The organism is Lacticaseibacillus yichunensis, from assembly GCF_003946405.1.
Taxonomy (GTDB): Bacteria; Bacillota; Bacilli; order Lactobacillales; family Lactobacillaceae; genus Lacticaseibacillus; species Lacticaseibacillus yichunensis.
On sequence record NZ_RHOG01000014.1, the window covers coordinates 1 to 56,952 of the forward strand.

The window sequence follows — 56,952 nt, forward strand, 5'->3', positions numbered from 1 at the left end:
TAGAATTTCGGTGACCTTCCCGCTTCCGAAGAAGAAGGCGTCGTTCTCAAGATGGGCCGCATTCAGCTCCTGCAAACGAAGGTGGGCTGCACGATATTTTGATGAAAGACTATTGTGGGGACCCGGGCCCCATGGTGCGAGTGCTGAACGCCTGCCGTACATTCAGACATTCTGAAGGTGTGTTGTTTCCCCCGACCGCCCATGGAGTCGAATGAATATGCATGCGGCAGTCTCCACTTGGGGCATGCTCATTCGGGCGTCGGCAAGAGCCCACCTTCCTGACCCTTACATAATATAAAGCGAACGGGAGCCGGAAAATGTGATCGGAAATTTTAAAACGTTGATGCATTGCGGGTTCCAACAATCGCTGGAAAGCCGCAACTAGTTCATGCTTTACACCGAAATTAGCGGTCATGGACGCACAGAAGATAGAATAAACGATGCAATTTTAACCAATCTAAACTCGACGGTGATCTCGACTACTACGCCAGTATTTCACTTTGGAAGATCCGCACGTCCGGACGGCCCAGCAAAATCTTTTGTGATGGCGTCACACGGTGCGGCGACTGAATTAGTCGGGCGATACACAGAAGATTTTTCCCCCCGGTATGACTAAAAAACACAGAAAATTATGCCATTTGGAAAGCTCGTCTCAAAATGGGCACGCAACGGGAAAAACGGAATTATTTTGTTAAGATTGGTTGCCCAATATGAGCAGATTGTTGTTGCTTTTACAAATATGCGATAGGATCAAAACAATTTTGCTTTTGCCGCATGATCGACCTGTACCTGGGCAAGCAGCTCGGTTCGCAGTTTTGGAAAAGCAATCATCAAAATAACGTGACTAAACTATTAACGAAGCGCACAAACCTTCGCATCAACAGAAACGGTCACACTTGGGGGAACAAACATGAAGCGTTTAGTTTTATTTATGGTGGGCGTCCTGATGACCGCCATTATTCAGCCAATCTCTGCTGTCGCAGCGGCCGCAACGCCATCTATAAGCACACAGTCCAGCCTACCATCCGGCGCCAGCCTGCCCGATGGCTTCAAGCTGATCGAAGGCCAAAACAATAGCTGGAAGATCGTCCCGACCGCAACCGCTGATTCCAGTTCCGTTGCAACACTAGAGGACGCCTATCTAACAAGCGCGTCTGCGATTGGTGCAACGCCCAATCGCCTCGTCGACTATCTCAACAGCTTTGGTATGACAGTCTTTTCAAACTCAACGCTTCGCGGCCAGGGCACCTACACCGGCAGTCTTGCCACAGGGGCAGACCTAGAGATCGATGCGGGCAGTGGCCTCAACCTGACGAACGTGGCCGGGCATGACTATTCCGCAATCTTGAACGGGGATCTAATCTTCGCGGCCGGCGAAAGCTTTTCTCTGGCCACCACTGCACCGATTCTCTTTTCCGGCGACCATGGCTTTACAGGGAGCGGCAATGTGCCTTGGGGTCTGATCAATTGGCTCAAGGCAAATGCCGACCAGGTGAAGGCAGTCCCCAATTTTGACCAAGACTATTTCACCAAGTTGAAGACCGCCGTCAACACGCTGGCCACCTTCTACGCCAGTCAAGCGCAGACCGCTACGCCAACGAATCCTTCGTACAATCAATACACATTCACACTGGATCAGGCGCATTACGACACCGCCACAAACACGTACTACTTCACGATGGATGGCACGTCCATCAAGCCAAATGCCGTCTATGATTTTGCGCCCGCTGCGGGTGAAACGATTCCCGCTGACGCAAAAGTTGTGGTCAACGTGACCAATGATGCCCACGTGACCTTTGAGGGGGCAACGTTCAACGTTGATTCGGTCCTGAACCCAAATCAAATCCTGTTCAATCTGCCGACCGCCTCAACCGTTGATACGGTCAATGCCGGACGCAACTTCAATGGCATTCGCATTCTGGCGCCAAACGCACTCGTGCAAGAACAGGACGCAACGTTCACGGGTACGGCCAATATTTTTGGTGGCGAATCGACCAACCCGTTTGTCCCGCTTCCTGTCGTGCAAGGCACCGTCACCATCCATTACGTCGACGAGGCCGGCACACCAATCGTGGCCCCGACGACACTGACCAGAACCATTGGCGACCCGTACACCACCGAAGCCAAGAATTTCCCGGGTTATACACTGACTGCCACGCCCGCGAATGCGACAGGCCGCTTTAACACCGCCCCCCAGTCCGTGACTTATATCTACCGGCAGGCCCCCAGTCCGTGACTTATATCTACCGGCAGGCCCCCGTGGCTGGTGCGGCCGTCACCGTTTCCTATGTCGATCAAAATGGGCAGCCGTTAACTGAACCGCTCACGCTCACCGGCAACCTTGGCGACCCATTCACCACAGACGCCAAGACCTTCGCTGGCTACACACTCACTGCGTCGCCAAAAAACGCGACAGGTGTCTTCAGCGATGAGCCGCAGTCAGTCACCTATCTCTATCGCCAGGACCCAGTGCAGGCTGGAACGGTCACCGTCGTCTATGTCGACGAGAATGATCAACCGTTGCGCGCAAGCACCCTCTTGAATGGTGCGGTTGGTGAAACTTTCACGACCCAGCCCGAAGTGATTCCGGGTTACCTCCTGACCACTATCCCCGCCAATGCAACCGGCGTGTTCACAACAGCGCCTCAGACGGTCCGCTATGTCTATGCTCCGGTTCCAGCAAAAATTGGAACTGTCACGGTTCGCTATGTAGATGAAAATGATCAGCCACTGACCGATTCAGTGATTCTTCAGGGCGCGATCCGAACGTCCTTCCAGGCACCCCGCCAATCTTTCGCCGGCTATACCCTGACAAAGGTGATCGGCTCTGAAAAGAACGCATTCGGCGCATCGCCACTTGAAGTTGTCTATGTCTATTCACGTCAGGAGACCGCGACCGGCGGCAATCACCAAAAAGCCACTTCTACCCCGCCATCAGGCACTCCAGCCATTACGATCTCACCTAAATCCGCTGCGCCAACCCGAGATCAGGTACTGCCAAAAACAGGCGAGCGAGCCTCTGCATTGATGCCACTGGGACTGTTCATCCTTGGCGCTTTGTCGATAGCCTTGCTGCCCGTTACGCGATCAAAGCGCGAAAGATAAAAATTCGGCACCACTGACCACCCGCCCCCAAGTTCACTCAAGTCTGCGTCGCAAATGCCGTGTCCGACAGCTTCAACCACTGTCTCAACTTTTTTGGCTTATTTTGAGAGCTTGGCGGCTAGTAAGTGAGTGTTGTCGATATCCTGTTTCTCCGCGTCATTGAATAACGTCTGCCACCTTATTTTTGCGACCAAAACGCGTCTGCTTTCTATTGTTGTACGTGTGCGCCGCCCCATATAATTATGATTATATTGAGAATCAAATTATCAGAGGAGGCCCCACCATGCCAGTTACCGTCATTACCCGGACAAGTTGCAGTTCCAGTCGCCGCGCCGTTGCCTGGCTCCAAAACAATGGTATCCCCCACATCAAACGCACAAGCAGCGAGTCGCCACTAAGTTTTGATGAAGTCCTGAAGCTCCTGATTCGCTGTGAGCACGGTTTTCTCGATATTCTCTCGGTTCGCGGGCGCGCCTATACCTCGCTGAAGGACTCGCTCGCCAACCTCCAACTTAACGACTTGATCGCTAAGATCGTCGAAGACCCTGGCCTTCTGCGGTACCCGATCATTATGGATGGCGCAAAAGTACTGGTCGGTTTCAACCGTTCGGAGATTCGCAAATTTACCCCCAGCGACAAGCGAAAGGCGGATCTAAGGCAATCTCTCTTTTCCGCCGAAGCATATTCTTAATTTGGTCCAGTGCATGACAATACGGTCTGTCTCCGGTTTGTGAAGATCAAACCGTATTTCTATGAACTCAATGCAGTCCGAGCGCGAACTGATACCCTGCGCGTACTAATGCAAAAGAAAAGGCCCCCGGCAGAAACGCCAGTGACCACCTCATAATTATCGCGCCTGTCTTTCTCTAGCCTCGAGTTGTGTCTCCAGATCACGCTGAAAAACCGCGGCCATTTGGCGCGTCAGCGTTTCAGCGATGCGGTCTGGTACGGAAGGCTTCATCTCCTCGGGTAGCTGGTCCGTACTCAGTTCGCGCAGCGCATGTGCCGCGGCCAGCGTCGCCATATCCTGTAAGCCTGGTGGTAAATGAGTTGCCATCTTGTCTCACCTCTCTAATTTGGGGGTTAAATGTGTTTGCATCTGGGCTCGAGGAAAGTCTTGCTTCAATGCGATCAGCCTGTCCTGCGCATCGAGAGACCGCCTCTTAACTTCAGCTTAGCAAGGCCCCCTTGTCTGATGCAAATTAGGCTCTCACAATTCAAAAGAGTGGCGCACCACCCCGGTTGGGAAGCGTGCCACTCTTTAATTAACCGGGCTACGCGTGCACACGCGCACGCATGCCAACTGCCAAAAGCCCCGCCCCGGCTAAAATCAGTGCGCCAAGGCCGCCAAACGTCACGCCGAACCCAAGCAGTCCAATCAGCCACCCCAAAAGCGGGAAAAGGCCAATCATCACCAGTGAGTATAACAAGGACGCTACCGATAGTAGGGTCGCACGCTGGCCTTTGGGGATCAGCGCGTTGTAGTACACGCTAAACAACGGAGCGATCAAGGCCCCCAGGGCGTAGTTGAGGAGGTACAGCGCGGCCAGCACCCAGCTCGCGTTCAACAAGGAGCACAGCAGGCCCAGCCCCAGCAGAACGCTCAGGCCCACCAGAACCACCCGCTGGTTCGCCGCCGCAAAGCGGGGACTGAGCCAAATCGCCAGTAGCGCGAAAAGGGATGAACCAGCCAAAAGCGCCGCGATTAGCCACGTCGCAAATTGGCGCGTCTGCATCACATTTTGAAAGTAGTAGTAATAGCCGCTGGATACCGCGCCGATAGCGGCGTCAAACAGCATCAGGAAGAACAGCTGAGGCTGCTGCCGTAGCACCTGCGCCGCCGTCTTGATAATACTTCCAGTAGTCTCGCGCGCTAGCCCTGCCTGGCGACTTTTTGGTTCAGTCATACTGACAACACATACCAGCGCGCCCAGTGACAATCCGATTGCCAGCGCGTAGCCCCACTGCAGGCGGGTGGCGAGGGTGCCGGCAATCAATAGCCCACCGGTTGCCGCCACCTCGATCCAAATATTCATTCGGCTGTTGACCCGGGCGTAGTCGGCTGCGCATCCAACTTCTTCAAGCGACTCATAGATAAGCGCCTCCAAGGTTCCTGATTGCAGGTTGTAGGACCACGCGGATAACACAAAGCTGAGCGCGAACCACCAAAAATTGCCGTGCACTAGCATCATGGCGGCCGATAAGAGTGCGGCTATCCGGCTGACCATCAGCATCCGTCTATAGGAGAAGCGGTCAGCCAAGACCCCCGAAGGTACTTCGAACAGGAAACTGGCAATGTGGAAGATACTTTCACACCACCCGATCTGTACCAAAGAGAGGCCTTGTTGGGCCAAATAGATCACCCACAGTTGAGTGATTCCAAAATAGGCGAGGACACTGTACCCAGTCGCCGCCCGTAATTGTTGCTTGATTTTCATTATATTCACCTTTTGCGTTGAGACGCAAAAACCCCTCCACGCCATAACGCAGAAGGGCCTGCGATCACGTCATGGAACGTGTTGATCGACAAAAAAGGGTAGATTCTCCCCCTCAGGCGGCAAAACCATTTGTTTCTGTGCGCACTGTTGTCAACCAATCGCGAACCATGTGTGACCTCCTAGGTGATTTTGATTTAGTGTACCGCAATTACCGGTTGGTGCCTACAAGCAAATTCTGTGAATAGCTTTGGAAATCCCGCCTCAATACAAGCTCGCCAGATAAGGCGTCATGGCCGTGACCACCGCCCCACTGTCCGAATCCTCAAGCATGGCCAGCACCAAAAACTTATTCGAAGCGGCGTCTTCCGCCATCAAAAAGCCGTTGGTCTTGCCCGTCGTGTCCTGCTTCTCCTTGAGCTCAGCGGTGCCGGTCTTGGCGGCGATCGAATGGCCGAGGCTGGCCAGCGCATGCGCCGTGCCGGCCGGATCGGTGACTGTGGACTGCAAGGCTGTCTTGACCAGATCCGCGCTGGCTGACGTGAGCACCGTCTTCGTCTGCGTCTTGTCCGACTCAAGCAGATGCGGCAGGGTCATCTTGCCGCCATTGACTAGGGCCGTGTAAGCCGTGGCTTGCTGAATCGGCGTCAGGAGCAGCTCGCCTTGACCGTACGCCGTATCTGCCAGCAGGACCTCGCGCTTCAATCCGTCATTAGCCAGCTGCGCCTTTTGCTGGGTCAGGGGCAACGTGTCGCCCTGTTTCAAGAACGGCGAAACGCCGCTGGTGAATTTATCAGCGCCCATTTCCAGCGCGGTCTGGGCGAACCAAATATTGTCGGAGTAGGCCAGCGCCTGCGCCATGTTTTCACTGGCCACGTCCTCGACCCGGGTCACTTTGTAGTCGCCCCAACTGGAATCTTTTTGCCACTTCAGCCCGCTGATCTTGCGAGTCGTGCTCGCCGTGATCGTCCCGTTATCGAGCGCCACGCCGGCCGTGACCATCTTGAAGGTCGACCCCGGCGCGTACCCCTGCAGGTAGCGACTGGAAAATGGGGCGGCGGAATTATTTGCGAGCTTGTCGTAATCTGCTTGACTGATCCCGGCCACGAAGTCATTTGGATCATAGCTGGGGGCGCTGACCAACGTCATCACAGCGCCCGTGGTTGGATCTAGCGTGACCACTGCACCCTTTTTGTCCTTGATCTGGGCATAAGCCTTTTCCTGCGCGGCGGCATCGATCGTCAGCTGAACGTTCCTGCCCGGCACCATTTTGCGCGAGGTCAAGGTCTGGACGGTCTTGCCGTTATCCTCGATCCACAGCTCACCGCCAGCCTTGCCCGCCAGCTCGCTATTGTATGTCTGCTCAAGGCCGGTCTTGCCGATCTCGTCGCCGGCCGCCAGCTGCGGGTCCTTCTTGATGTCGTCGGCCGACACCTCGCCGACATACCCGATCAGCTGCGCACTGGCCGCGCCGGTCGGATACGTCCGCATCGCCACATTCTCGTAGGTGACACCGGTCAGCTTGGGCTGCGCAGTGACGACCTTGATCGGGACAAAATTGTCATCGGTCACCCAACTCTGGGCAAGCAACTTATCCAAAGAGGCGGCCGTCACATCGAGGGCATCCGCGATCTTCGCCAGATTTGCCGTCTTGGCCGCACCTGTCCCGAGCTGGCCGCGCACCAGGCCCGCTTCAACCCGGGTGCCATTAGTGGCCAGCGCTTCGCCGTTGCGATCGAGAATCGAGCCCCGGGTCGCAGCCGTGCGTGTCAGCTGAACCGTCGCGCTACCTGACATTTGTGGAAAAAGCATCTGCGGATTCCAGACGACCTGCCATTGATCGCCAACTTGATGAACGGTGGTCTCGTAACCCCGCGCGGTGAGCGGACCCACCGTTGTCGCCATTTTGACATCAAACGACAGGGTAAAGGTCGTCGCGTTCTTGCGGACCACCTTCTTATTCTCGATCTGGATGTCATCCGCCCCGACTCGGTCGAAGACGGCCTGATTGCGAGCCTCGACCTGCTTCAGGGTGTAGTGGTAGCCTTTGCCCTTCAGCTTGTTGCCGTCGATCACCTTGATCAGCTTGTCGTATTGCCGTTTTTGAAAGGCGGTCAGATACGTGGTCGCCGCTTTGTTGGCAGCCTCTTCTTGGCGATTGCTTTCGAACTTCTTATAGCCGAAGAAGCCGCCGATTCCCGCCGCGACAACGATAAGCGCTGCGATGCCACCGATCAGAATTTTTTTCATTACATGGTCCCCCGTCCTCTTGAAGTGGTCTGCCCCCGCTGTTTGCGCAGGCAATGGTTAGCCACTTTAATATACCGCACTAGCATTGGGGACGAGTCTCAAGTTTTAGCTAAGGTGTGTCGACCAGAAGTCTCAGGGTAACTCCCCCAACGGAGTTCAAACAAAAACAGGGTTGCAATTGCGTTTTTTCCTGCTAAACTATAAATGTACTTACTAAAAGTAAGAAGACGGAGGACAACAGGATGACGAAAAAATATGAGTTCGGCTTGAACACATTCGGCGATATTGGGTTCCATGATGATGGCACGGCCATGGACGGCGACGAGACGCTGCGCCAGGTGGTCAAGGAGGCGGTCTTGGCAGACAAGCTCGGCCTCGACCGCATCGCGCTGGGCGAGCATCACCGCAGCGAGTTTGCGATCTCCAGTCCCGAGGTCGTGCTCGGGGCGATGGCCGCGGTGACCAACCACATCAAGCTCGGCACCGCCGTCACCGTGTTGTCCTCCGATGACCCGGTGCGCGTGTTCGAACGCTTTTCCACCTTGCATGGCCTGTCGCACGGCCGCGAGGAGATCATGCTGGGCCGTGGCTCATTCACTGAGTCTTTTCCCCTGTACGGCTACTCGCTTGAGAATTACGATGAGCTCTTCATCGAGAAGATCGCGATGTGGCAAAAATTGCTCGAGGGCAAGCCGATGAACTGGAAGGGCGAATTCACCCAGAAGCTCACCGACACCACGGTCTATCCAAAACTGCCAAGTGGCGAAACGATTCCCACCAGCTTAGCGGTCGGCGGTTCGCCTGAGTCGATCATCCGCGCGGTCCACTACAATATTCCGGTGGTGATCGCGATCATCGGCGGCGAGCCGGTGCGTTTCCGCCCGTATGTCGACTTGTATCACAAGGCCGCCGCGCAGCTCAACATGCCGGAGCACCCACTTGGCATGCACGCCCACGGCATTATTTTGGACGACGCCGATGAAGCGGTCGAAGTCGGCTGGAAATACATCCGAGCCGAAATGGATCGCATCGGCATCGATCGCGGCTGGGCGCCGATGACGCGCGACCGCTTTGAATTTGAGATCGATAAGGGTTCCTATTATGTCGGCACGCCGGAACAGGTCGCCCAAAAGATCGCGCATAACATGAAGGCGCTGGACATGTCGCGCTTCGACCTGGTCTATGGGACAGGTGGCCAGTTGATTCACCAGCGCGAGGCCACCATCAGAAACTTCGGCGAAAAGGTCGTGCCGCGGGTCAAAGAACTGCTGGGAGATGACGCGAATGCCTAACACAGACAAACCAACCATTGGCATTCTCGGCGCCGGCAAACTCGGCTCAACGCTGGCCCGCATCGGGGAGTCGCGGGACCTGCCCATTTTGATTGGCAGCCGCCATTCCGTCGCGGATCTCAAATGGGTGATCGATACCCTGGCCCCCGGTGCCACCACGCTTTCGGCGGCCGAGGTCGTGCGCCAGGCTGATGTGATCATCCTCGCCATTCCGCTGAGTCACGTGCAGGATCTGGACCCAGCGGCGTTTGCGGACAAGATCGTGCTGGACGCCACGAATTTTTGGGCGGAGGTCGATGGCACCGAGAACACGATCTCCAGCCTCACCGAGTCGTCATCTGAAGTCGTCCAGGCACATCTGGCCCAAAGCAAGGTCGCCAAGGCGTTCAACCACATGGGCTACCACGATCTGGAGATCGAAGTCGACCGTCATCCCGATGTGCCGCGCGCGATGGCCTATGCGACGGACCACGACGACATCCGACCAGTGGTGGAGGCCGTACTACGCGACTTTGGCTTTGACCCCTTCGACCTCGGGCCACTGCGCTTCGGCCTGGTGCTCGAGCCTGGCAGTCCGCTATTTGGCGAGGCGATTCCGCGCGCCGAGTTTGCGGACAAGCTGGCCCACATTTACGACAGCGCCTTTGGGAAAAAGATCATCAAGGCGCGTGGCGGCGAGATTCGTTAAGTCAGGATTCAAAAAGTCGGTTCGGCGATCTGTTTTCGTGAAAAACAGAGACGCGGGAACCGACTTTTTTCGTGTACGCTTTATTCCCAAGTGCGCGGAACGTTACGCGCCGGCCTTCGCCCAATCTTCCGCTGCCTGATACGCGGCGGCAAGGGCTTCCGGTTGGTCGATGCCTAAGAGGTCTTGGCTGATCTGGCCGCCAGCTTCTAGGCGCGTGTAGGCCAAAAAGCGATACGGATGGCGCAGGCCCTTGAGTGATTCTTGGTCGATGGCGAGGGTCGTGCCAGGAATTGCAGGGGCCAGGCTATCACTTTCATAGATCGACAACATCCCCGCCAGCTTCCAGATGCCATCCCGTTTTTCCGCCCGCTCCAAAAGCCGCATGTATTCCGTCAGCACGACCTCTTTTCCGTGGCACATTTCCCAATAGTTGGAGATCGTCGGGACCTCGATATAGGCGCGGGTGGCACTGCGCTGATGCACCACGGGGCCGCAAACGCGGGTGATGATCGGCAGGCCGGTGTCCATTTCCGCTGGGGCGTGGGCGACAAAACTCTGCACGCCGCCGCGTTGCCAAGAGGTCTCGACCGCGGCATCCGGCCAGTATTGCGCGGCCAACTTGGCATCTTCGTGGCGCACCCGGTATTGGCGCTCGCGGGTGACGAGCTGCATCAATTCTTCAGTATCTGACATAACAGTCTCTTTTCTGCGCATCGCGTAAAGTTGTATTCACACACAGATGATACTGCTGACCAGGGGGGCGTGCAAGTGAGCGGCCGAGCAGCTTGGCTCGCGCGCAAACACGCTGACCACATCGCTTAAAAAGCGCTACTTAGGCGGCTGCAAGACAAATAGCCAACGCGCTGCTGGCCACCAAAGCACTTGCTATTTTGCCCCCTGCTCGATAAGGTAGAAAAAGAAATTCCGGGAGGCTGCCACATGAAATCGCAACATCATGATCTAGTTTTGGCCATTTCAACCGTTGTGCTCGGCGTCGGCGTCGGGTTCGCGTCGCTTTTGCTGGGTCTCATCGCCGAAGCCATCGTGCATCTTTTTCTCAACTTCACCGAGACCGCGGCGCAGCCTGTGGCGTGGGCGGCGGGCTCGACGCGGCGGCTGGTGAGCCTGCTGATCGGCGGCTGTTTGGCAGCGGTGATCTGGTATCTGATGCGGCGCCGCATGCGCCCCACCGTCAGCATCGCCCAAGCCCTTCTGGAAAAAAAGGAAATGCCGCCTGCCGCCACAACGGTCCATGTCCTCACCCAGATCTTGTACGTCAGTATCGGTGGGTCGGTCGGCCGCGAGCTTGCCCCGCGTGAACTCGGCGCGATGCTCGCCCAAAGCTGGGAGCGCCTGCTTCACAAGATGCGCGCGATTACCCTGTCCGAAGACGAACGGCGGCTGTTGATTGCAGCGGCGGCCGGCGCGGGATTTGCCGGCATTTACCTATCGCCGCTCACCGGGACGATGTTTGCCCTCGAGTTGCTATTGAAAAAGGCGGATCTGCGCGCGGTCCTTGTCAGCTTACCCATGGCGGTGATTGCGATGCTGATCGGCTCGCTGCACCGAGGTTTTGCCGCGTACTACGCGTTGGGCGGTGGGGCGTTTGATTGGCGCGTGGCGCTGATCGCGGTGGTGCTCGGCCCCGTTTGCGGCGTGGTCGGCGCCCTTTTCCGGATGGGCTTTAGATGGGCCACCCTGCATTCGACGCGGGACAAAAACCTCCTGTGGCAGCTGCCACTGATGGCGGCCATCACTGGACTGATCGCGATGCAGATGCCGCAGATCATGGGCAATGGCCGCGCCCTGGCAGAACCGGCAATGACCAACACACAGGCCAGCTTGATCGGCTTTTTCCTGCTTGCGGCCTTGGCCAAAGCGCTGGTCACTGTTTTCACCCTACGCGCCGGCGCGGCTGGTGGCACCTTGACGCCAAGCATCGCAATTGGCGGGGTGCTGGGCATGACGGCCGGCATCGGACTGGCGCAACTTGGCCTCGGCCTGCCGATCTGGCAAGTTGCCGTCCTCGGTGCGGCCTCACTGCTCGCGGCGTCTCAGCAGGCCCCCCTGATGGCGATGTTCATGCTCTTTGAAGTCAGCCACCTGCACCCGACAGCCCTAGTGCCCCTGGCGATCGGCACGTTCTTGGCCTGGCTGGTGGCACGCGCCTGCCTGAGCAAGTGGCAGCCGGCGCCGAAACTAAAACCGATTCAATAAAAAGAAAAAATGGCGGCCCGCATTTTCGCAATGTAGGCCGCCATTTACTGTTACGCTTCGCTCTTCTTTGCTTCGTCCAAGACCTTGATGATCGAGGCATTCTTGGAATGGCAATCGCGGATCATCTGGTAGTCCGCTTCACTCAACTTAACGGTATATTCGCTCATGATGTAATCCCCTTATTAATGAATGCCTTTATTGTACCAGTTTCGGCGCCGGTCACAAGTCCGCCCTGTTGGCTGGTCGTTGAACCCCGGGCGCGAGCGGGTGGGCCGGCGGGTGAAACATCTCGTTCATAAACGTGCAACATCGGCTGCACAATCGTCATTTTTAGTGGCGATTTTGGCCTTGAATTGAAAAGCCAATAACGGCGCGGTTTATCGCGTGTAACCGGAAACAACGCTTAATTTAAAATAGTCGACAGCATGCCATTACGGTGTTATAGTAACCGCGTTAACTCGATTGCAGGTGTGGGCCTTGCTAACCCACTGATCTCCTGTCCAATTCCTTCGGTGGTCCTGCCGGCCGAGTCCGGTTGCCGAACGATCGTAGCTTTCCCTTGAGTCTCATGGGGCCTGTCTCACCGGCGCTGGCGCGTGTTCGGCGATTCGGGTATAAGCGTTAACAACGGATGCCATTTTCATCTGGTGTTCAAAATGGGTCGGATGGATCACCGTGTGCCATCACAGCGGGTCGCACACGGTACATAGAGCGCGGCTCCCATCCCCGTGCAGATAGCGGCACGTTCGTAATCGCATAATTTCAAAAATGGGGCCTCTCGAGGCCTCTTTAGTGTGTCCTTGGACGGTCTGGAATCGCAGACCGTCTTTTTTTGTTTCGGCGCCAGTCTTTTTTCGAAAAAGAGGTCGCACTTGTCTTCTGTTCTAAGCCAACTTGCCGCTAACAAAAATTGACAGAACCGGTTTCCCCCGCCAAACTAAGAAAGGACAAAAGGAGGTTGGGCGCGTGGCGTGGTTACTGGTGTTGATTCCATCATTTTTCGCGGCGTTGGTGCAAGGGATCACCGGCTTTGGGTCGGTCATCATCATGATGGTGTTTTTCCCAGCGGTTTTCCCCATCGCAAGAGCAGCGGGCATCGGCGGTGTGATCATGTTGTGTTCAACGATCGTGCTGGCGTGGCATTACCGGCACGCGTTTTCGCTGCGCAAGGTGGCCATTCCGTTCGTCGTCTACGCCGCAGTGGCGACTTGGTCCGTCCATTTGGGCATGGTGCTGGACGCGGGGCTGTTGCGAAAACTGCTGGGCGGGTTATTGATCGCGCTGAGCATCTACTTCATTTTTTCAAAAACAGCTGGCGAGCATCCTTACCCGTGGTTCATCGCCGGGGCGTTCATGATCATCTCAGGCTTTTTCAATGGGTTGTTTGGCATCGGCGGCCCATTGATGGCGCTGTATTTCCTCAGCATGGCTGAGACCACGCCGGAGTATATGGGGAACCTGCAAGGCTTTTTCCTGATGGACACGTTTTACATTACCGCGGTGCGCATTCACTCAGGTATTCTGGTGGCGGCGAATCTGTCACTGATTTTGGGCGGCATGGCCGCGGCGGTACTGGGCACGCTGGTCGCGGCCCAACTGTCGGCGCGCTGGGAACTCAAACAGGTCAAGCCGTTTATCTACGCGTTTATCGGCCTCAGCGGGCTGTATTATTTGATCTTTTAGCGGGTATAACAAAAGCGCACGTCTTCTACTCGGAGGCGTGCGCTTTTTGCATTAGAGCAATTCTGCCAGATTTTTCGCCGTCAGGTCAAGGCTCGTCGCCACGGCCTGATTGACCAGCGTCCCTTGATACACATTCACGCCGGAAAATAGGTCGCGACTGGCTTGCAGCGCCGGCTTCACCCCGCCTGCTAGTGTCTTAGCAAATGGAATGGTGACGCTGGTCAGCGCGTCGGTCGCCGTCTTTGGCACGGCGCCCGGCAAATTCGCGACCGCATAATGAATGACGCCATCTACCACATAGGTCGGGTCGTCAAACGTCGTCGCGTGCGTCGAGGTGGCGAAGATGCCGCCTTGGTCGATCGGAATATCGACTACCACGGAACCAGGGGCCATGCTGGCGATCATTTCTTCGGTGACTAATTTTGGCGCCCGCGCCCCGGTGATGAGCACCGCCCCGATCACCAGATCCGCCGTCTTGACTGCGGCGGCAATGCTGGCCGAGGTGGAAAATAGGGTCTGCACGCGGCCACCGAATTCGTCGTCGACTTTTGCGAGCACATGCGGGGCAATATCCAGCAAGGTGACATTGGCGCCCAGGCCAAGTGCGACCTTCACCGCATTTTGCCCGACGACCCCACCGCCGATCACGACCACGTTGGCCTTGCGAATGCCAGGCACGCCGGTCAGCAGGAGGCCCTTGCCGCCAAATTGCGTCTGCAGGAACTGACCGCCGATGAGCACAGCCATGCGCCCGGCCACCTGACTCATCGGGGTCAGCGCAGGCAAACTGCCATCCGCGGCGGTCATGGTTTCATAGCCGATTGCGGTGGTGCCGTGCTCGATCAGGGCGGCCGTCAACTCGGCATTCGCTGCCAAATGCAGGTAGGTGTACAGCACCAGATCCGGCCGCAAATAATGATACTCACTGGCCAGCGGTTCCTTGACCTTGATCACCAACTCTGCGGCCCAAGCCGTTTCGGCATCGGCCATCGTCGCCCCAGCCTCGACATACGCCGCATCGCTGTATCCGGCGACCGAACCGGCCTCGCGTTCAACGATCACATGATGGCCAGCCGCCAACAACAACTGCACCCCAGTCGGCGTGATGCCGACGCGGTTCTCATTGACTTTGATCTCTTTTGGAATTCCAATTTCCATCTTAACCATCTCCCATATATTGAGCATACGAGATTGGCAAGCCTTTCACAACTTATCGGTCTTGGAGGGACAATGGACACCGACAGGCTTACGCAAGAATAGAGACGGGAGATCAAAATTCTGCATAATTAAGTCTGCGCCCTTGGAAGCAAGAAAAAGACGGTCTACGACAAGATTTTTGATAAAATTTTTCTCAAAATTGGTGTTCCACGACAGCTCGGCGCCACGTCAGCGACATCTTAAACGTGCCGTACCAAGAAACCAGCACATTTGATTGCGTTTTCATTGGGGGGGATTATGATATCGGTGATAAATTGTTAGAGCTTGGTATTGGGGGGAACACAATGTTTTGGGCTAACTTGCTTCGGCTCCGAAAGAACCGCGTCTACTGGGTGACTAATGTTGTTCTGTTTGTTCTCTTTATGAGCGAGGCTATTCTAAATACGCTACAGGGTTCACATTTCAATTTTATCTTTATGTCATTCCTGGCCGCAACATCTATCGGGCACTATCCCCAGATGATCGTACTCTGGATTTTACCGCTTTATATCTGTATAGGACCAGCCATTTGGACAAGCACCGATAAGGCCTCCGGGTACTCCGTATATGCTATATCCAGAGAGTCGCGTCGAGGTGCACACAGATCCTATAATTGGTTTGTTTTTTTGAGTGAATTAGTTAGGTGGGCCACGCTATTACTGCTAAACTTGCTGTTCTGTGCGATCGCATTTACGCACCAGCCGGGCTACGGTAACGCGGACGCCTCCTTTGCAAAAAATACAGATTGGCCCTGGATGGCCTGGCAGTATGGGCATCAATTATTGGCTATCATAATTGCAATCGTGATTCTTAGCTGTCTGGCCGGAATTTTGGCGGTCGGTATTGCTAACTTAGGGCTTCTCCTACAAAACAGGTATTATACGGCTTTTGTGAGTTTGGCAGCCTGGATCATTATTTCAACAGGGAACTCAACAGTACTGAGTGGCCTCCAGCCGTTTGTGGAATACAATGTCGCAGGCGTGTTGATTCATTTAGGTATTACGTGTGCTGTCATCTTCCTTGTTTCTTTGATTGCTGGATACCAGGAGGCTCACGGTGACCTTTTATAGTAAAAAGCGCTACACACGATGGCTAATTGTTGCCGCGTCCACATTGGCGCTGGTTTTTATCACACAGGATGGAAAATTTTTTACATACTCATTCTCATCATATTGTGTAGCTAGCGGAAGCTTTGCGAACGCTTACTCCTCAATCATTATGTTTGCGCTTATCTGGATACCGTTTCTGGCTTTGATGTTAGCAAACAACGGGATGTCCATTCTGGAGATTGGCGCACGCCACTCACGAATGTCAGTTGTCATCGGTCGTCTGCAGATATTAGCAAAAATCTCTCTCCATTTATGTCTGATTGGAACCTTAATTCAGCTTATTCCAACCATGGTCTTTCTTCGCGAGCCGCTCTATACTGCCTCAATGGCAATCAGCCCGTTTTTTCTTCGCTTTCAATTACTGCTTATCGTAGGCGCAGTGCAACTGACTGTCGTCTCACGGACGCACAAAGCCATTGCTGGTGTGTTTTCAGCAATCCTGCTCGGCGGTGGCATTGTGTACCTGAGCACCGGCATTCTCGGTAAAAGTCTTAATCAGGCTCGTTTTCTTTTCCCTCTATTTAACGTCGGTCTCTCGATTCAATTGGGGTTGGTACTACTAGCTTGCCTCTTTGTGGTGATTGCGATCTTTATCATGGTAGTTGAAAGAGAGGACTTTCTATGAGAACCTCGCGAGTTGCCAGTGAGTGGGTTGTTTTCGGCTTTACCATCTTACTTATTGGGTATCAGATCAATCTTGCTAAGACGATTCCGAGCCAGTCTCTTAGGCTGTCCGATGGCGTGCCTCCTGATGCAGGGGCCTATTATCTTTGGGTCTGGCTAATGCCCATTCTTCTGTGGTGCGTCTATCAGGGTATATCCTTTGCAGACCTGAGTAATGACTTTCATCTATATCAACTGTATCGCTATCGAAGAATCACGACATATTGGCTAAAGCGGCTCGAGATCTCGGCGCTCGAAACTCTGGCGGGGATGGGGTTATACCAGATAGCGTTTAATTCTGTCGTTCATCAGAGAATTGACTTCTCTTACACGTTAGCAGACCTCAATTGGCTCGCAACCACGATCACCATCGTTGTGCTGTTGTTCACGCTCTGTTTATTGTTAAATCCGTTATACGCAGTCCTAGTAGTCTTTGCACTTCTACTTGTCGGTACCGCTGTAATCCCAGACACGCTGATTCGGAGCATCACTGAGGGAATTCGCGGTCTAATGGTATTTCGCCTCAATGCCCCACTTTCGCGGAGCTTCTTCGAGAACCTCATACTGATTGCGATCTGCCTCATAGTAATTATGTTTTTTGGACGAAAATTAGATATTGGAGGAAAAAAACAGCGATGACCGAAGTAATTCTTGAACACGTATCCAAACACTTTCACAAACAGGTTATCTTAAACGATATCTCTTATACCTTTGAAGGCGGGCGAATCTATGGCCTACGTGGCAAAAACGGAGTCGGAAAAACAATGATACTCCGGGCCATTGCGGGCTTAATCAAAACGCAAGGCAAGATTGAAATCAATGGCGTTCAGCTAGGCGAAAAATTCGATTTTCCGCCTGATATGGGCCTGTTGATTGAAAATAATGAATTGCTGCCAGATTATACGGCAAAGCAAAATCTAGAGATCCTCGCAAAGATCAAACGTGTTGCCGATGACAAGATGATTTCTAATGCATTGGTACGGGTTGGCTTGGACCCTAATGACAAGCGGAAAGTTCGCCATTTTTCCCTCGGCATGCGGCAACGGCTCGCCATTGCGCAGGCAATTTTTGAACGACCACAGCTGATCTTTCTGGATGAGCCAACAAATGCGCTTGATACAGATGGTGTCACAGAGATAAAAGCGCTACTAGAGGAAGAACGCGACCGTGGTGCACTCATCATTATTGCGAGCCATATCACCGAAGATTTGAACGAACTTGCTGACACCATTCTAATGATACAGGGCGGTCAGATCATTGAAGAAATTAGCTTATAATCGTCAGCGCACATTCCGCAGCTTTGCAGCACTGGGTCTGGTGTTGATCACCGCTGGATTATTAGTCTGGCGAGTGTGGTCCCTGGGCCAAGACATCGCCGTGAAGTATCGCACAACGAATCCAACGAATTTCTCTGGTATCTTAGCTTCCGGTCAATATTCTGCAACTCGATTACCACGCGGTCTGTATGACGTCCAATTGATCAGCGCGAAAGGTCAGGCCGACTCTTACAAGCTAGTGAAGGGCCATCGTATCGTCAACATGCTTGTTTCTGGAAGCAATGTCATTTCGATTCAGGGAAAAGTAAGCGTCAGACCAAGTCAGACAGCTGACACAATGACTGCCAAAAAAAGTGTCAGGCTAACGAATACCCAAGGAATACTGATCTGTGGCACGGATATCCGACCGGGTACCTATAAGGTTAAATTCACTGACACAAAGAACGGCATCTGTCAGGTTGAGGTGATGAACGGGCCTGGGCCGACCGAGATACACGATTCGGGACTAGCCACTCTCACATTTAAAAAGAATGACCGAATTACTATTACGATTCTCCAGGGGGCGGACGGGTCCTATACCGTCGAGTTTCTCCCGTCGTAGCCGCACTATTTTTAAAAGTGTGTCCTTCTGACTTGAAACACGGAGGCGGGACCCTAGAGAACAACAACATCAATCGTCACAAATAAATATTTTGCCAACGGCGCACGAAAGGGTACGTCACTAATCTAAAGGCAGGAAAAAAAAGAGAGGCACTCCGCCTCTCTTTTTTGAGTCACGCCAGCGTACCCAGCAACTTCAACAGCTTCTCCCGATTCACTTGCGCCTGCGCCTCGTCTTCGTATTCCACTTGCCACACATACGCATCCAGCGCGCAGGTCACCACCTGGTACAGCGCCCGGCGCCGAGGGTGATGCGGCAGGTTGCCGTACCCGCGCGCAAAAGCCGGATCCGCGCCGAACGCCCAGGTCGGGGAAAAATCAAACTCAGGATCCCCCCAGATGGCCCGGTCAAAATCGATCACCGACACGATGCGCTTGCTGTCCTCGCTGACCAGCACATTGACGGACCACAGATCCGCGTGCACCAAATGCGGCTCGGTCACCTCATTCAGCGCCGCTTCCTCACGCCGAAACAAATCGCCAATCATCGCGGATTGGCCCCCCGTCAACAATCCGCATGTCACCAACCGCGCGGCCGTATCCGTGATCTCGTGGGTCAAAAACGCGCCCCATCTCGCAAACCCGTCGTCAGGATTCGCCGTCATCAAAGCGACACGGCCAAACTGCTGGTTGGACGCGGTCACATGGTGAATGCGCGCCACCGCTTGGCCCAGCTGGTTCTGCAGTGCATCTGGCAGTGGCCCTTTTGCCATCAAGGCACTCAGCGGCTGGCCGGGCTGATACCGTTGCAGCATGAGGTCACGATCCACCAGCGTTTTGGAAAAATCGGTGGCGAGGATCTGGCGAGGGCCCAGCAGGTTATCCACAACCGTCTCCGCCTGCATCAGATGGCGCTCGTACGGCAACAGAAGCTCCCGGTGCACCGGCCCGACCCGCAACACGAGTGGGCCGTCAGTCGTTGTCAAAAGATAGACCGCGTTAAACAGACCGCCAGCCAGCGGGCGCACCGCGGAGATGTTGAGCGCGGGCCGCAGATGGTGCGCGATCTTTTGGAGCTGGGCAGTCGTCAGATCTTCCGCCAAACGTGAAGTCAATTTGTCGCCTTTCTTCTATTTAAAAGGGCGCGGGGCAGGTCTCGATGGAAAGGGGCGCGTAACACAGCCAGAGAAAGCAAACGTTGCGCCGCCAAGCTACGCCGAGGCCGCCATCACTTCCCGCGAATTTTCCGATAGGCCGCGATCTGCTTAGGCGTGTAATGCTCATCCAACCAGCGCCATAAGATCGTGATGCGTGTGCGGTCTGCCTCGGCCAGCGCCGCCTGCAACACCGTCACATAGCTACGCGTCGAGGCACTTGGCTTGGCCCGTTTCTCCGCGAGGTCCGCAATCTTGTCCCAGCCATAGTAAATGCTGAAGGTGCGCGCGGCCGGATCCGCCAACCCTTTTTCCCGGCACCAGTCAACGGCGGCGGCCGCGGCGATCAGCTCCGCTTGAATGTGCGACACGTCCGCATCCCCGGTGCCGCCAAACTGGTCGATGCGCTGGTCGCCGGCGTCCAGCACCGAGACGCCCCACTTGTTGTCGGACACCGCCAGCACCAGCGAGAATTGGGTCTCCTTGGCCGCAAGATAGCCCTCGTAGATCTGGCTGAACTTATCATCCAGCGCATAGATCTCCGGCGCGATCTTGGTCAGCCCGGCCTCGACCGCCGCGGCCCGGTCGGCGATCAGCGGCTCCTCGCCTTTGTAGTGGATCTCGTGTTCGATCTGGGCGTAAAAATGCATCCCGTAAGTCCGCACCTGGATCTCCACCGGCAACACCAGCCCAAGCGTCCCATGCGCCGGGGCCTGGACCGTGAAGTGATACGAATGGTAGTTGCGCTGGACCTCCTTGGAATCCGCCGCGAACTCGGCGACATCAGCCGGGTCTGCATCTTCCGGGCGCGGGGCAACATAATTACGCTCAAGCGCCGCGATGTTCGTGTACCCTGCCCCAGCCAGGCGCTCCTTCAAGGCTTCCACCACGTAAAAAACGCTGGCCGTTGTCGGGCACAATAGACGAAAGCCCAGCACATCCGGCACCACCGCAAACACGGCGGCCAAAAAGTCTTCCTGGCTGTCCATTCCCTCTAGGCTGACCCCGGCGAGCGCCTGCTTAGCTGGATCGCGGAGTTTGGTAAGAATGCTACTGGTCGTCTTGACGCGACTGGTCACTTCCATCAGCGGATGGATGCGGCCGGCGTAATCGGCTTGTTTATTGAGGGTCAACTGCCAGCCGGTCAGCTGGTCTGACAGCGTTTCGCGCAGGTCCGAAAACTCGGTGCGCACACCTTTGACCCATTCAGTCATTTTGTCATCTGAGATCATCACAGTTCCCCCAACTTGCCAAAATATGTCATCGTTTCCCCATTCATTATGGGGTAAAATCGATTTGGATTAAACCCTTGTTGATTATTCCTCGGGCACTGTTTCGGGGGTGCCACTTTTCAGTTGGTTGGCGGAAAGCACGGTGACATTGTCGTACTACCGCTACCCCGCCATCCCGCGAGCCGCCACATCTTTTGTAGTTGGGTTTCGGTGCGCATGGCAGGGGATATCTAACTGGCTCGTGCACGTATGGTGAAGTGCGCCATACGCACCCGAGTCAAGTTAGCTACCCCGCCATCCCGCGCACCTTCACACCCTTTTCCTCAGAAAGGACACGTCATGTCAGAAAATGATTTTGATCTCGACTTTGATACGGTTTTTAGCGATGTCGCCCAGGAAGCGACGGGGACGTTTTCCAATGCCGACTTGATGGCCACTGCCACGCGGATGTTTCATAAATACACGGATCAAGGCGGCCTGATCAATCTGTTCCGTGTGACCGCGAATGTGATGCCGGCTGACCCGCGCCCAGACGAGGAGGCGGCGTTCCAATTTTTCGCCGGCCCCGGCGCCGCGAGTAAGCTCGTCATTCCCGGGCCTGACGACATGGATCTGTTCAAGGCTGACCGCGAGCGCGCGGAAAACGCGTTGGCGCGCGACGCGAACACCAAACTCACCATTGTCACAGACTCCACGCTGTCCTACACGCTGTTTCTCACGCAACTGGCGCACGACCTGGCTGCCTCAACGTCGCCGAGCCTCGCTCACAAGAGCATCCTCACCGCAAGCAGCTGGCAGCTCGCCGAGAGCACAGACGACTTGATTTACGTCGCCCATTTGACCCCCGCCGAATATAAAGTGATTCGCAGCAAAACCACTGACGCCGCGTTCACCCCGCATTTTGAGGACGGCACCAGCGCCTTTGAAAAATCCCGCCTGACCGCCCCGCTCTTCTTGCCGCTCAGAACACTTGGCGTCAGCGACGTCGCCTATGTCCTACGCCATTTCAGCGAACACTACGAAACCAGCCACCATGTCACCTTTGCGCCCGATGCGCTGGTGCAGCTGGCATCCGGCTCCCGCGCGATCATGACCAACTTGCCGGATCCGGAAAAGGCGATTCTGCTGATGGACGAACTCGGCGGCGAATTTGCCGGCACGGCAGAGGCCCCGGTCACGATCACCAAAGAAATGGTCCAGGACACCCTGGCCACGCGCTACAATACTTTTCCAGCCAGCGTACTTAACAAAGAATCCATTCTCGGCCTGGAAAATACGCTGAACGATGGTGTGATCGGCCAGACGCAGGCCACTCATGCGGTCGCGCAGGCGATGGCGCGGGCCAGCGTCGGTCTGAACAACCCGCACCGCCCCCTGGCAACGTTCCTGTTCGTCGGGCCGACCGGAGTAGGGAAAACAGAGCTCGCCAAGCAGTTGACGCTGGCGCTGTATGGCCGCGAAACTGAGTACCTGCGTTTTGACATGTCCGAATTTTCCAGTCCAGAAGAGGGCGTGTTCAAGCTGATTGGGATCGCCTCCGTTTATAAAAACAGCGAGCGCGGCGGGTTATTGACGAACGCCCTGCGTGAACATCCCAACGCGATTCTCTTGTTTGATGAATTTGAAAAAGCGGCGCGGCCGGTTCAGAATCTGATGCTGCAAATGCTGGATGATGCGCGCTTGACCGCAGGCGATGGGCAGCTTTTCTCTCTGCGTTCAAACATTATGATCTTCACCTCAAATGCCGGGATGGCGCCCAGTGATATGCATGTGGGCTTTGGCAACACCGAGGCCGGCGCCGACTATGCCTTTTCCACAGAGGCATTCACCAAGGCGTTTCCAAAAGAGTTGCAGAACCGTTTTTCAAACATCATCGAGTTCAAGCCGATCAGCAAGCCTGATCTGTTCAAGATCTTGGAGATCAAGCTCAAGCGCTTCTATCAGCTGTTTGAGAGCCAGGGCATCAGTCTGTCACTCACCGACGCCGTTAAAACCAAACTCGTGGCGCTCGGCTACAAGCCCGACCGCGGCGCCCGGCCGCTGGAGCGTGCGATCGACGACGCGTTGATGGGGCCGATCGCCGACCTGCTTTTGACCACCGAAGACACGCATCAGATCAACGTTGACGTGGATGAGGACGACAAGATCGTCGCGCGCGCGGCTGCAATCAAGGTGACCCCACCGCTTACGTTCAAGACCGCGGCGGTGCTCTATGTCGACGGCGCGTTCAACCCGCAGACCGGCACGTATGGCTACGGCAGCGTGCTGGCGCAAGATGGCAAAACGGATGTGATCTCCGGCGCAGGCCAAGAGAAAATTACGCTCAACCTCCGCGATTATGGCGGTGAAATGGCAGGCGTGCTGGCCGGTCTGGAAAAAGCGCAAGCCGCCAACATCAAAGAACTCACCATTGTCTACGACTACAATGGGATCGAAGGCTGGGGCACCGGGCGCTGGCAAGCCAACCACCCGACCGCTGTGGCCTACCGCGACAAAATGGCGCAACTGCGAAATGAAATGACCCTCTATTTCGTCCACACCCGCAAAGAGACCAGCGCCGAAATGAAAGAGGCAAACAACGAGGCAAAGAAAGCTGTAGGATTGACTAATTAATAAGGGCCCTGGGAGCGGTGGACCGAGACGCTCATGATTCAGTCTCTTTTCCCCCTCTCCCGCCCCACCTTACAAAACTGTTCGCCCTCACAACTAGCGCGGCGCCCGTCATTCGGGTCGCCGCGTTTTTATGTGGGCGCACCGGCCACGAATCAGTAACCCCCTATGCTATACTGGTCGCAGAAATCAGACGAGGGGGACACATCTGTGCAAGAGAAACTACCTGCCGCGATTCGCAAAGTCTGGACGATCTCAGCATTGTTGACAATTTTTTGGTGGTTGGTCGCCGCCGCTGGATTGTTCGCCTGCCACATCTTGTGGAACTGGCCGCTTTGGTTGTTGGCTTTTCCTGCGGCGTTGGCCGTTTTGCAGCCCATCATCATGCTCAGCCTGGTCCCATACCGCTATCAATTTTGGCGGTACAAGATCACGGATACTGCAGTCTACATGCAAAAAGGCGCGATCATCCAAAGTGAGGAAGCCGTGCCGATCACCCGCGTGCAAAATGTGACGCTATCAAGCGGGCCAATTCTGCGGCATTTTCAGCTGCAGGAGGTCAATATCGAGACGGCTTCGACCAGCCACAAGATCGATGGGCTGACGAAACCGGTGGCCGAAAAGCTCCGCGACCAGATTCTCCTGCTGGCCAAGGAGGCACGCGATGAAGGGTAAGCATCTGGCCCCACTGGCGCTGGTCGGCATGGGCGTTAAGGAACTCCGCAGCGCATTTTGGCCCGTGGTCGCCGTTCTGGCCCTCGCGTCGAAACTGAACTGGTGGACGATCTGGCTCGGGCTGATCGTGGCGGCAATCTTGGTGATCACCCTGATCAATGTCGCCGTGCGGTACTGGTGCTTCACCTACCTGGTGGGCGACGACGGTTTGACCATCAATTCCGGCCTGTTTGAGCAAAAAACCCAGCACATCCCCTATTCAAAGATTCAGACCGTCCAGCGTCAGCAATGGTTTTTCCTGAGGCCATTTGGGCTGGAGTCCTTGACGATTGAAACCGCGAGCCACAAAGACGAGGAAGCCGAGGCCTCCCTGATGGCGGTGCCGGTGGCGGTTGGCGACCAGATCGAGGCACTGCGGACTGGCAAACAGCCGGCGACCGCCCCAGCTGCCGACCCGGAAGCGATGCATACCGCCGAGCTCGCCGAGGCGCTGCAGGCGATGGCCCATCCCGAGGCCACTGACCCCACGTACCAGATCAATGCCCATGACCTCAATTTGTACGCGCTGAGTTCCCTGGGCTTTGTGCCGATCATCGTCTTTTTGTTGGCGCTGTGGCAACGGCTCCCAGACGATGCTGTCAAAGACGCCACCGATGTCATGGCGCACCTGGCCTTTTTGGCCGTCGTGGCGTTGGTGATCGTCGCCTTACTGCTGGGCCTGATGGTGACATACCTCAGTATTTTGCAAAAATTCTACCACTTCACCCTGACACGCAGCGACGACCAGCTGACAACAGCGCGGGGCTATTTTAAACGCAACACCGTCAGCGTTCGCAGCGCCCATGTGCAGGCGGTGCGCATCAAACAAAGCATCTTGCGGCAGTGGCTCCATCTCGCCACGGTTCAGGTCCTGATCGCCAGTAACGCCGGCCAGGATGAGGACGACGATGAGCTCGTCTTGATGCCGGTCCTGCGCGATGACGCGGCGCTGACCACGATGCGGCCGTTCATCGCCTGGCTGCCTGAAGCGGTGCCAGACGTGGTGCGCGTCCCCGCCGATAATCGCTGGCTGTTCATTCGCAACGCGGTCCTGATCTGGGCGGGCATCCTGTTGGCAGGGGGCCTCGCAGTCGGCATTTTTGCCCGTGGCTGGCTGGCCCCCTACCTCGTGCTTGCGGCGCTCATCTTACTCTTCGGCTTTTTCCAAGGCCGTTATGTCAGCCGCAGTGCCGGCGTGGCGATTGCGTCGCCGGACCTCTTGATGCTTGAGACCGGCCACTATTTTACCCGCGAGCGTTTCTTCGTCCGCCGCGCCAACGTCCAAGCGGTTGAACTCGCGCAAAGTATCTGGATGAAAAAGCCGAAGCGCGCGCATTTGACCGTGAATGTCCGCAAAGGCAATAGCAACGAGGCCATCGAGGTCCGTTATCTGGATCTCAAGACGGCCAGCGCGGTGCGCGACTGGTTTACTAGGGAAAAATAAAGCGATCGATTTGGCGGCCAGCGGCTTGTGCGCGCTGACCGCTGTTTGATTCTGCGAGCCTTTTTCGGGACGTGCGAGTCTCTTTCGAGGTCTTCGACTTGCATATCTGCAAACTGGGACCAAGTCGTGTTGTTTGGACCCCGCTGCTTATTGTTGACTAAGTGAATACTCCATAAAATAAAAGCAGTTATTCGCACTTATTTTTTCTGGAGGGTCATCTATGGCAAAACTTCAAGTACCAGGTTACTGGAACGTTTTTAAGGCAACCGGGCTGCCGCCTTTCGATCAGTCAGCGGAAGGTAGCGCGCTGATCAAGAAGTACAATGAGACGGCTGCTAAGACACAGTCAACGCTCAGCATTTACAGAGTTGCCTTTTGGCTCTGCGTGATTATTATTATCTGGAATTTTTTTATGCTCACTTCGGAAACCGGCGGATCACTTGGCGTCGGCTTCATCTGTTTCATCCTGTTGTTTGTTTTCCGTGGGAGTAGCTTCTTGGGACGCCGGGCCAGCCGGGCGCGTTCGCAGGCACGCGAAGATATGATTCAGGGCCGCTATCGGTATACAGATAAGCTACTAAAAGCGGTCGTCCCTTTGACTGTAAATGGTAAGTATTGGACTCACCGCTATGGCGATTGGGGACTGCTCTATGGGTCAACTGGGTGCACTTTTGTGAATCAAGATACAGGCACCTTAGTCGCTTATTCGAATGAGAATATCAAGCATGCGACCCGTGAGCACTTACATACTGGATCATCCACTTCGACCTCTTCGAGTAGCGTTGGCACGGGGACGATGATTGGCGATACCGGTGTAATGGTCGGCGGGTCAACCGGCACCAGCAGCTCCGATACGACAGATTACTATGAATGGCGCCTTGATATCCTAAGCAATTTCGTTGACTATCCTAAGATATCGATAGTGTTGCCAGACACCGAACGCTCAAGAGATTTCACGGGCAATGTCGTCGCGCTCCTCGATTAACGCAAAAAGGAGTAGTCTCACAAGCGATGTCAGCTTGATGGTTCTACTCCTTTTGGTGCGTCGGCGGCGATCCATACCTCGCAAAACCAGAGGCCGCATCGCTAACGAATCAATTTTCAAAAGCTAATGGGCTGCATTCCGCCATTCATCAAAGGCCGGTTTGACGTAGGCTTCGGTGACTTCAAAAGTATTGCCGATCCAAACGCTGCCTTTATCGGTCCGTTCGGCAAAGCCGGCCATCGCTTCCTGTTGCCGCTTATTCAGGGCCCACAATTCATCAGCGCGAGCGGGGTCTGCGTACATTTGAAAGAGACACGTGGAAACAGCCACGGTCATGCTGGACGCGATCCACACCTTGTCTTGCCAGAGATTGTCGAGCGCGTGCTGCAGCTGCAAGATCAAGTCGACATGCCCATCGAGCGCGAGATTCAAGACCATATTCTCCAGCATATCGGTGCAGACCGCTGCGGTGCTGAGGTCAAAATCCGCGTGCGAGAAAAGAATCCGCCAGCCTTCATAGGACAGCTCCCCGGGGAGACTATTGGTACACTCGGAAAAAGCGATAAAGTCCGATAGCTGCACATGGGTCAATCCGCGCACCCCGCGCATCGCCCACTCGGCAAAAACATCGGTGTCAAACCCTGCTGCAACTGATTCCTCGCTGGAAAATCCTTCGTTCATCAGGCGTTGGGCCCCACAAATCCAAAATGTTGTCCTATTCAGATCACGAAGCGCAGCCGGTTTTTCCGGCAAGCGAGCACAAGCCGTTTCGACAGCCTCGCGCACTTCGGCCAGCCGTGCCGCCCCAGTCTTGGGCGACGCTGGCGCCAATAGTTGGTCCAGCTCAATGTAGGTCGACAGAAATGTATTACGATAAAACATCGTGGGTTCCAGCAGGAGCGTTTGCAACAACCCGATTGCGGCGCGGAAGCCGAGTTGCGTCGCCCCTTTTTCAAAGCGAGACTGCGACGACACGGTCCGGTCAGTGATGACGTCCTCAAGCGTAAGCTGATAATGTTTGCGCACCGCTGCGATGGTCGCGCCATTAAAGGCCCATTCCACCTGGGAAAAATCAGTCAGTTTTGGGGACGCCGTCAATTTCAAATTACGCCAACTTGGCCGCCCAACGCGGATAAAAGACCACATGGCCGCCAGATAATCCGCCAAGGCCGGCGCCATCAGCTCGCGCGCCTGATCGATCACACGTTGCGCCGCGGCGGCATCCGTTTCATTCGGCGCTTTCGCCCAGCGATAGGCAGCCTGCGCAAATTGCACAAACGGCGCGCCGTTCATCGCGAGCACATTGAGCGGCCCGGGCACATGGACCGCGATACGTAGCCCGTGGTAACGTGTGGCCGCTGCCATCATTTGCTCGGCCAGGGCCATTTCCCGCCGCGCCACAAGGTGAATCAGCAAGAGGCCATAATCCGCATCCGGAATTTTCGAGTCATTGATCGACTCGGCCGTGAACAACTGTTGATAGGCGTCGAGCCGCGCAGTGATCAGCCCCAACAGATCCTGACTGGCAAAACGCATCGCCGCCGCCATCGTCAATTGATGGACACCAATGTTCCAGCCTGGAAACGGATTGAGAAAGCGTGCTACAGCGGCTTCTTGTTGGTGATTCAAGTGAATGGGCGAGTCGTGGTCGACCGCGGAAATGCGAAATAAAAAGCGGGCATAATCAGTTGTTGGCCGATGATCGTCTTTGTGGGCCGCCTCAAACCCCGCAGCCAATTTTACGATCGCCGCTTTGTCGTGCGAAAAAAAGGCCGTGTAAAGCTGCGTGGTCAGCTGGCCATCGTTATTGTCCATAAAGCGCTTGAAATTCGGCGCCGTGATCTGCAGATTGGCGATGATTGGCACCGCATCCTCAACACTGAGGTCTGTCTCGTTGCGTTCGAACCGCGACAACGCGGCGGGAGAATAATGCGCGCCAACCACCGCTTCCTCGAGGGTCAGGCCACGGTTTTTTCTCATCTTCTTGAAGAACTCGCCGATCGTCATCTGGCTCATTTGCGACGCCTCTTTTTTCGTATAATTAACCAATATACTACAGATGTTTGATACGGCGTACAAGACCCACCAAATGCGTTTGTCTCACATGATTGGCCGGCTAGCTTCCACAGGGCCATCCCTCCTCCTTGCCAAAATCGGTTATAATCATCTTAATAACACGAATGCAGGAGGCGCCTGATGTCCCTCACCATGACCACCATTTCCGCTGGCGATCCACTTGTCAGCCAGGTTCAATCGCTGTACGAAACCGCCTTTCCCAAAGCTGAGCGGGTTCAATTTGATGTGCTGTTAAATAAACAACGGCCTGGCTATACCACCCACTTGTATGCATTCAACGATGACGAGACGTTCATTGGGCTGGCCACCACGATTGCGCGCGATGGCTTGCACCTGCTCGGCTATTTTGCCATCGACGAAAGCCTGCGCGGCAAAGGTTATGGCAGTCAGGCAATCACGCTTTTAAAAGACGCCTGTTTGCCGGAAACGCTGGCGCTTGAGATCGAAACGCCGGACCCCGCCGCACCGAATGCCGCCTAGCGCCTATCTCGCCAGCATTTTTACTTCAAAAATGGCTTCTTTGACAGTGAGATTCGCTATTCAACTTGGGGCGTGCCGTACGCTGTTTTGATGGCCGGCCCAGCCGTTTCTGGAAAGGCTTATCACCAATTCTATGATCCGTTAGTCCAAACGCGTGAATGACGAAACCGCCCGCAGTCGGCAAAGGCTGCGGGCGGTTTTTTGCTTTCCTCGCGAAGCATATATTCTGCACTAGCCCCAATCTACGTTAGATACCACCTGTCTGGGCAAATATCTCTTCCGTCGCGCCATTTTGCGAAGCAATCCGCACACTGTCTTGCGGATAATCGATAAACGCTTGATACGCCGGTGCCATATCAAAAGTCTTTCCATTATCTGGCGATTGAGCGACGGCGATTCGGGGAAATGTTGTCGCCGGAATTGGTCCAATCGCCTTGTTCGTCTGCCAATTGTGCGTCAATACGCAATTTCCCGGTACGATCAACAGACTCATATCAAGGCGGAATGATTTTCCCTCTGCATCCTTCAACGATGTGTGGCCATTCACAACAAGGCTACCATCTGGGTGTTTTAGCATTTCGTCGATCTGGTACGGACTCTGCCCGCCCATTGCACTTCGCAGGCCGAAAGATCGACGCGCAAAGGAGATGCTGAGGCTTCCTCCCGGTACGTCATTCGAGACCGCATATGGGGCATCAAGATCAGCGTAATCGGTAACGTCTCTGACCCGTTCCGTCTTCGCAGCTGACTGCGCTGAACTCGATTGTGAACGGGCGGTTGATGAGGCCGGTTCGCCCGTTTCACGCTGCTTGGAGGCACTTGGACTGACGCTCGAGGAACGAACGTCAGCCTGTTGATTCGAAAAATACTTGCGCGCGTGATTACACACGATCGATCCTGTGATAAGACTCACCAACGCAGCCCCAACAATAACTGCAACGATCCATTTCATCTTGGGGTTTGAATCGCTGTGCTTATACCGTGACATAATCTGTGAATTCCTTTCATGACGTGCCAGTCATATATTCAGATTCAATGAATATCCCTCACCATCGCAATCATATCATCAACCGGTAACCTTTGGCATTAGTCATGACAGCAATCAAGCGTACCAGCCAAATGTTTCTCGTGAAACATTTTACGAGGTAACGCAAAACGGCGGCGCACCCACTTCGGATGCGTCGTCGTTTTTGTCGGGCTTCGATTTTTACATATTTTGCCCGATACCGCTTGCGCTGAAGATCTGGTAATACCGCCCGCGCCCGATCTGGCCACTGGTGTATTTATCCATCGGCAGCTTGGGTTCCTTGAGTTCGGCGAGGTCATCGCGCCCAGCCGCCCATTCATCCAACCGGTATTCGACTGTATCGATGCGGCCCAGCAGGCCATTCAGGCGCAGATCCATGATCTCGTAGCCTTCGCCGCGCCGCTCATCATGCCATTGCTTGCGAAAAACGGGAATCCACGTCGTCAACGCGGTGCGATAAGTCTCAAGCGCCGCGCGCACCGCAGGCAAAGTTCCCACCCCAGCATCGGGCAACGTGGCGATGGCCTGCAGCGCCAAACTCTTTTTGCTTAATAAGTCCGCCAGCAACGCGTATTGCGCAAACATCGCAGCGCTTCTAGGCGTTGTTTGCGCCGCGCGCAGGTCGGCCGCCAGCTTCGCGTACCACCCGCTGATGTCAAACGGCGCCAGGTTGACCTGGTAGCGCTGGAGCAGGAGATCCTCGTAAAGGACGATCTTGCTGGGGTCATCCATCTCCAGGTTCGGCCGGTCGGGATGCTCGAGATTGTCGAAGCGGTCAAACAACATGAAACTCGCCGCATCCTCGCCTTGCATCAGCGAAAATGCGTGGGCGGCTTCCTCATATGAAACCGTATCATGATATTGATATTCGGCAAACGTCTGCAGGCCAAACCACGCGGCCTCCAGTGGCACCTCGGCGCCGTCATCCTCCCACATCGTCGCGATCACCTGCTTGACCCCGGCATCACTGGCCGCCTGCATCCCGGCCCGGAGCGTCGCCAGCATCGTCTGCTGATTCGGCGCCATCCCGTTCCAGGTCCACACGCCGGCCGCAAAGATCAGCTCCTGCTTCAGGTCTTTATGCAGGTCGAACAGTTTCGCATATGGCTCGACACGATCTTTGTAATAATCCCAATAAACTTGGGCGACGGGCGGAATCGAGTCAACCAACTCTTTCGTGAAAACAGTGTCGGGGTCGTACAGACGATGCTGTTCGCTGGCCATTTTGAACCACATGTCACTCCACATCATCGGCTGAAGTCCGAGCTCATCGCACAGGCCCACAACCGTCTTCAGATGCGCGACCATCAATTCAGTTTGATCGACCAATCCGCGGTCATTCAACATTTCCCCGCGGCCAAGGCTGTTCGCCTCGTCCATGCCGATATGAATTTTTTTCGTCAAAAACGGGGCACTGGCTGCCTTCAGGAGGTTGCGCAAAAAAACCGTCGTCTCCGGTTTTTCAACATAGAGACAATCCGGTGCGTCACGAATGTCGTCAAATGCACGCCACTTCAACATCCCCCGGTTATGCGCCAGCGTCTGGATGGCCGGCACCAAGGTGATCCCGACCCCATCGGCAAAAACGGCCAGCGCGTGAAGGTCTGCCTGCGAATAGCGGCCGCGCTGCAAGCCAAAATACGGCTCACCGGGCACCTCAAAAATATCTTCCAGGTACAGCCAGACCTCGTTGTACCCCAAACTGGCCAGACGTACAAAGGCGGATTCCAGCGTGGCCACGGTCGGGACGCCGTTGCGGGCGACATCGATCATCACGCCGACCGTATCATAGCGGGCACGCTGACTTTCCGTGAACGCCGTTTCTGTTTTCGCCCGGCCCAGCCACAGCGTTGCCGCCCTGAGCAGGTCCGCCTCGCTGTGATACGTAACCATGCCTTGATCGCCATCGCGCTCGATTGCGAGGCCCGGCGTCTGCTGGAAGGCGACTTGTACCTGACCGTCGATTCCCCCATCGCGGCCATCGATCACTTGCACCAGCGCCTGCCGATATTGCGCAGGCACCCCTTGCCATGTCACTGCCATATTCGTCCCTCCATTAATGTAAGCACTTTCTCACAAGCAGAATAACACGGAACCCGATGCAAAAGGCGGCAAGCGGCGAAAAGTCGGATCGGAGGGATATACCAAGTAGAAAGGGTGCGGAGGTGCGCGGGATGGTCGAACAGCTAGGCTAGCCTGGCGCTTGGGGCGCTCTCTGCCCCGAGTGACTGGCGTACCTAGTTGGCTCGACCATGCGCGCCGAAGCCCGACTGTGGTGCGAAGCCGAGCGGTTAGGGGTGGGCAGTACACTTTTCGTGATTGGCTTTCCCATATTCAAATCTTTCGCGTTATGCTATTCTGAATAAAATCGTTTGTTGTACGCGCCACAATTCACGCTCCGCGACCTATTTAAAATCGGCACAAAGCCCCCAAAAAGGAGTTCCTATGAATCCATCTCCACTCGCCATTCCCAACTGGCGGCGTAATTTTTTGATTTTTCTCTCCGGTCAATTTCTGTCCGGTATCACCTCGATGATCGTGCAATACGCAATCATCTGGTATCTGACGATGCAGACGGGTTCGGCCAGCATGTTGAGCTTCGCGTCACTGCTTGGGATGTTACCAACGGTCCTGCTTTCCCCGTTTGTCGGCGGATTGATCGACCGGACAAATAAGAAGGCCCTCCTCATTATTTCGGATGCCGTAGTGGCGCTGTTTGCTGTGATCTTATTTATTGCGGGCAGTCTCCAAGCGACTTTTCCGCTCTGGCTGGTCTTCATCAGCCTTTTCATGCGGGCGCTGGCGCAGACTTTTCAGCAACCAACCATTCAATCCGTCTTACCGGAAATGGTACCCGCCGATGATCTGACGCGCGCAAATGGCCAACTCGGGATGATCAGCTCTGCCAACTTCATCATCGCGCCGGCCCTTGGTGCATTCTTGTTCTCGCTGGTCGAGATCCGCTTCTTGATCTTGCTGGATGTGATTGGTTTTTTGATCGGCGCAGGGTTGTTGCTGCTTGTGACGCTGCCGGACCATCATCACGAAACGCGCAGCGAGCCCGTGCATCCCCTCGCCGACGCGAAAGCCGGGCTGCAATTGCTGGCAACACGCCGCGGGCTGTTGATCATCACGCTGATTGGCACCTTATTCACCCTTTTTTTCATGCCGGTGGGCTCGATGTATCCGCTGATGACGGTCCAATTTTTCCACGGCACCGTCGCACAGGCTGGCATTGTCGAAGTCGTGTGGTCAGTGGGCATGCTGGCAGGCGGCTTCATCATCAGTATTTGGAAAAATTGGTCCGACCGCATGCGACCGATGATCCTCTCGTATTTCGTGGTGGGTGTGACCATCGGCGCCGCCGCCTTTTTACCTGGGAACACCCATGGTTTCTGGTGGTTCGTGGTGCTCAACGCTGTGGCGGGCTTAGCGGTTCCGTTCTTCAACACGCTCCTGATGGCGATGATTCAGCAGAGTTTTGCCCCGAGCACACTTGGCCGCGTGATGGGCGTCCTGAATTCCCTGATGAGCATCAGCGGTCCGATCGGCTTGATCATGGCTGGCCCGGTCGGCGATGCGCTGGGCGTGCAAAACCTCTTCCTGATTGGCGGCATCGGCAGCATTCTGTGTGGCCTGTTAACGCTGATTTTGCCAGCCGCGCGCCATTATGACCGCGACCTACAAGTGGAAAAATAAAAAAGAGCTTGTCTCCAGCTCCCGCTTCAGATGCGGTGGCTTCGGAACCAAGCTCTTTTTTATCCAATTAATGGTGCCGCTCGATATGCCCATGCTTGGCAAGATCCGCCTCGATCTGCCGGTACAACGCAGGCAGATCGGTCAACGGGGTCTCGGTGATCTCAGGATAAATAGTCGCCTCTTCGCGCGCCTTCGCCTTGCCTTCTGCGATGAGCCAGCCGGTTTCGGGGTCAAGCGTGTAGTGCGTCGTGTTCAGCCCAGGGCTATAACTTGCGCCACCGGCTAGCTGCAAGATTGTCCCATCCGCATCCTTTGCTTCGTGGCGCATCGTTTGGCGGTTCGCCATCACCGTCACCTGCGTTCCCGCGACGGTGTAGCGCCCCTTGTCCATCACGACCGATGCCTGCTTGTCGCCGTCATCCGTTTTGACCACGTCGTACGAGTAGGCATCGCCATTAGGCATCAAGGTCACGATGCGATATTCCAGCCGACTCATATCCTTGCCAAACGGCGCCAACTTGTCTCGATTTTCCGGCAACACTTCGAGCAACGTGTCATTCTCATCGCTAAAGTATCGTTCCTCATAGGTGTACGACACCGGCTTCTGCTTGAAAAATTCTGCCGTGACCGGCACCCGCGGCAGCTTCGCCTTAGCCGCCGCGTCCGCTTTCGCCTTTGCCTTATTGCTGGCCACCATAGCATCGAAAGAGGATTCCGCTTTTGCCTCCTCGGCCGTTTTTTCATGGTGCGGCCCAACGCTCGCCAAGTGCGAAGTCGCGGTCGGCTCACCGCAGCCCGTCAATCCAGCCGAAAGCATCCCTATCACGAGTCCAGCAAAGCCCCACATCGATCGTCTCGTCATTTTCTGTTCCCCCCAAAAGTTGATCTATTGAGTATATCAACGGAAAATGGGCTCCCAGCCGCATTTTTGGTGAAAAAAACGCCACCCACATCGCGGTGAAATGAGGGCGGTGTGAAGAGCGGATGAGGTAGCTTGGAGAGATGGCGAGCATCGGTCCAGGAACGAGGAATCAACACAAAACAGTGAACCAGTCTCTCCGGTTTTTCGTCTTGCTGTCGCGCTATTCTACATCATTTTGGCATAAATGATGACCGCGACCTACAAGTGGAAAAATAAGAACGAGCCTGTCTCCCGGCTCCCGCTTCAGATGCGGTGGCTTCGGAAACAAGCTCTTTTTTTATCAATTCTGTCGATACGGGTGTATTTCACCATTCTTTGCCAACTCGGCCTCAATCTGCTGGTACAACGCAGGCAGATCGGTCAGCGGCGTATCAGTGATTTCTGGGTATATAGTTGCTTCCTCTTGTGCCTTCGCCTTGTCCTTCGCGACCAACCAACCGGTCTCGGGGTCGAGCGTGTAGCTTGTGGTATTCAAGCCTGGACTGTAGCCCGTGCCATCAATAAGAGCGGTGATCGTCCCATCTTCATCTCGCCCTTCGTTACGCATCGTTTGCCGGTTTGCTGTCACCGTTACCTGCGTTCCTGCCACGGCGTAGCGTCCCTTATCCATCACGATTGACACTTGCTTATTACCGTCATCTATTTTAACCACGTCGTACGTATAGGCATCCCCATTGGGCATCAAAGTCACAATGTGGTATTCCAACCGTGTCATATCCTTGTCAAATGGTTCTAGATTATCACGGTCCGCCGGCAGAACCTCAAGCAACGTGTCATTCTCATCACTATCATATTGCTCACGATAGGTATAAGATACCGGCTTAGTCTTAAAAAATGCTGCTGTTACTGGCACCCGTGGCAATCGTGCCTTGACCTCCTCTTCCTCCTTAACCTTCGCCTGATTACTGGCAATCATGGCGTCGAAAGAAGAATCCGCCTTCGCTTCTTCGGCCGTTACTTCGTGGTGCGACCCAACATTTGCTAAGTCCGACGTGGCGGCTGGTTCGCCACATCCTGTCAGTCCAACCGCAAGCAAACCCATCGCCAATCCAGCAAAGACCCACATCGTTCGTCTTATCATTCTCTGTACCCCCAACAAGTTAATCTTTTGAATATATCAGGGGAAAATGGGACCTTGCCACATTTTTAGTGATAAAAAGGCCATATACACCGAGATGAAATGAGGTGAAATGATAACAGCGTGAAGGCCGAATGAGCAAAGTTCATGCTTGGCCATTCGTCAAAATACGAAGGGCCAGCCACTCAAGTCATTAAGAGTCAACCACGAGCCATCAAAAATTGCTGCAATTATTTAGTCGCAGAATTGATTGTGAAGCACGCCACTAGTTAACATAAACTTCTATTCTACATCATTTGGCGCAAATTGATGTAGAATAGCGGCTTATGACCTCGAAACTAGCAAATAAATAAAAGGATATACGATTCTCCCAGTCAGCGAGCCCCGCAAGCTGGCCATAGCCGAAATGCGCAGCTTCTGTCTCTCAGCCCCACCCCAACAGCCGCACCGCGGCCATAGCAGCGACACCGACGACCACAGTCACCAGCAGACTCTTTGAAATGATGGCCGCCACGATCGCGGGCAACGCCGCCAACGTATTTTCAACATTCAGCGTCGGCCACGCGCCCGGATGATAGACAAGCAATTCTTCGGCGAAGATTGCGGCCAAGATTGCGACTGGGACGAAACTCAAAAACGAGAGCAGCCATTTCGGCAGGCGCGCCGCCTTGACCAGCACAAATGGGGTCACCCGCAAGAGCCAGGTGGCCAGGCCGCAAAGCAGGATGGTCACCAACAATTTTCCGTCAGTCATGCGTCGGCGCCTCCTTTCGCAGGTGTTCAAGCGCCATGCCGATCAAGCAGCCGAGCACCGTGGCCACCAGAATCGCGGTATTGCCCGGCATGAAGCGCATCAGCACAAACATCAGCAGCATCACCGTCCCCGCGACTTCCAGGTGGCGGGAAAAACGGCGTGAGCGATCCGTCACCATTTGCAGGTAAAGCAGGCCGATGAACATGGCGACCACGGCGAAATCCAGGCCAAACGCCTTGGCATCGGGAATCAGACTGCCGACCAGATCGCCGGCGACCGTCGCCGCTGCCCAGATCAGGTACGCGCCGAGATTCGCCGCGTGAAACCAGGCCGGTCGCAGCGTGCGATGTGTCACATTCAGTTTATTCATCGACAACGCAAAGGTCTCATCGGTCAAAAGCGAGCCAATCAGAATGTTTTGGGTCAGCGATTCTTTTTTCAGATAAGGGGCCACAGTCATGCTCATCAAGGCCATGCGGGCGTTGACGAGAAAAACAGAGGCGACGATCGCGCTGACGGGGCTGGCTGCCAACAGCATCGACGTCAGCACAAATTGCGCAGAGCCCGCGTAAACGATCAACGACATCAACAGGACCATGATCGGCCCGATGCCACTGGTGTGCGCAACAATGGCAAAAGCCAAGCCAACGCCGATATAACCAAAAGCGGTCGGCATGACATCCTTGAGCCCCGCTTTTGCCGATAAATCACTGTCCATCACGCCGCCACCTTTCGTTTTTGTCGCATCCATGGTCGAGTCTCGGCCCGCCAACCCGCGCCACTCAGATTATTTCCAGTCTATCTATTTTCAGTCAAAACACAAGCCACGCAAAAACAGGCCGCAATCCGGCCTGTTTTGCGTCACGCCTATTCCGCTCGCCGCTTATCGAGATACACGCCGATGCGTCGGGCCGCTTCCTTCAGATCAGCAAGGCTTGAGGCGTAGCTGATTCGGAAGTGATTTTTCCCGCTTGGTCCAAACGCCGTGCCCGCGCTGACGGCCACCTGTGCCTCGTAGGCCAACCGCCGACAGAACGTCGCGTCGTCTTCGTTGAGCCAGGCCGGCACCTTGCAGTACAGGTAAAATGCGCCTTCTGGTTCCACGACATCAAAGCCGAGATCGACCAGCGCTTGATAAAGGAACCGGCCGCGTTTTTCGTAGTCCTGCGCCATTTCGCGGCCATCGTCCTTGCCCGCGGTGAAGGCTTCGACCGCGGCGTCTTCCATGGGATAAGCCGCCGAGGTGACCGAGGCCTGATGGAATTTGAAGACTTGGTCGATGATCGGCTGCGCGCCTGCGATGACGCCGATGCGCCAGCCTGTCATCGCATGCGACTTGGAGACACCGTTGAGCAGCAGCGTCTGTTCCGGCAACAATTCCGCCAGCGACACATGCGGCTCGCCAAACGTCAACTCGGAATAGACCTCATCTGCGATGGCGAAAACAGGGTAGTCCTTCAGCACATTGGCGATCGCCTGAAGCTTTGGCCGGCGCAAGGTCTTCCCAGTTGGATTATTGGGAAAATTTAACACCAGTGCCCGCACGCTGTCGCCATTTTCATCAAGGACAGCACGCAACTTCTCGGGATTCAGCTCATAGCCATCCGGTTCGGTGTCGATAAAGACCGGCGTCGCGCCGAGCAACTCGATCACATTCATGTACAGACCCCAGGCCGGAATCGGGACGATCACCTTGTCGCCAGGCTGAATGAGCGCGCCCAGGCTCGCCCAGATGGCTTCGGTGGCGCCGACCGTGACGATGATCTCCTCTGGCGTGTAATGCAGACGGTATTTCTCGTTCAAAAAGCCGGCCGCCGCCTCGCGCAGCGCAGGAATGCCGGCCGCTTGTGGATAATGGGTATGATTTTGCTCAATGCTGCGGATGCCCGCCTGCTTGATGTGCTCAGGCGTGTTAAAGTCCGGCTCGCCCAGCGTCAATTTGATGATGCCGGGAATTGCTGAGACCTCCTCATCAAATGCCCGCAAAGCGGATGGCTTCATCGCGAGTAAGTCCGGGCGTACCCGGTGCAACATCGTTTCAACGTTTGTCATAGCGGCTCCTTTCGGCTGAACAGCCTGCGCGTCAGATACAATGATCCTATCATTAATAAGTTACTTCATTTTGGCACGCGTTGCATTAGCCTAGACACGAACGTTGCGGGTTTTTGGAAAAATCGGGCGGGGGTTGGCCGGCATGCCGCGGCATGAAAAAGTCGGTGGCGTGATCTGACATTTTGAACGGATGATCAGCGCCTGCTCAGTCGGTCCCCACTTTGCAAATGATCCTGCTTGAATATTTAGGTCGAGTAGGATACTAATAGAAGTAGGAAACTGTTTTTTATTAACCGGTGCGTGCCCGCACATCGTTATCTTCAACTGGACGCACAAGCTGATGGGAAAGGCCCGCACGCTGCGGGCCGATGGAGGAACTGGGATGCCTTTGACGGATCAAGAAAAAGTTGGGCGGTACATCGATGCACTGCGGCGGGCCAAACACATCACCTTGGAGCAAATGGGCCAGGACCTGGGCTGGTCGAGCAAAACGTTCCAGCGCATCCTGCGCGGTGAAGTGGACATCAAGTTGCCGCAACTGCTCGCGTTGGCGCAGTATCTCACATTCGATTTTCAGGAGCTGGTGCAAGGCGCAGGCCTTTCCGCAAATTTTGTCTTCGACGGCGAGCGGGCGGTGATCAACAACACCGACCCCAAAGACCCCAGCAAGCTTGAGTCAGTCAAAGCTGCGTTGCGCAAGCAATACCGCCAAACGCCGATGCCGGGACTGCTGGCGTTGATTCGGCTCGCCGAGACCTTGCAAGCCGAGATCAGGCAGGATGACGTCAACGCCAAGCGGCTGGGGCAAGAGATCTTTGCGCTTTTCGCCAATGATGAGAAGCTGACCAGCTTTGATTTTCGAATGCTGAGCACGATCGTCGGCTATGTGCCCTATGCACAGCTCCGAATGCTTTTCAGCAATCTTCTCGTCCAGCGGCGCACCGGCAGCTGGTCGGCCAGCGATGACGCCGCCGAGTATGTGATCGATTCGTTTTACATCAATCTTCTCAGCAGCGCGCTGGACACGCGGCAAGAGGCCAATGTGCGCGAGGCGATCGCGCTGATGCACAGCCGCCAGACGCAAAATCATAATTTCTATTATTTCTTCTATGTGAAGATCGGCGCTGTCGTCGCGACCTACCTCGATGGCGATATTCCTGGTGCCACCGCCTTGAAGGACAAGCTTGTGGCCGCGATCACCCTTTTCGTGCCCGCCCCGATCGTCGAGGCGCAACGAATCGAGTTAGCCCAGCGCTGGACGCAACTGGAAAAATTTTCAACGCCCGTGACCGACTGAACGCAAAAAGGCGGCGTAAGTATTACCCGGGAAATAACTCTCTCAATCAGTAAATAGCCAAAATCCTTGTATATCACGTACTAACGATGCACAACATTCACTGAACCACGATAATCTACTGATGGAATGTGCCACAGATGTGCCACCTCAATACATCAAGAGGAGCACCCTTACCATTGCAGGGTGCTCCTCTTGGTGTTTAAATTTGCGGCGGACATTATTTTTCGTGAAACTTATCATGCAAGTTTTCCCCGAGCAGTAGTTTGTCCACAATTCCTTGAGGGTCTTCAACGTCAATATGTTGCCGTTGAAGAAACATAATTAGTTGTGGTAGAAACGTACTAGCTGGCACCGATACTGGCAGACGGATGGTTGTATTCGCATTCGTTACAAGATCAAGAACCAATTCATCTCGCCAAAAATCCCACGGTGAGGTTTCAACTTTTGCAATGTACCGGATGGTAATTAAAGTTATGTCGGAATAATTTACCTTTTCTTTCATGTCATGCTTAAGCAGTTGTGAGAACTTCTCAAAGAAGCGATCTGATAAGATGGTTGCTGAGATATGGGTCCTCTCGATAGTCCAGTAGCTGTCAAAAATAATCGGTAGGACAACAACTAGGCCCCAAAGCATTATGACTGCAAAAAGCCACCAAGGTTGGTACCCAAATCCCGTAACAAAAAGTGAAAAGAGCGTCCACACAAGAACAAAGATAACCAAGCGTTTCCACGAAACTCGATGGCCAACTGTAAACGGCTTTTTGAAATATGGGCCTGCCTGTACAAGCTCATCAAGTGAAATGTTGTATAGATCACTCAACGCCAATAAGTTATCTATACTGGGCAAGCTATCTCTGGTTTCCCACTTGGAGATAGCTTGAGGGGAAACATGGAGTTGATCTGCAAGTGCAGTTTGAGTGTAGTTGTACTTTTTCCGATATAGCTTAAGGATGTCTTGTTGTAACATCGTTGTTCACCCACCTTTCATAATGAACAATAGCAGTTACGACCAAAGTTGGGTATCAACTTGCGGTTGAGTTAAGTTTTATATGCTGAAAGAATTTATTGGTGGGATGATTTGCCATTTTTCTTCAGATACTTGATGGAGAATCGCTCTGAAATTTGGTTTTATGTCAGATTTTGGAGTAACTGAAATTTTTACGGGAAATCCAGGAACAGTTGCATCGTAGACCGCTACATACCAACCGTTCCCTTGCAGTCCACCAAATTTAACATCCTCAAAAGAGTTGCTTTGAAACATTGAACTTTCAATCTTTACATCCAAGTCCTTTAGAGGATTATCAAAAATTAACAGATATTTGGACATTGGTTCCATATAGTGAAGTGCTTCTACGGTAAAGATGTAACTATCATCTTTCTGCTGAAATTTAAATCCCAAGTTCGAAAAAGAATATGATGCTTCATGAAACGTATTTGTTCCGTTGATAACGTCAACCATTTGTTTGAATGCAACCTCAATACCATTCTGAAATAGATCGATGTACAGGGTTTGTAGAAGAATCGTTGGCATAATCGAACCATCTAATCGGATTGGTATTAGTTTAACATCGGCCTGCGCTGAACGCATAATTGTATTCTGCCACTCCATTGTAACCATCTTACTTGAAAGACTGTTTACGGACACGAAAAAGAAAAAGAACTCACACTTCGAAAGCCCTTCGTTCATCTTGTCAATTATTCCATCTCCGGGCTGAATTGACCAAGAATCATAAAAGACATTGTCTTGTCCGTATAAATTGGAAAGTCTAATCGCGATGGGTTCAACTACAGCTTTGTCGAGTTTGTTGTGTGATAAAAAAATCATTTTTCGTCCTCCGGATTTTTAATCATTGTTTTTCTAATCTCCCCTTGCATCTTGACCATATATTGATCCAAATAACGGTGGTCAAGCCATTCTGCAATAGCACGAATATCCTTGTTTTGCCAAGCGTACATTTGGATGATGTCATCCAAGTACGCTTTTTCTTTGTCCTCATCGCCGGCATCACGTGCTATATCAGCTTTAGCGAACATACCTTGCACTAGACTAATCTGGTCAGCTAAACCGTTGATCGAGTGATCTTGATGCTCCAACCGTTCAGACTGCCATTTCTGCCATTCTGGATTCTCAAGCATCAATTCGTTAGGCGTAACGTTCAATGCCTCGCACAGCTGCATAATCGTCTCGGCAGACGGTGTGAACACGCCACGTTCAATCTTGGACACTGTTTGCTCGATACTGCTTAGCCTGCTTGCAAGTTCCTTTTGGGTCAGGCCTTGTTCTTTGCGAATACGTTTGACGTTCAGGCCAATTTTGATTTCGATGCCTTCTGAATTTTTTTCAGACATTTCTTCTCCCCGATTCTTTGACGATTTGAGTCCATTTGAAGCTATATGAAACTGTTTCAAACCATTTGAAGTCCTGTTGAGGCTTATTAAAGCATTGACAGGGTTAATGGTCAAACATTATATGGTTGTGTGACAAGTGCAAACCTGCTAGAATGCAGATACAGGACGACAAACATCATCCTGTTATTATTATAACATTGAAACTGACGAGGAGAAAGGAAGAAAACCTGCGCCGCCGCGCGCGGCGTACAGCGCGAAAGCCGCTAGCGAGAGCGGCGGCGGTCGGCGTTAGCCGGCCGCCACAAGCCCCCAGTATCTAATAGGGGGGCAGAGACAGGAATGTATTAACAAAAACACAGGGTAGAAATGCCGTAGGCAAGGCATTCCCCGTAGAGACAGAGTGTCAACAGGCTAAAAAAGCTGTAAACACCAGAAAACAAAGGAGAGACGCTAATGCAAAATGATTTGACTGCGGGAATCGTGGTCACTGATTGGTTAGGCAAGTTCTGGGACTTGATGGCCGAGCAGAAATTGACGCAACAACAAGTGGCCGATAAGGTCGGGATTACCCGCGGTTACCTGAATCAGCTACTTGGTGGCAAAAGACCGCTAAATGAAAATATGCGACGCCAGCTGATGTGTGCTTATCGTGAGCTATCCGGTGACGAAGCACTGACCATGTGGATCGACTATGTCCGCATTCGCTTCCCCACCCACGATGCTATCCCCATCATGACCGAGTTGTTGCAAATCAAGCCAATATTCTTCGCACCGGACAACTGGGGCTTTTACGGCTACACTGGTAAGTTTGAACACGGCGCGATGCAAATATTCACTTCACCAGAAGATGACGATCGCGGTACGCTACTGGAACTGAAAGGTGAAGGCTGTCGCGAATTTGAGTGTCTGCTACTCGCCCAACATCGCAGCTGGTATGACTTCTTTGAAAAGGCAAATGAACTCGGTGGTCATTACAATCGAATCGACCTTGCTATCAATGATTATGTAGATATGCTACCGGTGCAATACTTTATTGATAAGTGTGATCGCGACGAATTTACCTCAATTTTTCGACGCATTCATAAAGACGCCAATAAAGAACACGGCGTCATTGGTCGCACACTGTACATTGGTTCGAGAAAAAGCCAATTCTACATGTGCCTGTACCAAAAAGACGCCGAACAGTTTTTCAAATATGGCACACCTCTAGATCAAACGCCAATCAAAAACCGCTTTGAGCTACGCCTGGCTGATGAACGGGCAACAAAGGCGATTGAGGCGTTGTTAAACGAACGCGACCCTGCCAAGGTGATATTTGGCATCATCAATCGCTATGTGCGCTTCTTAAAGCCCAATGGTAAGGCTAGAGCAAGCTGGCCGTTAGACGACCTCTGGGCGAATTTTATCGGCAAATACGGTGAGAAGCTTCGGCTAACAACCGAACCGGAGCCATTCTCGATCAAGCGCACCTACAATTGGATTGAGAAGCAAGTCGCACCAACCTTGAAGATGTTACTCGCCTATGATTCAGCCACCGCCCAAGACATTTTGATGACGATGATCGCCAACGCTAAAATCACACAAAAGGAGATGAGCATTCTACAAGCGATGCTCGCATCAACCGAAGAAATGATTATCCCAAGTGAGGAATCAAAAAAGAGCGACTACGCCGACCAAAGCAAGTAGTCACCCTTCACAGATAAAATATGGGTTCTATCTGGTTTGATTATCTCACTCCCACCAAACTTTAGGAAGTGATTTGATTGAATATTAACGTACCAGCACAGCCAGTCTTCCTTACGATGACAAGAGCTGACCTTATCAAGCTGGGATACAGTCCAGCGCAAGCAAGTCGTATCATCAAAATGGCAAAAGAGTTGTTGCTCAAACGTGGCCTTGGATGGTACGGTAAGAAAGGCGTAGACCGTGTTCCAGTGGAAGCAGTAGACGCAGTATTAGGCTTGAAACTAAGCCAACTTGAGGGTGCACCAAGTGGCCTTTCCGCAGTTAAGGAGGAACTATCTTGACTACGAAAGACCCAATTACAAAACAAGCGGACGGCACTTTTAGCTTCCGCGTGAGCTTAGGAACTGACAAACGGACTGGCAAGCGAATTCAAAAACGCGCCAGCGGCTTCAAAACGAAAACGGAGGCGAAAAAAGCACGAGTTGCAATGTTGGCGGCGGGGATCGCCGATGATGAGGACATCAAGAAGACGAAGTTTGGCGAGTTCATGGAGGACGTGTTCAAACCTTGGTACAAAACCCAAGTGAAACCACGCACCTACCGCCAACGGTTAGTTTTGATGAACACCGATTATCTGACTAGGTTCAACGACATTATCATTAACCAAATTCGGCCGATTGATGTGCAACATTGGCAAGTCAGCGTACTCAAAGACTGTAAGCAATCCTATGCGCGTACCATCAACATTATGTTAGGCCAAGTGCTTGAACGTGCTAAGGCGCTTGGTATCATCACTGAAAATCCTGTGCGGATTGTTGGCCTTATCAAAAAGAAGAAAGCAAAAATCCAGTTCTGGACGCAAGCTGACTTTCAAAAGGTACTTGCCAAGACGAACACAGACACGTATACGGGCCGCTTTGATTACACAATGTTGTGGTTCATGTTCATGTCTGGCTTACGTAGCGGTGAAGCACGGGCGTTGAAGTGGACAGACGTTGATCTCGAAGCTAAGACCGTGAACGTCAATAAGACGATGGATTATCACAACCGTAACTGGTTTGAGACGCCAGCACCAAAGACCGCCGCTAGTCGCCGTACCGTGGCTCTTGATGATGATACCGTTGCGTGCTTAGGCGCGTGGCAGGACGCACAAGCGGTAATGGTGAATTCCGAGTGGGTATTCTCACTTAATGGAATTCCGTGCTCCGACCAGCAATTTATCGCCATTGTGGACACTTACAGCGATGCGGCCAAGGTTCAGCGAATTACCGTACACGGCCTCCGCCACTCGCATGTGTCGCTGTTGATCAGCCTCGGTGAAAACCCACTCCAGATCAAAGAACGTCTGGGGCATGAGGACATCGAAACGACGCTCGGCACTTACGGTCATCTCTACCCCAACAGTATCTTTGAAGTCGCAAAAAAGCTCAACGGGATATTCTCCAAGGAGGTGCCCGATGAGCCAAAATAATTTGAAAAGGGTCAAAACTGTGCCACCGTAAAATCGGTGGTGCTAGAAACGTTGATACCACGGGACAGGCGCGAAATGCGCGATTGTTCCCGGGAAATAGCCAGGTGACTTGCGCCGTCTTTGTTTGGCGATAGCCTATTTGAGTAGTGTTTCCAGGGCGGCCGCAAACCGCGGTGTCCAGATATCACGGTACCCCATCATCGTCGGATGGGCATCATCGAGCATGCTGGCAGGTTGGGCGGCCGTCTCTTCGGCCACCGCGGCATCCCCATGCAAGTCGAGGATGGCGAAGTGCCACTTGGCCTGCAACGCGATCAATTTTTCAACTAATTCTGTGTAGTCGGTCTCTGCCGGGTCGCGCAGGCAGGTATAGAACAGCACGGGGCAATCCCAGTGCGCCTTTGCGTACGCCAAAATAAATTCGATGGCACCAATCGTCGTGTGCGGGTCAAACGCGTCGGCGGAAGATCCGTCGGCGATCGCGCCAACCGGGCAGCCCCGGCGGCCATCATTGGTGGACAGCTGAACCACCAGCGCGGCAAAATGCTGGGCGGTCGGAATGTCGCGCTTGAGCCGAGCAATGTAGGAAGCGTCATCCGCATCCGCCAGCGTGGTCCCATTGACCGCCGACTTCACGGCCTCGACGCCATATTGGGCCGCCAAGAAATCCACGTAGGAACGGTCAAGCGACCCCGCACCCAGCGTGATCGACGACCCGAGAAACGCGATCGGCGCACCCTCCAAGCTAGTTCCTAGATGTTTCTCGGCATTTTCCGGCAAAAATTGCGCCGCGTTGCCCGGCAGATCCTTTAGTTCTGTCATTCACCCATCTCCTTGATATTGTCACCATGACTATAGCGAAGAATGGGGATTTTGCAAGCGGTTTCGGCGGCGGCCATGACAACCTTTCGTCTTAGCGATAGAGATACACATACACGTGACTGAGCGTGATACCTAACTGAATATGCACGCCATTGCTAGTGATCACCTGGTGTGTGGCCTGACTGAGCGAACCGGCTAGCGCTTTTTGCAGATCCATCGTCACCGTTTGTGGGTCGGCGCCAAGCGCGCTCGCCATCAGTCCTAATTGCGTGCCGAGCGTGGTGAGCGACTTTTTCGTTTTCAGGAGAGCCGGCGTCAACGAGGCGGTCAGCGTCATCAACTGGTTGTCCCGCACATTAGCCGAGATCGTGATGCCATCTTTGGCAAAAATCGTCTGCGTTCCTGCCCGCAATGCCGGAATCCGCTGTGCTTGTGTCGCAGCATCAGCCTTTGCGTAGGCGCGACGGAGCGCTTGTACCTGTTGCGCAAGTGCCTGTTGCTGGGCGGGCGAAAGCTTGGCCAGCGCCTTTTGACTGGGCTGCGGCGTCAAGACCGCTTTTTGCTGCGCCGGTGTCAGTTGACTGACAGCCAGCGCCTGATCGTATTTGGTCGTGAAGTCCTTGGCGTCGATCAGTGCGCGGGTGGCTTTGACATGGATCGTGTTCGTCTTCCCCGCCGTTTTCACTCGCACGATCTGTGTCTGGGTGGTCACCGGTAGATAAAATTGATACCGACCTTGATTGGGATGTGCGGTGCCCTTGCTGGCAGTTGTCCCGCTTTTTGTCTGGGCAGTCACGGTCACCTTCTGATGCGCTGACCCACTGATCACTGCCACCTTGCCGTGATCACGGTAAGAGACAACAGGCGGGGATGCTTGCCCACAACCGGACAATGTGGCCAGCACGCCGACGACGACTAACCCGCCAATCAATTTTCTAATGCGCATGATCTTCGCCCTCCTTCGCTTTCGGCTTGATCAACACCATTGCACTGACGGCGCCCACCGCCAACAAGCCCGCGATCACAAGACACGCTCGCGCAAAACCATTTTCAAACGCGTGAAAGACGAGGCTGTGGAGGTCTTCAAACAGCTGGGTGCCGCGAAAACCCTTCGTCTGTGGACTCGCGAAGATCTGCTCACCCGCAAACGCACCGGCCTGATGGAGCGCATCGACCAACTGCCCCTTCGCCGCGGGGAGTGGATTCTGCAAAACCGGTGGCAAGGTCGCAAGCTTGGCCAACCCACCGTCGAGCTTGGCCGTGTAGCCATTGCTGGCGGCGATGCCGAGAATCACCACGCCAAACGAGATGCCGACTTGGCGGAAAACATTGAGCACCCCACTGGCCATCCCGACATCCGCTTTGGCGACCGCACCCATCGCGGTGGTTGAGATCGGCGGGTTGACCAGCGCGTTGCTGATGCCAAGCAAAATAAAGCCGAGAAACAGATCCGACCAGGCAAACGGCACCTGCATCTGATGATCGATGGTCAAGATGCCTGCCGTCCCAAAGACTAGCGCCGCACTGATCAACCAGCGACTGCCGATCTTATTCGTGAGAAAACCAGTCAACGGCCCTAAGACCAACGTGAAGACTGAGATCCACAGTAGTTTGAGCCCGGTTTGAAAGGCGGAATAATTCATATAATTTTGCATGAGAATCGATAAGTAGGTGAAGCCCCCATAGATCCCGGCGCCCAGTGTAAAAGCCGCAATGTTGGCTCCGACAAATGGTGCCGAGCGGAAGATCGAGAGCCTGATCATTGGCTGTTGCCCATGCCGCTCAACCGCAATAAAAGCGATCAAGCTGACCAGTGCCAAGCCAAATAGTGAGAGAATACGCCAATCTGTCCAGGCATAGGACATGTGCATCTCTTTTTGAATCAAGGCCAAGATCAGCCCGAACACCATCAAAATACTGAACAGCATTCCTAGCCAATCCAAGTGTTCATCGGCATCGGCGTGACCTTTTTCAATGAAGACCACGCCCATGATCAGCGTCAGAATCGCCACCGGCAGATTGATCAAAAAGATCGCGCGCCAGCCCAGTGAATCCACCAAGGCGCCACCGATCAGCGGACCGATCGAAACGGCCAAGCCGGTGACTGAGCTCCAGATACCCAGCGCGAGGCCGCGCTGCGTCTCCGGAAAAGCCAGCGTCACGATCGATAGCGATAACGACATCATGGCCGCCCCGCCGATACCTTGAAAACCGCGGGCAATATTCAACCATGTGTCGTTGGTCGCCAATCCGCTCAAGAGCGACCCGAGCATAAAGATCACCACGCCGATCAGGAAGACCTGCTTTTTGCCAAAGCGGTCCCCCAGCTTCGAGACTGGCAGGAGCATCATCGCGTACACCAACGTATACGCATTGAGCACCCACTGCAGCGTTGAAAAACTCGTGGCAAAACTCTTCTGAATCTCCGGCAACGCAACGTTTACGATGGTGATGTCGAGCATGCCCATAAACACGGCCAAACAAACGGCGACAAGCACCCACCATTTGCGACCAGTGACTTCTTTCATACGAATCCCTCTTTATATAAGTATTTGTGCGCACGGATGCACATATTGGCGATAAAAAAGGCCTGCTAGCCCAGCAGCGCCTTCATGTTTCTTGCGGCTTCACTGAATTTGTTGATGATCGTCTCATTGGCGACCTTGTAATAGACCTCGCGTCCGTCTTTTCGACGCGTGATCGCGCCAAGCCGATACATCATCTCAAGATGCCTGGAGATGACTGAGCGATCACGGGGAAATTCCTCAGCGATCTGCCCGATCGTCAATTCGCCAGCGCCCGCAAGATAAACGAGCAATTCGGAACGAACCGGGTCACAGATCACCCGGAAGAAATCAATATCAACATTGTCTCTGATCAGTGCGCGGCACTGAGCTGGGTCGTATTTTGCCATTTCCTCACCACCTTCGCCAATTATATGCATGTGCGTGCACATGTCAACAATTATTGACATCAAAGCCGGCCAACTTGAATGCGCGCCCCCTGTGCGAAAGCGAGCTTCGCGCAATATCCCCGTCTCACTTATGATACGGGCTCCCCGCATTGATCATGAACGCGCGGTAGATTTGCTCCATCAAGACAAGCCGCATCAACTGGTGCGGCATCGTCAACTTGCCAAACGACAGCGTATCATTGGCCCGCGTCATCACCGCCGGCGCCAGGCCCAGCGAGCCACCGATAACGAAGGTGATATCGGAATGGCCATACGTGCCCAGGTCCGCGAGCTCCTTGGCGAAGACCTCACTGGGCCGCTGCTTGCCTTCGATCGCGAGGGCGATCACCCAGTCGCGGTCCTTGATCTTTCCGAGGATGCGCTCGCCTTCGACCTCTTTGACATGCGCCATTTCCGCCTCGGACAGCGATTCCGGCGCTTTTTCATCCGCCACTTCGACCAGCTTCACCTTGGCAAACTTGTCGAGTCGTTTCATATATTCAGCGATGCCGTCTTTGAAATATTTTTCCTTGAGCTTGCCAACACCGATCACCGTGATATTCATACAACAGTCCTCCGGGGTCCAGTATAACAGACGATTTGGTGAAAATAGGTCCGCCGATGCCGATACAAAAAATTTACATTCGGCATTTTGTGGGTCAGTTTCCGGAACAAACACGCATGATCGTGCATGAAAGCGTATCAGTCTTGATTTTTGTATGGGCTTTCACAAAACTTGATCCGCCGGCATTTCCGCGATTCCCGAACGTTTCGCTTTACACGAGTTTTACACGCGATACATTGTCAGTACATTGATTTAGGCGCAAACTAGAGCTGTTGAGTCTTTTTGGAGAGTGTAACTATGACCATACTTAAAAACATTGTAAAGGACCGCGTTTTCCAGATCACAGCGGTCCTGACAGTGCTCAGCCTGTTCATTGCGCGGCCGCGTCTTGCCGATATCAACTTCTCCACCCTGTGGTCCATCACCGCGATGATGACGCTGATCCAGATTTTCGAGTACCTTCATGTGCTCGATTACTGCGCGTATCGTCTCACCAGTCACGCCAATGACGCCCGTCAATTGACGTGGATGTTTTTGATTCTTGCCGTCGTGGCTGGGATGTTCTTGACCAATGACGTCACCGTTTTGACCTTAGTCCCGCTTTACCTACGCATCGCTAAAAAATATGACCTGCCGGAGATCTTACCTGTCACCTTGATTGGGATGGCCGCCAACTTCGGCTCAGCCTTCACGCCCTTCGGCAACACCCACAACATCTTCATGATGAATCATTACCAGGTGTCGCTGGGGACCTTTTTTTCCTGGTCGATTCCGCTGCTCATCGCCAGCTTGATCCTGCTGGCGCTGTTTTCGCTGATGGTGAAAAAAACGCCCGTGCCAACTGTGCCTGTTGAAGACATCCACATCATGATGCGGCCGACTGTCATCACCGGCGTGGCCGCCCTCGTGATTTTCGCCGGCGTCTTGGGCTTCTTGCCATCCTGGGTCGGCGCGGTCGTGGCCTTGGTGCTCGCCGCCCTCTTTGACCCGCACATCCTGATCCACGTGGACTACGGCATCGTCCTCACGTTCACCGGCTTCTTCGTGATTGTGTCCGTTCTGCGGCAGATTCCATGGGTCTCCACCCTGATCGCCAGTCTGATGTCCACCGACCATTCCGTTTACATGACCAGCCTGTTGTCCAGCCAGCTCATCTCGAACGTGCCATCGACCATCCTGATCGGCAAATTCACTACCTATGCCGGCGCGCTATTCCTCGGCTCCAACATCGGCGGCCTCGGCTCTGTGGTCGGCTCCATGTGCAACCTGCTTGTTTACAAAGAATACGTCAACTGGGGTAACCACCAGAAAGGCCGCTTCTTCCTCGGCTTCCTGGGCTTCAACTTCTTGGGCCTGCTGATTCTGGGCATCATGGGCTGGTTCATCCTCGATTTTATCTACTGATCGTCAGGCAAAAAATCAGTCGCACCTGCCGCTATGCCGGTGGGTGTTTTTTCGTGCCGGATTCCCCACGCCTTGGCAGCCTGGGACATTAGCCTCCGATTCCCCCCATTCCGTGCGCCATCCACCGCTGTCCGCCCTGCCCAGCCCCCCCAACTGCCACGCGCCAACCGCTACGCAATTGAATTTTTCCCCTGTCAGCGCTAACATTATCGCTATCATCCGCCTTTGCGGAATAAGGAGTCGCCTCACATGACTGAAAATTACATCCTCGCCATCGACGAGGGCACCACCTCCACTCGCGCTTTCATCGTTGACCACGCCGGCCGCACCGTTGCGGAAGCGCAGCGCGAGTTTCCGCAGTATTTTCCCCAGCCCGGCTGGGTCGAGCACAACCCCAACGAGATCTGGAATGCCGTGCAGGCGACCCTCTCCAGCGTGTTCATCGACTCCGGCATTCAACCTAAACAGATCGCCGGCATCGGCATCACCAACCAGCGCGAAACAACGGTCGTGTGGGACAAACTGACCGGCCTGCCCATTCACAACGCGGTCGTGTGGCAATCTCGCCAGACCAACGCCATTGCCGAAGAAATGAAGGAAGATGGCCTTTCCGAGACGATTCACGAGAAAACAGGCCTGATCATCGACGCTTATTTCTCCGCCACCAAAATTCGCTGGATTCTGGACCAAGTGCCCGGTGCCCAGGCCCGTGCCGAGCGCGGCGAGCTGCTTTTTGGCACCATCGACACCTGGCTGGTCTGGAAATTATCCGGCGGCGCCATTCATGTGACGGACTACACCAACGCCAGCCGCACGATGCTTTTCAACATTCACGACCTCAAATGGGACGACGACATCCTGCGCCTGCTGAATATTCCCCGGGTTATGTTGCCGGAAGTCCGCAGCAACGCCGAAGTCTACGGCTACACCGCGCCCGAGCACTTCTTCGGCAGCCCCGTCGCCCTCGCCGGCATGGCTGGCGACCAACAAAGCGCCCTCTTCGGCCAGCTCGCCTTTGAGCCCGGCATGGTGAAAAATACATACGGGACCGGCTCCTTCATCGTCATGAACACCGGCGAAACGCCTGTCATGTCCGCCAACAACCTCCTGACCACTATCGCGTATGGCATCGACGGCAAGATCAACTACGCCCTAGAAGGCTCGGTCTTCGTCGCCGGCTCCGCCATCCAGTGGCTCCGCGACGCCATGAAACTCTTGGCCCACGCCACCGATTCCGAGGATGAGGCGCTCAGCTCGACCTCCCGCAACGAAGTCTATGTCGTGCCTGCCTTCACCGGCCTCGGCGCGCCATACTGGGACGCCGAAGCCCGCGGTGCCGTTTTTGGCCTGACTCGCGGCACCACCCGCGCCGATTTCATCAAAGCGACCCTGCAGGCCTTGGCCTACCAGACCCGCGACGTGGTCGATACCATGTACAAGGATACCGGCATCACCATTCCCGCCCTGCGCGTCGATGGCGGCGCCGCCAACAACAACTACCTCATGCAGTTCCAGGCGGATCTCCTCAACACCCCGATCGAGCGCGCCGGCAATCTCGAGACCACGACCATGGGGGCCGCATTCCTCGCCGGCCTAGCCGTTGGTTTCTGGAAAAATACGGATGAGCTGGCCGCCATCGCCACCATTGGCCGCCGTTTCGAGCCAACTATGCCAGCCGCAGAACGCGAAAACCTTTACGCCGGCTGGCAACAAGCCGTCGCTGCCACCACGATGTTCAAGCACCGATCAGTCGGGGAACAGGAAAACTAAACTGAATCACGCGCCGCTTCCGCTGGAGGCGGCGTTTTTGTGCAGCACGATTGATGCAGCGGCATAGAGGTACGTCCGCTCTAGTCCAGAGACATCTCGGCAAGCTCGGAAAAAAACTGTTTTTTTGAATATATTGCGGAAATATTTTCGCTTTTGTGTATTTGTTGATTTCGGTTTGCCCCGAGATAAGTGCCGATTCAAGACTTACTTTGGCGAAAAAAGCTTCCTTGGTTAAAATTTGCGGTGATTCAAAATCCCCTTCACAGCAGCGTTTCTAGCTCCGTCAAAAAATAATATCAATATCTCGATCACATTTTCCGGCTCCCACTCGCTTAATATTATGTAAGGGTCAGGAAGGTGGGCTCTTACCGACGTCCGGATGAGCATGCCCCAAGTGGAGACTGTCGCATGCATATTCATTCGACTCCATGGGCGATCGGGGGAAACAACACACCAACAGAACACCTGAATGTACAGCAGGCGTTCAGCACCACCCGCACCACGGGAGTCCGGACTCCCACTAGTCTTTCATCGCAATGTCGTGCAGCCCACCTTCGTTTGCAGGAGCTGAATGCGGCCCATCTTGAGAACGACACCCGAATCTTCGGAAGCGGGAAGGTCACCGAAATTCTAAGCCTATATGTCACCCAACTTGCACCAGCGTCCGATATGGCGGCGACGTAAGAACCACCCATGATGAAAGACGAACGGCTTGCGCAAGCAGGTCGTTACCGATGCAACGTCCCCGGCGGCAACGCCACGTCACGCTCTTTGACAGCTGAATAAGTTCTATCGGTATCCACACAAGTGTCGTGCAGCCCACCTTTGTTTGCAGGAGCTGAATGCGGCCCATCTTGAGAACGACGCCTTCTTCTTCGGAAGCGGGAAGGTCACCGAAATTCTAAGCCTATAGGTCACCCAACTTGCACCAGCAATCGATATATGGCGGCGGCACGGATGCCACAAAAGTTTTTCAAAGAGTACTAATCGGCACGCCTCACTTCGTTTCCACTGCAGCGAAGCGAAACGTGCCACCCTCCGACTTGCAGTGGGGTCGGGGGTACATACTAGCCTAATGGGAACCAGAATAAACGAAATTGCAGGCTACATCTACAGCCCACCTCGCTACTGCACAAAAAGACGGCGCATTCGTAGCACCGCCTTCCTTACTACTACAAATCCCTAACCACCCGAAACCCCATATTACTGCTGGCACTTTCCCCGGTGTTCCCATTCCGCGCCGCGATGCGATACCGTTTGCAGTAGCTTTCATGACAGAGAAACGAGCCGCCCTTGGTCGCGTAATCGGCGTCGTCATGCGCCTGGTACTGCGCCCAAAACGCCGGACCGCTGGTTGTCTGAAAATCAGCCAACGGGATGTAGCGCGGATTGACGCACCATTCCCAAACGTTGCCGATCATTTGCCAAAGGCCGTACCCATTTGGGGTGAACGAGCGAACCGGCGCGGTGCCAACGAAGCCATCCGTTTTTTCATTGACCCACGGAAAATCGCCCTGGAACGTGTTGGCCATGTAGGTGCCATCTGGGACTAGCGCGTCATCGCCCCACGGCCATTTGGTGTTGGTGGTGCCGCTTTTTGCCGCGATCTCCCATTCAGCCTCAGTCGGCAAGCGCACGCCGGCCCATTGGCAATACGCCACCGCGTCATTGCGCGAGACCTGCACAACGGGATGATCCAAGCGATTTTCAATGGTCGAATCCGGGCCAAATGGATGGTCCCATGTCGCGCCGCGCACGCCGTACCACCATTCCATGCGGGGCAGCGGCATCGCGTCTTGCTTCGCCGCCTCGCTCATCAACAGGTGGAAGACGTAGCTCCAGCCGATGCGCTCGGAGTCCGTCTGGTAGCCGGTCGCCTTCACGAACGCCGCAAAGTCGGCATTGGTCACGGTGGTCTCGCCGATCTCAAACGGCGCGACCGTCACCGCAGTCACCGGTTTTTCCACGTCCTCGATGAAACCATCATCGGCGTTGGTGCCAATATCATACGTGCCGCCCTGAATCCTGATCATGAGCGTCGCCTCCTTTTCGGAAAAATAATATCACGAAAAATTAGATAGCGAGCAAATAAGCGGGCCAAACCTGGTATGGCAGCGTATACGAACTTGGAATAAGAAAATATAATGACCGCTGGATTTTGATTGCAACTATTTTTGCCATCCGCCATACTAATGAAGGAAAGCGAAATATTAAAGCCACATGACAACGTTGCGGCGAGCTAACATCCTTGTCACATCGTCTTATCATCGTGTCGAAACGCGAAAGTCTATGCTATCATGGCCACAACCAAGTCGATTGGAGGCGTTCACATCACATGAAGAAGAAAATGACAGTCTTTGTCATCCTCTGGGCGGTCGTGACGATCGCGGTCGGCTGGCAGGTGCGCGCCCAGCTCACCCGCGCCAACGAAGCCGAACACGCCATCACGCAAGTCACCAAGGCCACCAAAGCGTTGCGCGGCGCCGATTTTGTCAGCGCGCCGAAAAGCAATCTCGCAGCCGCCTACCTCAACCGTGCGAGTTACACGGCGGGCCAGGCCGCTAAGTTGAAGGCGACCATGACGCCTGCCCAGCAGGCACAACTCGCTACCGCCCAAAAGCAGATTCAAAACGCCGAATTATTCGTCGCGGTCCACACCGAAGCCGAGCAGATTCTGAACACCGACCACGTGATCCGTGACACAAGCTACGACAACACCAACCTGAACAACGCTTTCCAGCGGCTCCAGACTGCGGACAAGACCTACGCCAAGGCTGCGGCCGCCGACGTCAAGCTGGTCGACACCCAGGCGACGGCGCTGGCTGCGATTCGCGCCGCGACCACTAGCGACCCGACCGCCGCCCAACTCGCCGCCGCGAAAAAGGCGATCGAGGCGGTCCCCGTCGCCGCGTTTCGCCAGGCCTACCTCCCCTTGCTCGAGACCCTGACGCCAACCGCGGTCCCCGCGGAAAATAGTGCGGCGCAACAGGCGGCGGCCCCGGCAAAATCAACGACAGCTGAAACGTCCACCGAAGCAAAGACCTCTGCCAAAGTGGCCACGACTGATAAGGTGACCAAGTCTGACGCAAGCGCGGCCACGGCCAGTTCCGGATCCAGCAACACTACCGCCGCGCAGCCATCGGGCGAAGCGGCGGCTCAGTCCTCGTCCGCAACCACCACGGATAAGCAAGCCACTACCACGAGCAAGCCAGCCAAAGACGCAACGGCTACCTCGACGCCGGCCACCGATGCCGATACCCAGAAGAAGCCGGCCCAGGACGATGCGGCCACGGACACCACCGATTCGAAAGACGACGCCGAAGCCACAGAAAAAGGCACCGACCCAGCTGTGATCGGCGAAAACGGCTTGTACGCAACGATGGCCGAAGCCGTTGCCGCGATGAAAGCCGCGCAAAAAGCCGCCGGATCCGATGACCAGGCGACTGCGTATTCTGTCCAGCTTGAAGATGGCACGGTGCATTATACTTGGAGCTGGCTCAAAGATACGATGCCAGCAGACACCACCGACGTCCCGTGACTTTTCATCTTATATTGTTCAATCATCCAGCCTTGTGCTGGATTTTTTTGTGCTTATGACAGGCTTCATACGCCGATATACGCTGATATACGCTGCGTTAATGAGCGCCGGCTTCTGACTGCATCTTTTTCAAGCATATTAATTTCCTCGCACCAGGGTTTTTATAAGTGCGTGGCATCCCCACTAGGGTGAATCCGGTCACGAGAATAGCGGCCAGCGCCAACCTATTTTTCCTGAGGGCACTAAAAAAAGGGTCTAAAATTTTTGGTGTTGATTGTGACAACGCCGGAAGTTTTGGACCTTTTTTGAATAACAAAAAAGGCACCTGGTCTTCCCCGGTGCTATGCTTTAAGC

Annotated in this window: 50 protein-coding genes; 25 read left to right on the forward strand and 25 right to left on the reverse strand. The window is 54.4% G+C overall.

Annotated elements, in window-relative coordinates:
• Nucleotides 1-910 precede the first annotated feature (910 nt).
• From EKM95_RS05690 to EKM95_RS05700, 3 genes are all read left to right on the forward strand, one after another.
• Entirely contained in the window at nt 911-2,236 is a 1,326-nt protein-coding gene (locus tag EKM95_RS05690; protein WP_125696886.1) for a MucBP domain-containing protein, read from the forward strand.
• Complete coding sequence (locus EKM95_RS05695) at nt 2,233-3,105, forward strand: MucBP domain-containing protein (RefSeq protein WP_125696887.1); 873 nt, start codon at nt 2,233-2,235, stop codon at nt 3,103-3,105. The genes EKM95_RS05690 and EKM95_RS05695 overlap by 4 nt, the downstream gene beginning before the upstream one ends.
• A 283-nt stretch (nt 3,106-3,388) precedes the next feature.
• The gene (locus EKM95_RS05700; protein ID WP_125696888.1) at nt 3,389-3,796 is read left to right on the forward strand and encodes a Spx/MgsR family RNA polymerase-binding regulatory protein; all 408 of its coding nucleotides are present in this window, start codon (nt 3,389-3,391) and stop codon (nt 3,794-3,796) included.
• A 156-nt stretch (nt 3,797-3,952) separates the two neighbouring features.
• Here the strand turns inward: EKM95_RS05700 and EKM95_RS05705 are convergent, their stop codons facing one another.
• The 3 genes from EKM95_RS05705 to pbp4 all read right to left on the reverse strand — a co-directional run bounded on the left by EKM95_RS05705 (nt 3,953) and on the right by pbp4 (nt 7,790).
• Nucleotides 3,953-4,162 carry a hypothetical protein gene (locus EKM95_RS05705; RefSeq protein ID WP_125696889.1) on the reverse strand — a complete coding sequence of 70 codons (210 nt, stop codon included), beginning with the start codon at nt 4,160-4,162 and terminating at the stop codon, nt 3,953-3,955.
• A gap of 217 nt (nt 4,163-4,379) precedes the next feature.
• A complete protein-coding gene (locus EKM95_RS05710) occupies nt 4,380-5,543 on the reverse strand; it encodes an MFS transporter (protein WP_164510100.1) in 1,164 nt (387 codons plus the stop codon).
• Between the two features lie 261 nt (nt 5,544-5,804).
• Nucleotides 5,805-7,790, reverse strand: coding sequence for a penicillin-binding protein PBP4(5) (pbp4, locus tag EKM95_RS05715; RefSeq protein ID WP_125696891.1), 1,986 nt, complete (start codon nt 7,788-7,790; stop codon nt 5,805-5,807).
• A 242-nt stretch (nt 7,791-8,032) separates the two neighbouring features.
• On the opposite strand from pbp4, the gene EKM95_RS05720 reads away from it, so the two are divergent.
• Together EKM95_RS05720 and EKM95_RS05725 are read left to right on the forward strand one after the other, a co-directional pair.
• The gene (locus EKM95_RS05720) at nt 8,033-9,082 is read left to right on the forward strand and encodes an LLM class flavin-dependent oxidoreductase (RefSeq protein ID WP_125696892.1); all 1,050 of its coding nucleotides are present in this window, start codon (nt 8,033-8,035) and stop codon (nt 9,080-9,082) included.
• Nucleotides 9,075-9,770 (forward strand): NADPH-dependent F420 reductase, encoded by a 696-nt coding sequence (locus EKM95_RS05725; RefSeq protein WP_164510101.1) that lies wholly within the window; start codon nt 9,075-9,077, stop codon nt 9,768-9,770. Before EKM95_RS05720 ends, EKM95_RS05725 begins: the two co-directional genes overlap by 8 nt.
• 102 nt (nt 9,771-9,872) lie before the next feature.
• Here EKM95_RS05725 and EKM95_RS11795 read toward each other — a convergent pair whose 3' ends face one another.
• Entirely contained in the window at nt 9,873-10,463 is a 591-nt protein-coding gene (locus EKM95_RS11795) for a hypothetical protein (RefSeq protein ID WP_125696894.1), read from the reverse strand.
• 246 nt (nt 10,464-10,709) lie between these two features.
• On the opposite strand from EKM95_RS11795, the gene EKM95_RS05735 reads away from it, so the two are divergent.
• Nucleotides 10,710-11,987, forward strand: coding sequence for a chloride channel protein (locus EKM95_RS05735; protein WP_125696895.1), 1,278 nt, complete (start codon nt 10,710-10,712; stop codon nt 11,985-11,987).
• Nucleotides 11,988-12,953: 966 nt separating this feature from the next.
• On the forward strand, nt 12,954-13,670 hold the full coding sequence (locus tag EKM95_RS05740) for a sulfite exporter TauE/SafE family protein (protein ID WP_125696896.1): 717 nt from the start codon (nt 12,954-12,956) through the stop codon (nt 13,668-13,670).
• Between the two features lie 51 nt (nt 13,671-13,721).
• Here EKM95_RS05740 and ald read toward each other — a convergent pair whose 3' ends face one another.
• A complete protein-coding gene (gene ald / locus EKM95_RS05745; protein WP_125696897.1) occupies nt 13,722-14,828 on the reverse strand; it encodes an alanine dehydrogenase in 1,107 nt (368 codons plus the stop codon).
• Between the two features lie 665 nt (nt 14,829-15,493).
• Here ald and EKM95_RS11630 point away from each other — a divergent pair.
• The 5 genes from EKM95_RS11630 to EKM95_RS05770 are packed head-to-tail and all read left to right on the forward strand — an operon-like array spanning nt 15,494 to nt 18,517.
• Nucleotides 15,494-15,937 (forward strand): hypothetical protein, encoded by a 444-nt coding sequence (locus tag EKM95_RS11630; RefSeq protein ID WP_164510102.1) that lies wholly within the window; start codon nt 15,494-15,496, stop codon nt 15,935-15,937.
• A complete protein-coding gene (locus tag EKM95_RS05755; RefSeq protein ID WP_125696899.1) occupies nt 15,924-16,601 on the forward strand; it encodes a hypothetical protein in 678 nt (225 codons plus the stop codon). Before EKM95_RS11630 ends, EKM95_RS05755 begins: the two co-directional genes overlap by 14 nt.
• Nucleotides 16,598-17,278, forward strand: a complete 681-nt coding sequence (locus EKM95_RS05760; RefSeq protein WP_125696900.1) for a hypothetical protein — start codon at nt 16,598-16,600, stop codon at nt 17,276-17,278. The genes EKM95_RS05755 and EKM95_RS05760 overlap by 4 nt, the downstream gene beginning before the upstream one ends.
• Nucleotides 17,275-17,916 carry an ATP-binding cassette domain-containing protein gene (locus EKM95_RS05765; protein ID WP_125696901.1) on the forward strand — a complete coding sequence of 214 codons (642 nt, stop codon included), beginning with the start codon at nt 17,275-17,277 and terminating at the stop codon, nt 17,914-17,916. Before EKM95_RS05760 ends, EKM95_RS05765 begins: the two co-directional genes overlap by 4 nt.
• The gene (locus EKM95_RS05770) at nt 17,897-18,517 is read left to right on the forward strand and encodes a hypothetical protein (RefSeq protein WP_125696902.1); all 621 of its coding nucleotides are present in this window, start codon (nt 17,897-17,899) and stop codon (nt 18,515-18,517) included. Before EKM95_RS05765 ends, EKM95_RS05770 begins: the two co-directional genes overlap by 20 nt.
• Before the next feature lie 172 nt (nt 18,518-18,689).
• Here EKM95_RS05770 and EKM95_RS05775 read toward each other — a convergent pair whose 3' ends face one another.
• On the reverse strand, nt 18,690-19,631 hold the full coding sequence (locus tag EKM95_RS05775; protein ID WP_125696903.1) for a phosphotransferase family protein: 942 nt from the start codon (nt 19,629-19,631) through the stop codon (nt 18,690-18,692).
• 113 nt (nt 19,632-19,744) lie between these two features.
• Nucleotides 19,745-20,902: a hypothetical protein gene (locus EKM95_RS05780; RefSeq protein ID WP_125696904.1), complete on the reverse strand. Its 1,158-nt coding sequence runs from the start codon at nt 20,900-20,902 to the stop codon at nt 19,745-19,747.
• Between the two features lie 339 nt (nt 20,903-21,241).
• Between EKM95_RS05780 and EKM95_RS05785 the strand changes: the two genes are divergently transcribed.
• The 4 genes from EKM95_RS05785 to EKM95_RS05800 all read left to right on the forward strand — a co-directional run bounded on the left by EKM95_RS05785 (nt 21,242) and on the right by EKM95_RS05800 (nt 26,655).
• Nucleotides 21,242-23,515, forward strand: coding sequence for an AAA family ATPase (locus EKM95_RS05785; protein ID WP_164510103.1), 2,274 nt, complete (start codon nt 21,242-21,244; stop codon nt 23,513-23,515).
• A 207-nt stretch (nt 23,516-23,722) separates the two neighbouring features.
• On the forward strand, nt 23,723-24,187 hold the full coding sequence (locus tag EKM95_RS05790) for a PH domain-containing protein (protein WP_225423190.1): 465 nt from the start codon (nt 23,723-23,725) through the stop codon (nt 24,185-24,187).
• Nucleotides 24,177-25,670, forward strand: coding sequence for a PH domain-containing protein (locus tag EKM95_RS05795; RefSeq protein WP_125696907.1), 1,494 nt, complete (start codon nt 24,177-24,179; stop codon nt 25,668-25,670). Before EKM95_RS05790 ends, EKM95_RS05795 begins: the two co-directional genes overlap by 11 nt.
• A gap of 220 nt (nt 25,671-25,890) precedes the next feature.
• Nucleotides 25,891-26,655 carry a hypothetical protein gene (locus tag EKM95_RS05800; RefSeq protein WP_125696908.1) on the forward strand — a complete coding sequence of 255 codons (765 nt, stop codon included), beginning with the start codon at nt 25,891-25,893 and terminating at the stop codon, nt 26,653-26,655.
• Nucleotides 26,656-26,778: 123 nt separating this feature from the next.
• Here EKM95_RS05800 and EKM95_RS05805 read toward each other — a convergent pair whose 3' ends face one another.
• Nucleotides 26,779-28,671 carry a helix-turn-helix domain-containing protein gene (locus EKM95_RS05805; RefSeq protein WP_125696909.1) on the reverse strand — a complete coding sequence of 631 codons (1,893 nt, stop codon included), beginning with the start codon at nt 28,669-28,671 and terminating at the stop codon, nt 26,779-26,781.
• 180 nt (nt 28,672-28,851) lie between these two features.
• On the opposite strand from EKM95_RS05805, the gene EKM95_RS05810 reads away from it, so the two are divergent.
• Nucleotides 28,852-29,211 (forward strand): GNAT family N-acetyltransferase, encoded by a 360-nt coding sequence (locus EKM95_RS05810; RefSeq protein WP_125696910.1) that lies wholly within the window; start codon nt 28,852-28,854, stop codon nt 29,209-29,211.
• A 247-nt stretch (nt 29,212-29,458) separates the two neighbouring features.
• Here EKM95_RS05810 and EKM95_RS05815 read toward each other — a convergent pair whose 3' ends face one another.
• Complete coding sequence (locus EKM95_RS05815; protein ID WP_164510104.1) at nt 29,459-30,163, reverse strand: hypothetical protein; 705 nt, start codon at nt 30,161-30,163, stop codon at nt 29,459-29,461.
• A gap of 255 nt (nt 30,164-30,418) precedes the next feature.
• Nucleotides 30,419-32,281, reverse strand: a complete 1,863-nt coding sequence (locus tag EKM95_RS05820) for a beta-N-acetylhexosaminidase (protein ID WP_125696912.1) — start codon at nt 32,279-32,281, stop codon at nt 30,419-30,421.
• Nucleotides 32,282-32,683: 402 nt separating this feature from the next.
• Here EKM95_RS05820 and EKM95_RS05825 point away from each other — a divergent pair, with 402 nt between their 5' ends.
• Nucleotides 32,684-33,937 carry an MFS transporter gene (locus EKM95_RS05825; protein WP_125696913.1) on the forward strand — a complete coding sequence of 418 codons (1,254 nt, stop codon included), beginning with the start codon at nt 32,684-32,686 and terminating at the stop codon, nt 33,935-33,937.
• Between the two features lie 67 nt (nt 33,938-34,004).
• Here the strand turns inward: EKM95_RS05825 and EKM95_RS05830 are convergent, their stop codons facing one another.
• The 5 genes from EKM95_RS05830 to EKM95_RS05850 form a co-directional block, all read right to left on the reverse strand.
• Nucleotides 34,005-34,799 carry a hypothetical protein gene (locus tag EKM95_RS05830; protein WP_125696914.1) on the reverse strand — a complete coding sequence of 265 codons (795 nt, stop codon included), beginning with the start codon at nt 34,797-34,799 and terminating at the stop codon, nt 34,005-34,007.
• A 340-nt stretch (nt 34,800-35,139) separates the two neighbouring features.
• Nucleotides 35,140-35,940 carry a hypothetical protein gene (locus tag EKM95_RS05835; protein ID WP_125696915.1) on the reverse strand — a complete coding sequence of 267 codons (801 nt, stop codon included), beginning with the start codon at nt 35,938-35,940 and terminating at the stop codon, nt 35,140-35,142.
• Between the two features lie 421 nt (nt 35,941-36,361).
• The gene (locus tag EKM95_RS05840; RefSeq protein ID WP_125696916.1) at nt 36,362-36,691 is read right to left on the reverse strand and encodes an AzlD domain-containing protein; all 330 of its coding nucleotides are present in this window, start codon (nt 36,689-36,691) and stop codon (nt 36,362-36,364) included.
• On the reverse strand, nt 36,684-37,409 hold the full coding sequence (locus EKM95_RS05845; protein WP_125696917.1) for an AzlC family ABC transporter permease: 726 nt from the start codon (nt 37,407-37,409) through the stop codon (nt 36,684-36,686). The genes EKM95_RS05840 and EKM95_RS05845 overlap by 8 nt, the downstream gene beginning before the upstream one ends.
• A 149-nt stretch (nt 37,410-37,558) precedes the next feature.
• Nucleotides 37,559-38,743, reverse strand: coding sequence for an aminotransferase class I/II-fold pyridoxal phosphate-dependent enzyme (locus EKM95_RS05850; RefSeq protein WP_125696918.1), 1,185 nt, complete (start codon nt 38,741-38,743; stop codon nt 37,559-37,561).
• A 382-nt stretch (nt 38,744-39,125) separates the two neighbouring features.
• On the opposite strand from EKM95_RS05850, the gene EKM95_RS05855 reads away from it, so the two are divergent.
• Nucleotides 39,126-40,040: a helix-turn-helix domain-containing protein gene (locus tag EKM95_RS05855; RefSeq protein ID WP_164510105.1), complete on the forward strand. Its 915-nt coding sequence runs from the start codon at nt 39,126-39,128 to the stop codon at nt 40,038-40,040.
• Between the two features lie 217 nt (nt 40,041-40,257).
• Here EKM95_RS05855 and EKM95_RS05860 read toward each other — a convergent pair whose 3' ends face one another.
• The 3 genes from EKM95_RS05860 to EKM95_RS05870 all read right to left on the reverse strand — a co-directional run bounded on the left by EKM95_RS05860 (nt 40,258) and on the right by EKM95_RS05870 (nt 42,389).
• The gene (locus EKM95_RS05860) at nt 40,258-41,007 is read right to left on the reverse strand and encodes a helix-turn-helix transcriptional regulator (RefSeq protein WP_125696920.1); all 750 of its coding nucleotides are present in this window, start codon (nt 41,005-41,007) and stop codon (nt 40,258-40,260) included.
• A 78-nt stretch (nt 41,008-41,085) separates the two neighbouring features.
• Nucleotides 41,086-41,865: a toll/interleukin-1 receptor domain-containing protein gene (locus tag EKM95_RS05865; protein WP_125696921.1), complete on the reverse strand. Its 780-nt coding sequence runs from the start codon at nt 41,863-41,865 to the stop codon at nt 41,086-41,088.
• Nucleotides 41,862-42,389, reverse strand: a complete 528-nt coding sequence (locus EKM95_RS05870) for a helix-turn-helix domain-containing protein (protein WP_051975773.1) — start codon at nt 42,387-42,389, stop codon at nt 41,862-41,864. The genes EKM95_RS05865 and EKM95_RS05870 overlap by 4 nt, the downstream gene beginning before the upstream one ends.
• Before the next feature lie 453 nt (nt 42,390-42,842).
• Here EKM95_RS05870 and EKM95_RS05875 point away from each other — a divergent pair, with 453 nt between their 5' ends.
• The 3 genes from EKM95_RS05875 to EKM95_RS05885 all read left to right on the forward strand — a co-directional run bounded on the left by EKM95_RS05875 (nt 42,843) and on the right by EKM95_RS05885 (nt 45,546).
• Nucleotides 42,843-44,075, forward strand: coding sequence for a replication initiation factor domain-containing protein (locus tag EKM95_RS05875; protein ID WP_087907878.1), 1,233 nt, complete (start codon nt 42,843-42,845; stop codon nt 44,073-44,075).
• 77 nt (nt 44,076-44,152) lie between these two features.
• Nucleotides 44,153-44,416 carry a DUF3173 family protein gene (locus EKM95_RS05880; RefSeq protein WP_225423192.1) on the forward strand — a complete coding sequence of 88 codons (264 nt, stop codon included), beginning with the start codon at nt 44,153-44,155 and terminating at the stop codon, nt 44,414-44,416.
• A complete protein-coding gene (locus EKM95_RS05885; RefSeq protein ID WP_125696922.1) occupies nt 44,413-45,546 on the forward strand; it encodes a site-specific integrase in 1,134 nt (377 codons plus the stop codon). The genes EKM95_RS05880 and EKM95_RS05885 overlap by 4 nt, the downstream gene beginning before the upstream one ends.
• Before the next feature lie 135 nt (nt 45,547-45,681).
• On the opposite strand, the gene EKM95_RS05890 is transcribed toward EKM95_RS05885, so the two are convergent.
• The 5 genes from EKM95_RS05890 to rlmH all read right to left on the reverse strand — a co-directional run bounded on the left by EKM95_RS05890 (nt 45,682) and on the right by rlmH (nt 49,886).
• Nucleotides 45,682-46,368 carry an SGNH/GDSL hydrolase family protein gene (locus EKM95_RS05890; protein ID WP_125696923.1) on the reverse strand — a complete coding sequence of 229 codons (687 nt, stop codon included), beginning with the start codon at nt 46,366-46,368 and terminating at the stop codon, nt 45,682-45,684.
• 91 nt (nt 46,369-46,459) lie between these two features.
• The gene (locus EKM95_RS05895; protein ID WP_125696924.1) at nt 46,460-47,314 is read right to left on the reverse strand and encodes a hypothetical protein; all 855 of its coding nucleotides are present in this window, start codon (nt 47,312-47,314) and stop codon (nt 46,460-46,462) included.
• Nucleotides 47,304-48,896, reverse strand: coding sequence for an MFS transporter (locus EKM95_RS05900; protein ID WP_125696925.1), 1,593 nt, complete (start codon nt 48,894-48,896; stop codon nt 47,304-47,306). The genes EKM95_RS05895 and EKM95_RS05900 overlap by 11 nt, the downstream gene beginning before the upstream one ends.
• A gap of 65 nt (nt 48,897-48,961) precedes the next feature.
• Nucleotides 48,962-49,282, reverse strand: a complete 321-nt coding sequence (locus tag EKM95_RS05905) for an ArsR/SmtB family transcription factor (protein ID WP_125696926.1) — start codon at nt 49,280-49,282, stop codon at nt 48,962-48,964.
• A 124-nt stretch (nt 49,283-49,406) separates the two neighbouring features.
• Nucleotides 49,407-49,886, reverse strand: a complete 480-nt coding sequence (rlmH, locus tag EKM95_RS05910; protein ID WP_125696927.1) for a 23S rRNA (pseudouridine(1915)-N(3))-methyltransferase RlmH — start codon at nt 49,884-49,886, stop codon at nt 49,407-49,409.
• A gap of 297 nt (nt 49,887-50,183) precedes the next feature.
• Here rlmH and EKM95_RS05915 point away from each other — a divergent pair, with 297 nt between their 5' ends.
• Complete coding sequence (locus tag EKM95_RS05915) at nt 50,184-51,290, forward strand: SLC13 family permease (RefSeq protein WP_125696928.1); 1,107 nt, start codon at nt 50,184-50,186, stop codon at nt 51,288-51,290.
• Nucleotides 51,291-51,539: 249 nt separating this feature from the next.
• A complete protein-coding gene (glpK, locus tag EKM95_RS05920; RefSeq protein ID WP_125696929.1) occupies nt 51,540-53,060 on the forward strand; it encodes a glycerol kinase GlpK in 1,521 nt (506 codons plus the stop codon).
• A 1,172-nt stretch (nt 53,061-54,232) separates the two neighbouring features.
• Here glpK and EKM95_RS05925 read toward each other — a convergent pair.
• The gene (locus EKM95_RS05925; protein WP_125696930.1) at nt 54,233-55,093 is read right to left on the reverse strand and encodes a formylglycine-generating enzyme family protein; all 861 of its coding nucleotides are present in this window, start codon (nt 55,091-55,093) and stop codon (nt 54,233-54,235) included.
• Between the two features lie 302 nt (nt 55,094-55,395).
• On the opposite strand from EKM95_RS05925, the gene EKM95_RS11635 reads away from it, so the two are divergent.
• A complete protein-coding gene (locus EKM95_RS11635; RefSeq protein WP_164510106.1) occupies nt 55,396-56,598 on the forward strand; it encodes a hypothetical protein in 1,203 nt (400 codons plus the stop codon).
• Nucleotides 56,599-56,695: 97 nt separating this feature from the next.
• On the opposite strand, the gene EKM95_RS11800 is transcribed toward EKM95_RS11635, so the two are convergent.
• The coding region (locus EKM95_RS11800) for a hypothetical protein (RefSeq protein WP_225423194.1) at nt 56,696-56,952 on the reverse strand (257 nt) is incomplete at its 5' end.

Excerpts from the sequence above, each read along its gene's own strand:
- EKM95_RS05690 (WP_125696886.1), top strand. The coding sequence starts at position 911 with ATGAAGCGTTTAGTTTTATTTATGGTGGGCGTCCTGATGACCGCCATT.
- EKM95_RS05700 (WP_125696888.1), top strand. The coding sequence starts at position 3,389 with ATGCCAGTTACCGTCATTACCCGGACAAGTTGCAGTTCCAGTCGCCGC.
- EKM95_RS05705 (WP_125696889.1), bottom strand. The coding sequence starts at position 4,162 with ATGGCAACTCATTTACCACCAGGCTTACAGGATATGGCGACGCTGGCC.
- EKM95_RS05710 (WP_164510100.1), bottom strand. The coding sequence starts at position 5,543 with ATGAAAATCAAGCAACAATTACGGGCGGCGACTGGGTACAGTGTCCTC.
- pbp4 (WP_125696891.1), bottom strand. The coding sequence starts at position 7,790 with ATGAAAAAAATTCTGATCGGTGGCATCGCAGCGCTTATCGTTGTCGCG.
- EKM95_RS05720 (WP_125696892.1), top strand. The coding sequence starts at position 8,033 with ATGACGAAAAAATATGAGTTCGGCTTGAACACATTCGGCGATATTGGG.
- EKM95_RS05725 (WP_164510101.1), top strand. The coding sequence starts at position 9,075 with ATGCCTAACACAGACAAACCAACCATTGGCATTCTCGGCGCCGGCAAA.
- EKM95_RS11795 (WP_125696894.1), bottom strand. The coding sequence starts at position 10,463 with ATGTCAGATACTGAAGAATTGATGCAGCTCGTCACCCGCGAGCGCCAA.
- EKM95_RS05735 (WP_125696895.1), top strand. The coding sequence starts at position 10,710 with ATGAAATCGCAACATCATGATCTAGTTTTGGCCATTTCAACCGTTGTG.
- ald (WP_125696897.1), bottom strand. The coding sequence starts at position 14,828 with ATGGAAATTGGAATTCCAAAAGAGATCAAAGTCAATGAGAACCGCGTC.
- EKM95_RS05760 (WP_125696900.1), top strand. The coding sequence starts at position 16,598 with ATGAGAACCTCGCGAGTTGCCAGTGAGTGGGTTGTTTTCGGCTTTACC.
- EKM95_RS05765 (WP_125696901.1), top strand. The coding sequence starts at position 17,275 with ATGACCGAAGTAATTCTTGAACACGTATCCAAACACTTTCACAAACAG.
- EKM95_RS05780 (WP_125696904.1), bottom strand. The coding sequence starts at position 20,902 with ATGATCTCAGATGACAAAATGACTGAATGGGTCAAAGGTGTGCGCACC.
- EKM95_RS05785 (WP_164510103.1), top strand. The coding sequence starts at position 21,242 with ATGTCAGAAAATGATTTTGATCTCGACTTTGATACGGTTTTTAGCGAT.
- EKM95_RS05795 (WP_125696907.1), top strand. The coding sequence starts at position 24,177 with ATGAAGGGTAAGCATCTGGCCCCACTGGCGCTGGTCGGCATGGGCGTT.
- EKM95_RS05800 (WP_125696908.1), top strand. The coding sequence starts at position 25,891 with ATGGCAAAACTTCAAGTACCAGGTTACTGGAACGTTTTTAAGGCAACC.
- EKM95_RS05805 (WP_125696909.1), bottom strand. The coding sequence starts at position 28,671 with ATGAGCCAGATGACGATCGGCGAGTTCTTCAAGAAGATGAGAAAAAAC.
- EKM95_RS05810 (WP_125696910.1), top strand. The coding sequence starts at position 28,852 with ATGTCCCTCACCATGACCACCATTTCCGCTGGCGATCCACTTGTCAGC.
- EKM95_RS05815 (WP_164510104.1), bottom strand. The coding sequence starts at position 30,163 with ATGAAATGGATCGTTGCAGTTATTGTTGGGGCTGCGTTGGTGAGTCTT.
- EKM95_RS05820 (WP_125696912.1), bottom strand. The coding sequence starts at position 32,281 with ATGGCAGTGACATGGCAAGGGGTGCCTGCGCAATATCGGCAGGCGCTG.
- EKM95_RS05825 (WP_125696913.1), top strand. The coding sequence starts at position 32,684 with ATGAATCCATCTCCACTCGCCATTCCCAACTGGCGGCGTAATTTTTTG.
- EKM95_RS05830 (WP_125696914.1), bottom strand. The coding sequence starts at position 34,799 with ATGACGAGACGATCGATGTGGGGCTTTGCTGGACTCGTGATAGGGATG.
- EKM95_RS05835 (WP_125696915.1), bottom strand. The coding sequence starts at position 35,940 with ATGATAAGACGAACGATGTGGGTCTTTGCTGGATTGGCGATGGGTTTG.
- EKM95_RS05840 (WP_125696916.1), bottom strand. The coding sequence starts at position 36,691 with ATGACTGACGGAAAATTGTTGGTGACCATCCTGCTTTGCGGCCTGGCC.
- EKM95_RS05845 (WP_125696917.1), bottom strand. The coding sequence starts at position 37,409 with ATGGACAGTGATTTATCGGCAAAAGCGGGGCTCAAGGATGTCATGCCG.
- EKM95_RS05850 (WP_125696918.1), bottom strand. The coding sequence starts at position 38,743 with ATGACAAACGTTGAAACGATGTTGCACCGGGTACGCCCGGACTTACTC.
- EKM95_RS05855 (WP_164510105.1), top strand. The coding sequence starts at position 39,126 with ATGCCTTTGACGGATCAAGAAAAAGTTGGGCGGTACATCGATGCACTG.
- EKM95_RS05860 (WP_125696920.1), bottom strand. The coding sequence starts at position 41,007 with ATGTTACAACAAGACATCCTTAAGCTATATCGGAAAAAGTACAACTAC.
- EKM95_RS05865 (WP_125696921.1), bottom strand. The coding sequence starts at position 41,865 with ATGATTTTTTTATCACACAACAAACTCGACAAAGCTGTAGTTGAACCC.
- EKM95_RS05870 (WP_051975773.1), bottom strand. The coding sequence starts at position 42,389 with ATGTCTGAAAAAAATTCAGAAGGCATCGAAATCAAAATTGGCCTGAAC.
- EKM95_RS05875 (WP_087907878.1), top strand. The coding sequence starts at position 42,843 with ATGCAAAATGATTTGACTGCGGGAATCGTGGTCACTGATTGGTTAGGC.
- EKM95_RS05890 (WP_125696923.1), bottom strand. The coding sequence starts at position 46,368 with ATGACAGAACTAAAGGATCTGCCGGGCAACGCGGCGCAATTTTTGCCG.
- EKM95_RS05895 (WP_125696924.1), bottom strand. The coding sequence starts at position 47,314 with ATGCGCATTAGAAAATTGATTGGCGGGTTAGTCGTCGTCGGCGTGCTG.
- EKM95_RS05900 (WP_125696925.1), bottom strand. The coding sequence starts at position 48,896 with ATGAAAGAAGTCACTGGTCGCAAATGGTGGGTGCTTGTCGCCGTTTGT.
- EKM95_RS05905 (WP_125696926.1), bottom strand. The coding sequence starts at position 49,282 with ATGGCAAAATACGACCCAGCTCAGTGCCGCGCACTGATCAGAGACAAT.
- rlmH (WP_125696927.1), bottom strand. The coding sequence starts at position 49,886 with ATGAATATCACGGTGATCGGTGTTGGCAAGCTCAAGGAAAAATATTTC.
- EKM95_RS05915 (WP_125696928.1), top strand. The coding sequence starts at position 50,184 with ATGACCATACTTAAAAACATTGTAAAGGACCGCGTTTTCCAGATCACA.
- glpK (WP_125696929.1), top strand. The coding sequence starts at position 51,540 with ATGACTGAAAATTACATCCTCGCCATCGACGAGGGCACCACCTCCACT.
- EKM95_RS05925 (WP_125696930.1), bottom strand. The coding sequence starts at position 55,093 with ATGATCAGGATTCAGGGCGGCACGTATGATATTGGCACCAACGCCGAT.
- EKM95_RS11635 (WP_164510106.1), top strand. The coding sequence starts at position 55,396 with ATGAAGAAGAAAATGACAGTCTTTGTCATCCTCTGGGCGGTCGTGACG.